This window comes from Rossellomorea vietnamensis NBRC 101237, assembly GCF_001591825.1.
Lineage (GTDB): Bacteria > Bacillota > Bacilli > Bacillales > Bacillaceae_B > Rossellomorea > Rossellomorea vietnamensis.
On sequence record NZ_BCVQ01000005.1, the window covers coordinates 1 to 57,671 of the forward strand.

General features: G+C 43.3%; 63 protein-coding genes (1 of these 63 running past the window's edge). 11 read left to right on the forward strand and 52 right to left on the reverse strand.

Annotated elements, in window-relative coordinates:
- Positions 1-188: 188 nt before the first annotated feature.
- From mdh to BVI01S_RS04040, 4 genes are all read right to left on the reverse strand, one after another.
- Positions 189-1,127 (reverse strand): malate dehydrogenase, encoded by a 939-nt coding sequence (mdh, locus tag BVI01S_RS04025; protein ID WP_061809325.1) that lies wholly within the window; start codon positions 1,125-1,127, stop codon positions 189-191.
- 78 nt (positions 1,128-1,205) lie between these two features.
- The gene (gene icd, locus BVI01S_RS04030) at positions 1,206-2,480 is read right to left on the reverse strand and encodes an NADP-dependent isocitrate dehydrogenase (RefSeq protein WP_034756950.1); all 1,275 of its coding nucleotides are present in this window, start codon (positions 2,478-2,480) and stop codon (positions 1,206-1,208) included.
- A 114-nt stretch (positions 2,481-2,594) separates the two neighbouring features.
- Positions 2,595-3,713: a citrate synthase gene (gene citZ / locus BVI01S_RS04035; RefSeq protein WP_061809326.1), complete on the reverse strand. Its 1,119-nt coding sequence runs from the start codon at positions 3,711-3,713 to the stop codon at positions 2,595-2,597.
- A gap of 318 nt (positions 3,714-4,031) precedes the next feature.
- Complete coding sequence (locus BVI01S_RS04040; protein WP_061809327.1) at positions 4,032-4,490, reverse strand: DUF441 domain-containing protein; 459 nt, start codon at positions 4,488-4,490, stop codon at positions 4,032-4,034.
- 158 nt (positions 4,491-4,648) lie between these two features.
- Here BVI01S_RS04040 and ytvI point away from each other — a divergent pair, with 158 nt between their 5' ends.
- A complete protein-coding gene (ytvI, locus tag BVI01S_RS04045) occupies positions 4,649-5,755 on the forward strand; it encodes a sporulation integral membrane protein YtvI (protein ID WP_061809328.1) in 1,107 nt (368 codons plus the stop codon).
- A 39-nt stretch (positions 5,756-5,794) separates the two neighbouring features.
- On the opposite strand, the gene BVI01S_RS04050 is transcribed toward ytvI, so the two are convergent.
- The 8 genes from BVI01S_RS04050 to dnaE form a co-directional block, all read right to left on the reverse strand.
- Positions 5,795-6,181, reverse strand: a complete 387-nt coding sequence (locus BVI01S_RS04050) for an FxsA family protein (protein ID WP_034756938.1) — start codon at positions 6,179-6,181, stop codon at positions 5,795-5,797.
- Positions 6,182-6,349: 168 nt separating this feature from the next.
- A complete protein-coding gene (gene pyk / locus BVI01S_RS04055; RefSeq protein WP_061809329.1) occupies positions 6,350-8,110 on the reverse strand; it encodes a pyruvate kinase in 1,761 nt (586 codons plus the stop codon).
- A gap of 30 nt (positions 8,111-8,140) precedes the next feature.
- Positions 8,141-9,100 (reverse strand): 6-phosphofructokinase, encoded by a 960-nt coding sequence (pfkA, locus tag BVI01S_RS04060; RefSeq protein WP_034756932.1) that lies wholly within the window; start codon positions 9,098-9,100, stop codon positions 8,141-8,143.
- 338 nt (positions 9,101-9,438) lie between these two features.
- Positions 9,439-10,419 carry an acetyl-CoA carboxylase carboxyl transferase subunit alpha gene (gene accA, locus BVI01S_RS04065; protein ID WP_034756929.1) on the reverse strand — a complete coding sequence of 327 codons (981 nt, stop codon included), beginning with the start codon at positions 10,417-10,419 and terminating at the stop codon, positions 9,439-9,441.
- Positions 10,413-11,288, reverse strand: coding sequence for an acetyl-CoA carboxylase, carboxyltransferase subunit beta (accD, locus tag BVI01S_RS04070; protein WP_061809330.1), 876 nt, complete (start codon positions 11,286-11,288; stop codon positions 10,413-10,415). The genes accA and accD overlap by 7 nt, the downstream gene beginning before the upstream one ends.
- Positions 11,289-11,417: 129 nt before the next feature.
- On the reverse strand, positions 11,418-12,077 hold the full coding sequence (locus BVI01S_RS23065; RefSeq protein WP_174523013.1) for a FadR/GntR family transcriptional regulator: 660 nt from the start codon (positions 12,075-12,077) through the stop codon (positions 11,418-11,420).
- Positions 12,074-13,312: an NADP-dependent malic enzyme gene (ystJ, locus tag BVI01S_RS04080; protein WP_034756923.1), complete on the reverse strand. Its 1,239-nt coding sequence runs from the start codon at positions 13,310-13,312 to the stop codon at positions 12,074-12,076. The genes BVI01S_RS23065 and ystJ overlap by 4 nt, the downstream gene beginning before the upstream one ends.
- A 160-nt stretch (positions 13,313-13,472) precedes the next feature.
- Complete coding sequence (dnaE, locus tag BVI01S_RS04085) at positions 13,473-16,823, reverse strand: DNA polymerase III subunit alpha (protein ID WP_061809331.1); 3,351 nt, start codon at positions 16,821-16,823, stop codon at positions 13,473-13,475.
- A gap of 137 nt (positions 16,824-16,960) precedes the next feature.
- Here dnaE and ytrH point away from each other — a divergent pair, with 137 nt between their 5' ends.
- The 4 genes from ytrH (at position 16,961) to BVI01S_RS04105 (ending at position 19,762) form a co-directional block, all read left to right on the forward strand.
- The gene (gene ytrH, locus BVI01S_RS04090; RefSeq protein WP_034756917.1) at positions 16,961-17,296 is read left to right on the forward strand and encodes a sporulation membrane protein YtrH; all 336 of its coding nucleotides are present in this window, start codon (positions 16,961-16,963) and stop codon (positions 17,294-17,296) included.
- Positions 17,293-17,799 (forward strand): sporulation membrane protein YtrI, encoded by a 507-nt coding sequence (gene ytrI / locus BVI01S_RS04095; protein ID WP_061809332.1) that lies wholly within the window; start codon positions 17,293-17,295, stop codon positions 17,797-17,799. Before ytrH ends, ytrI begins: the two co-directional genes overlap by 4 nt.
- 386 nt (positions 17,800-18,185) lie before the next feature.
- Entirely contained in the window at positions 18,186-18,749 is a 564-nt protein-coding gene (locus tag BVI01S_RS04100; RefSeq protein WP_061809333.1) for a sigma-70 family RNA polymerase sigma factor, read from the forward strand.
- The gene (locus BVI01S_RS04105) at positions 18,746-19,762 is read left to right on the forward strand and encodes a DUF4179 domain-containing protein (RefSeq protein WP_061809334.1); all 1,017 of its coding nucleotides are present in this window, start codon (positions 18,746-18,748) and stop codon (positions 19,760-19,762) included. Before BVI01S_RS04100 ends, BVI01S_RS04105 begins: the two co-directional genes overlap by 4 nt.
- A gap of 101 nt (positions 19,763-19,863) precedes the next feature.
- Here BVI01S_RS04105 and BVI01S_RS04110 read toward each other — a convergent pair whose 3' ends face one another.
- The 11 genes from BVI01S_RS04110 to BVI01S_RS04160 form a co-directional block, all read right to left on the reverse strand.
- A complete protein-coding gene (locus tag BVI01S_RS04110; RefSeq protein ID WP_061809335.1) occupies positions 19,864-20,265 on the reverse strand; it encodes a GNAT family N-acetyltransferase in 402 nt (133 codons plus the stop codon).
- A 26-nt stretch (positions 20,266-20,291) separates the two neighbouring features.
- Complete coding sequence (locus BVI01S_RS04115) at positions 20,292-21,158, reverse strand: phosphotransferase family protein (protein WP_061809336.1); 867 nt, start codon at positions 21,156-21,158, stop codon at positions 20,292-20,294.
- An 11-nt stretch (positions 21,159-21,169) separates the two neighbouring features.
- Positions 21,170-22,012 (reverse strand): alpha/beta fold hydrolase, encoded by an 843-nt coding sequence (locus BVI01S_RS04120; protein ID WP_061809337.1) that lies wholly within the window; start codon positions 22,010-22,012, stop codon positions 21,170-21,172.
- A gap of 57 nt (positions 22,013-22,069) precedes the next feature.
- A complete protein-coding gene (locus tag BVI01S_RS04125; RefSeq protein ID WP_061809338.1) occupies positions 22,070-23,284 on the reverse strand; it encodes an MFS transporter in 1,215 nt (404 codons plus the stop codon).
- A gap of 245 nt (positions 23,285-23,529) precedes the next feature.
- A complete protein-coding gene (locus BVI01S_RS04130; RefSeq protein ID WP_061809339.1) occupies positions 23,530-24,162 on the reverse strand; it encodes a hypothetical protein in 633 nt (210 codons plus the stop codon).
- Positions 24,163-24,211: 49 nt separating this feature from the next.
- Complete coding sequence (locus BVI01S_RS04135) at positions 24,212-25,240, reverse strand: DUF4362 domain-containing protein (protein ID WP_167562094.1); 1,029 nt, start codon at positions 25,238-25,240, stop codon at positions 24,212-24,214.
- Positions 25,241-25,303: 63 nt separating this feature from the next.
- Positions 25,304-26,119: a lipid II flippase Amj family protein gene (locus tag BVI01S_RS04140; RefSeq protein WP_061809341.1), complete on the reverse strand. Its 816-nt coding sequence runs from the start codon at positions 26,117-26,119 to the stop codon at positions 25,304-25,306.
- Between the two features lie 83 nt (positions 26,120-26,202).
- Positions 26,203-26,604 carry a cytidine deaminase gene (locus tag BVI01S_RS04145; RefSeq protein WP_061809342.1) on the reverse strand — a complete coding sequence of 134 codons (402 nt, stop codon included), beginning with the start codon at positions 26,602-26,604 and terminating at the stop codon, positions 26,203-26,205.
- A 174-nt stretch (positions 26,605-26,778) separates the two neighbouring features.
- Entirely contained in the window at positions 26,779-27,984 is a 1,206-nt protein-coding gene (locus tag BVI01S_RS04150) for an MFS transporter (RefSeq protein WP_061809343.1), read from the reverse strand.
- Positions 27,985-28,710: 726 nt separating this feature from the next.
- Positions 28,711-29,394, reverse strand: coding sequence for a DUF3600 domain-containing protein (locus BVI01S_RS04155; RefSeq protein WP_061809344.1), 684 nt, complete (start codon positions 29,392-29,394; stop codon positions 28,711-28,713).
- The gene (locus BVI01S_RS04160) at positions 29,387-29,914 is read right to left on the reverse strand and encodes a sigma-70 family RNA polymerase sigma factor (protein WP_439951095.1); all 528 of its coding nucleotides are present in this window, start codon (positions 29,912-29,914) and stop codon (positions 29,387-29,389) included. Before BVI01S_RS04160 ends, BVI01S_RS04155 begins: the two co-directional genes overlap by 8 nt.
- A 238-nt stretch (positions 29,915-30,152) precedes the next feature.
- Here BVI01S_RS04160 and BVI01S_RS04165 point away from each other — a divergent pair, with 238 nt between their 5' ends.
- Positions 30,153-31,118, forward strand: a complete 966-nt coding sequence (locus BVI01S_RS04165; RefSeq protein ID WP_061809345.1) for a quinone oxidoreductase family protein — start codon at positions 30,153-30,155, stop codon at positions 31,116-31,118.
- A gap of 41 nt (positions 31,119-31,159) precedes the next feature.
- Here BVI01S_RS04165 and BVI01S_RS04170 read toward each other — a convergent pair whose 3' ends face one another.
- The 6 genes from BVI01S_RS04170 to BVI01S_RS04200 all read right to left on the reverse strand — a co-directional run bounded on the left by BVI01S_RS04170 (position 31,160) and on the right by BVI01S_RS04200 (position 35,828).
- A complete protein-coding gene (locus BVI01S_RS04170; RefSeq protein ID WP_061809346.1) occupies positions 31,160-31,612 on the reverse strand; it encodes a GNAT family N-acetyltransferase in 453 nt (150 codons plus the stop codon).
- Between the two features lie 552 nt (positions 31,613-32,164).
- Positions 32,165-32,503 carry a hypothetical protein gene (locus tag BVI01S_RS04180; protein ID WP_061809348.1) on the reverse strand — a complete coding sequence of 113 codons (339 nt, stop codon included), beginning with the start codon at positions 32,501-32,503 and terminating at the stop codon, positions 32,165-32,167.
- 21 nt (positions 32,504-32,524) lie between these two features.
- Positions 32,525-33,052, reverse strand: coding sequence for a chloramphenicol phosphotransferase CPT family protein (locus BVI01S_RS04185; protein ID WP_061809349.1), 528 nt, complete (start codon positions 33,050-33,052; stop codon positions 32,525-32,527).
- Between the two features lie 169 nt (positions 33,053-33,221).
- The gene (locus BVI01S_RS04190) at positions 33,222-34,226 is read right to left on the reverse strand and encodes a phosphotransferase enzyme family protein (RefSeq protein ID WP_061809350.1); all 1,005 of its coding nucleotides are present in this window, start codon (positions 34,224-34,226) and stop codon (positions 33,222-33,224) included.
- A 106-nt stretch (positions 34,227-34,332) separates the two neighbouring features.
- On the reverse strand, positions 34,333-35,121 hold the full coding sequence (locus BVI01S_RS04195; protein WP_061809351.1) for a class I SAM-dependent methyltransferase: 789 nt from the start codon (positions 35,119-35,121) through the stop codon (positions 34,333-34,335).
- Positions 35,122-35,162: 41 nt separating this feature from the next.
- Complete coding sequence (locus tag BVI01S_RS04200) at positions 35,163-35,828, reverse strand: HAD family hydrolase (RefSeq protein WP_061809352.1); 666 nt, start codon at positions 35,826-35,828, stop codon at positions 35,163-35,165.
- A 94-nt stretch (positions 35,829-35,922) separates the two neighbouring features.
- Between BVI01S_RS04200 and BVI01S_RS04205 the strand changes: the two genes are divergently transcribed.
- Positions 35,923-36,417 carry a hypothetical protein gene (locus BVI01S_RS04205; RefSeq protein WP_061809353.1) on the forward strand — a complete coding sequence of 165 codons (495 nt, stop codon included), beginning with the start codon at positions 35,923-35,925 and terminating at the stop codon, positions 36,415-36,417.
- Between the two features lie 46 nt (positions 36,418-36,463).
- Here the strand turns inward: BVI01S_RS04205 and BVI01S_RS04210 are convergent, their stop codons facing one another.
- From BVI01S_RS04210 to BVI01S_RS04280, 15 genes are all read right to left on the reverse strand, one after another.
- Positions 36,464-36,877, reverse strand: coding sequence for a hypothetical protein (locus BVI01S_RS04210; protein ID WP_061809354.1), 414 nt, complete (start codon positions 36,875-36,877; stop codon positions 36,464-36,466).
- Positions 36,878-36,898: 21 nt separating this feature from the next.
- Entirely contained in the window at positions 36,899-37,108 is a 210-nt protein-coding gene (locus BVI01S_RS04215; protein WP_061809355.1) for a hypothetical protein, read from the reverse strand.
- 55 nt (positions 37,109-37,163) lie between these two features.
- Positions 37,164-37,682: a hypothetical protein gene (locus BVI01S_RS04220; RefSeq protein WP_061809356.1), complete on the reverse strand. Its 519-nt coding sequence runs from the start codon at positions 37,680-37,682 to the stop codon at positions 37,164-37,166.
- Positions 37,666-38,217, reverse strand: a complete 552-nt coding sequence (locus BVI01S_RS04225; RefSeq protein WP_082804662.1) for a GNAT family N-acetyltransferase — start codon at positions 38,215-38,217, stop codon at positions 37,666-37,668. The genes BVI01S_RS04220 and BVI01S_RS04225 overlap by 17 nt, the downstream gene beginning before the upstream one ends.
- Before the next feature lie 14 nt (positions 38,218-38,231).
- A complete protein-coding gene (locus tag BVI01S_RS04230; RefSeq protein ID WP_061809357.1) occupies positions 38,232-38,993 on the reverse strand; it encodes a hypothetical protein in 762 nt (253 codons plus the stop codon).
- On the reverse strand, positions 38,990-39,451 hold the full coding sequence (locus BVI01S_RS04235; protein WP_061809358.1) for an NUDIX hydrolase: 462 nt from the start codon (positions 39,449-39,451) through the stop codon (positions 38,990-38,992). The genes BVI01S_RS04230 and BVI01S_RS04235 overlap by 4 nt, the downstream gene beginning before the upstream one ends.
- 57 nt (positions 39,452-39,508) lie before the next feature.
- Positions 39,509-39,715 (reverse strand): hypothetical protein, encoded by a 207-nt coding sequence (locus tag BVI01S_RS04240; protein ID WP_061809359.1) that lies wholly within the window; start codon positions 39,713-39,715, stop codon positions 39,509-39,511.
- Between the two features lie 14 nt (positions 39,716-39,729).
- Complete coding sequence (locus BVI01S_RS04245) at positions 39,730-40,107, reverse strand: hypothetical protein (RefSeq protein WP_061809360.1); 378 nt, start codon at positions 40,105-40,107, stop codon at positions 39,730-39,732.
- 12 nt (positions 40,108-40,119) lie between these two features.
- Entirely contained in the window at positions 40,120-40,737 is a 618-nt protein-coding gene (locus BVI01S_RS04250; protein WP_061809361.1) for a histidine phosphatase family protein, read from the reverse strand.
- 149 nt (positions 40,738-40,886) lie between these two features.
- Positions 40,887-41,732, reverse strand: a complete 846-nt coding sequence (locus BVI01S_RS04255; RefSeq protein ID WP_061809362.1) for a DinB family protein — start codon at positions 41,730-41,732, stop codon at positions 40,887-40,889.
- 92 nt (positions 41,733-41,824) lie between these two features.
- On the reverse strand, positions 41,825-42,565 hold the full coding sequence (locus BVI01S_RS04260) for an HAD family hydrolase (RefSeq protein ID WP_244886865.1): 741 nt from the start codon (positions 42,563-42,565) through the stop codon (positions 41,825-41,827).
- 12 nt (positions 42,566-42,577) lie between these two features.
- Entirely contained in the window at positions 42,578-43,123 is a 546-nt protein-coding gene (locus tag BVI01S_RS04265; RefSeq protein WP_061809363.1) for a GNAT family N-acetyltransferase, read from the reverse strand.
- A 263-nt stretch (positions 43,124-43,386) separates the two neighbouring features.
- Positions 43,387-43,755, reverse strand: a complete 369-nt coding sequence (locus BVI01S_RS04270) for a DUF3147 family protein (RefSeq protein WP_061809364.1) — start codon at positions 43,753-43,755, stop codon at positions 43,387-43,389.
- The gene (locus tag BVI01S_RS04275) at positions 43,746-44,162 is read right to left on the reverse strand and encodes a MarR family winged helix-turn-helix transcriptional regulator (RefSeq protein ID WP_061809365.1); all 417 of its coding nucleotides are present in this window, start codon (positions 44,160-44,162) and stop codon (positions 43,746-43,748) included. The genes BVI01S_RS04270 and BVI01S_RS04275 overlap by 10 nt, the downstream gene beginning before the upstream one ends.
- Before the next feature lie 134 nt (positions 44,163-44,296).
- Positions 44,297-44,767, reverse strand: coding sequence for a DinB family protein (locus tag BVI01S_RS04280; RefSeq protein WP_061809366.1), 471 nt, complete (start codon positions 44,765-44,767; stop codon positions 44,297-44,299).
- A gap of 148 nt (positions 44,768-44,915) precedes the next feature.
- On the opposite strand from BVI01S_RS04280, the gene BVI01S_RS04285 reads away from it, so the two are divergent.
- A complete protein-coding gene (locus tag BVI01S_RS04285) occupies positions 44,916-46,142 on the forward strand; it encodes a TolB-like translocation protein (protein ID WP_061809367.1) in 1,227 nt (408 codons plus the stop codon).
- 469 nt (positions 46,143-46,611) lie between these two features.
- A complete protein-coding gene (locus BVI01S_RS04290; RefSeq protein WP_061809368.1) occupies positions 46,612-47,403 on the forward strand; it encodes an alpha/beta fold hydrolase in 792 nt (263 codons plus the stop codon).
- A gap of 53 nt (positions 47,404-47,456) precedes the next feature.
- Here BVI01S_RS04290 and BVI01S_RS04295 read toward each other — a convergent pair whose 3' ends face one another.
- A complete protein-coding gene (locus tag BVI01S_RS04295; RefSeq protein ID WP_156477298.1) occupies positions 47,457-48,125 on the reverse strand; it encodes a hypothetical protein in 669 nt (222 codons plus the stop codon).
- Positions 48,126-48,207: 82 nt separating this feature from the next.
- On the reverse strand, positions 48,208-48,975 hold the full coding sequence (gpmA, locus tag BVI01S_RS04300) for a 2,3-diphosphoglycerate-dependent phosphoglycerate mutase (RefSeq protein WP_061809370.1): 768 nt from the start codon (positions 48,973-48,975) through the stop codon (positions 48,208-48,210).
- 116 nt (positions 48,976-49,091) lie between these two features.
- Between gpmA and BVI01S_RS04305 the strand changes: the two genes are divergently transcribed.
- Positions 49,092-50,792: a pyruvate oxidase gene (locus BVI01S_RS04305; RefSeq protein ID WP_061809371.1), complete on the forward strand. Its 1,701-nt coding sequence runs from the start codon at positions 49,092-49,094 to the stop codon at positions 50,790-50,792.
- A gap of 40 nt (positions 50,793-50,832) precedes the next feature.
- Here the strand turns inward: BVI01S_RS04305 and BVI01S_RS04310 are convergent, their stop codons facing one another.
- The 5 genes from BVI01S_RS04310 to BVI01S_RS04330 form a co-directional block, all read right to left on the reverse strand.
- Complete coding sequence (locus BVI01S_RS04310; RefSeq protein WP_061809372.1) at positions 50,833-51,438, reverse strand: hypothetical protein; 606 nt, start codon at positions 51,436-51,438, stop codon at positions 50,833-50,835.
- A 149-nt stretch (positions 51,439-51,587) separates the two neighbouring features.
- Positions 51,588-54,176: a phosphoenolpyruvate synthase gene (gene ppsA / locus BVI01S_RS04315; protein ID WP_061809373.1), complete on the reverse strand. Its 2,589-nt coding sequence runs from the start codon at positions 54,174-54,176 to the stop codon at positions 51,588-51,590.
- Positions 54,177-54,391: 215 nt separating this feature from the next.
- Positions 54,392-55,225 carry a permease prefix domain 1-containing protein gene (locus BVI01S_RS04320; RefSeq protein ID WP_061809374.1) on the reverse strand — a complete coding sequence of 278 codons (834 nt, stop codon included), beginning with the start codon at positions 55,223-55,225 and terminating at the stop codon, positions 54,392-54,394.
- On the reverse strand, positions 55,212-55,562 hold the full coding sequence (locus tag BVI01S_RS04325) for a PadR family transcriptional regulator (RefSeq protein WP_061809375.1): 351 nt from the start codon (positions 55,560-55,562) through the stop codon (positions 55,212-55,214). The genes BVI01S_RS04320 and BVI01S_RS04325 overlap by 14 nt, the downstream gene beginning before the upstream one ends.
- A gap of 117 nt (positions 55,563-55,679) precedes the next feature.
- On the reverse strand, positions 55,680-56,102 hold the full coding sequence (locus BVI01S_RS04330) for an SRPBCC family protein (protein ID WP_061809481.1): 423 nt from the start codon (positions 56,100-56,102) through the stop codon (positions 55,680-55,682).
- A gap of 371 nt (positions 56,103-56,473) precedes the next feature.
- Between BVI01S_RS04330 and BVI01S_RS04335 the strand changes: the two genes are divergently transcribed.
- Positions 56,474-57,457: a phosphotransferase enzyme family protein gene (locus BVI01S_RS04335; protein WP_061809376.1), complete on the forward strand. Its 984-nt coding sequence runs from the start codon at positions 56,474-56,476 to the stop codon at positions 57,455-57,457.
- A gap of 53 nt (positions 57,458-57,510) precedes the next feature.
- On the opposite strand, the gene BVI01S_RS04340 is transcribed toward BVI01S_RS04335, so the two are convergent.
- On the reverse strand, positions 57,511-57,671 hold the 3' portion of the coding sequence (locus tag BVI01S_RS04340) for a ribonuclease FAU-1 family protein (protein ID WP_369690878.1). Its footprint extends 265 nt past the window's final position; 161 of the gene's 426 nt are visible here — the last part of the coding sequence; its start codon lies beyond the right edge, outside the window — the gene reads right to left on this strand; the stop codon is at positions 57,511-57,513.

Here is a 57,671-nt window from a genome sequence, read left to right on the forward strand (position 1 = left end):
TTTCCCGCGTTTCCCGCAGGAGTCGAGCACCTTCCGCTACAATCAACTATCGGGGTGTATGTTAATACTACTTAAAAATCAATTGTGATTGAATCCACTTTTAAAAATCCTAAAGATAGACGCAGTCATTAAAAGGGGTAAAACAAAAAAACTGACCCCTATTACGGAAGTCAGTTTTTTTTATGTGGTTAAGCCAATGAAGCCATGACGTTTTTCACTGCGTCGGCTGAGTTGGATAGTGCAGCTTTTTCGTCTTCTGTGAGTTCGAGTTCGATGATTTTCTCGAGGCCGTTACCACCTAGGATAGTCGGGACGCCGAGGTAGATGCCTTCGAATCCGTACTCACCTTCGAGGTAGGCAATGGCCGGGATGACGCGGCGCTGGTCTTTAAGGATGGCTTCGACCATTTGGACGAGGGATGCGGCCGGTGCGTAGTAGGCACTTCCGTTACCGAGAAGTCCCACGATCTCTCCTCCGCCTTTACGCGTGCGCTCCACGATGGCGTCCAAGCGGTTTTTCGGGATCAGTGTCTCTAGAGGGATGCCTCCAGCGTAAGAGTAACGAATAAGAGGAACCATGTCATCACCGTGGCCGCCGAGGACGAAGCCTGTAATATCCTTCACGGACAGGTTTAATTCCTGTGCGACAAAGGTGCGGAAGCGGGCTGTATCCAGGACTCCTGATTGTCCGATTACGCGCTCTTTCGGAAAACCGGATTCCTTGAACACTGTGTAGGTCATGGCATCCACTGGATTGGTCAGAACGATGATGTAACAGTCAGGTGAGTGCTTCACGATTTGCTGGGTCACTGATTTCATGACCTTTTGATTGGTCTGAACCAGATCATCACGGCTCATACCCGGTTTACGGGCAATCCCGGCAGTGATGACAACGATATCGGAATCCTTCGTATCTTCATAATTGGACGTACCGATGATGGTTGAATCAAAGCCCTGTACAGGACTTGCCTCAAGCATATCCAGTGCTTTCCCTTTCGTTGGATCCTCGTTTTGCGGAATATCAACCAATACAACATCTCCAAGCTCTTTCTGGGCGAGCATCAATGCCGTTGTCGCCCCGGTGAAACCTCCACCGATTACAGATACTTTTCTACGTTTAATTGCCATCATGATTCCTCCTATTCGTCTCATTATGTAAAGGAAGGAGTGCTCCAATACGAAGCACCCCACCCTTATGTCACATTATTATGCTTCCATGTTATCGATTAAAGCTGAACCGAACTCAGAGCATTTCACTTCTGTCGCGCCATCCATCAGACGGGCGAAGTCATATGTTACCACTTTAGAAGCGATTGTTTTTTCCATTGATTTTGTGATCAGGTTAGCAGCTTCTGTCCAACCAAGGTGTTCAAGCATAAGCACACCTGAAAGGATGACAGATGAAGGATTCACTTTATCCATACCTGCATATTTAGGAGCCGTTCCGTGAGTTGCCTCAAAGATCGCATGTCCTGATTCGTAGTTGATGTTTGCTCCTGGAGCAATACCGATTCCACCTACTTGAGCAGCTAGTGCATCAGAGATGTAATCTCCGTTTAAGTTCATTGTTGCGACAACATCGAACTCAGCTGGACGAGTAAGGATTTGCTGTAAGAAGATATCAGCGATTGAATCCTTCACGATGATCTTACCAGCTGCTTCAGCATCAGATTGAGCTTTATTAGCTGCTTCCAATCCGTCAGCTTCTTTGATCTTGTCATATTGAGCCCAAGTGAATACTTTATCGCCGAATTCTTTCTCAGCAAGCTCGTAACCCCAGTTTTTGAAAGCTCCTTCAGTGAACTTCATGATGTTTCCTTTGTGAACTAGAGTCACTGATTTACGGCCTTCAGTGATTGCATAGTTGATTGCTGCACGGACTAAACGGCTTGTCCCTTCTTCAGACACTGGCTTGATTCCGATACCTGATGTTTCAGGGAAACGGATTTTGTTAACGCCCATTTCGTCTTGAAGGAAGCTGATTAATTTCTTCACTTCATCAGAACCTTTAGCGTACTCGATACCTGCATAGATATCTTCAGTGTTTTCACGGAAGATGACCATATCAGTATCTTCAGGACGCTTAACCGGTGAAGGAACACCTTCGAAGTAGCGTACTGGACGCAGGCATGTGAATAGATCCAATTCCTGGCGAAGCGCAACGTTCAATGAACGGATTCCGCCGCCTACAGGAGTTGTAAGTGGACCTTTGATCGCGATGAAATATTCACGTATTGCTTCTAGTGTATCGTTTGGAAGCCATTCACCCGTTTTGTTGAATGCTTTTTCCCCAGCATATACTTCTTTCCAGGAAATCTTGCGTTCGCCTTTGTATGCTTTCTCTACAGAAGCATCGAGGACGCGTTGAGCTGCTGCCCAAATATCTGGACCCGTTCCGTCACCTTCAATGAATGGGACGATTGGATTGTTAGGCACATTAAGTTGGCCATTCTGGTTTGTAATTTTTTCACCTTGTGTCATTATGTAACCTCCATTTTTTCATTATCAAAGGGGATGACCCATTAGAAGCATATTGAGTCATTCCCCTTCTCTTATTATTACACCAATATTTTTACTATTTGTAAATATCGATGATTAACCTCTTTGATCAACAGGTACATATTCCTGCTTGCCAGGCCCTACATAATCAGCACGAGGGCGGATCAGGCGGTTGTTGGAATATTGTTCAAGGATATGCGCCAACCAGCCGGATACACGGCTTACCGCAAAGATCGGAGTGAATAGATCATGATCGATGCCTAAGCTGTGATACACAGATGCTGAGTAGAAATCAACATTTGGCGGCAAGCCTTTGTTTGACGTAAATACGTCTTCTACCTTAACGGACATTTCGTAGTATTCGCTTTGTCCTGTTAATTCAGTTAATTTTTTGGACATTTCTTTCAGATGCTTCGCACGTGGATCCCCTTGACGGTAAACACGGTGACCGAAGCCCATGATTTTTTCTTTCTTCTCTAACTTGTCCAGGATATATTCTTCTGCTTTATCGACAGAACCGATTTCAGTAAGCATCTTCATAACCTGCTCATTCGCACCACCGTGAAGCGGACCTTTTAAAGCTCCGATTGCAGCGGTAACACCTGAGTAGACGTCTGATAGAGTTGCCACACATACACGTGCTGTGAACGTGGAAGCGTTTAACTCATGATCTGCATGAAGGACAAGTGCTTTATTGAACGCTTCAACTTCAACAGGCTCAGGATCTTTTCCTGTCAGCATGTATAGGAAGTTAGCGGCAAAGCCAAGGTCCTTGCGTGGCGCAATCGGTTCCTGACCATTTCGGATACGTGCAAAGCTCGTGACGATCGTCGGGATCTTCGCTTGCAGGCGGACGGCTTTCAGATAGTTTTCCTTCTCTTCCATCACATCTGCTTTGTCATCATATAGTCCCAGTAAAGATACAGCAGAACGTAAAGCGGCCATCGGATGAACCTTTTTGATGTCATACATTTTGAAATGTTCGATGACTTCTTTCGGCAATTCAGCGTTAGCAGCCAACAGTTCTGTAAATTCTTGAAGTTCAGAGGCAGTAGGAAGCTTCAGGTGCCACAATAAGTAGATAACCTCTTCGAAGCTTGCATTGTTTGCTAAATCATCAATGTTGTAGCCAACATATGTAAGAGTATCGTCAATGATGGAGCTGATGGACGATGTCGTTGCTACAACTCCTTCTAATCCGCGAGTTGCTGTCATAATAAACCTCTCCTTTTGTTAATCTTTACCCATTTTCATATGAGTATAAAACCCTACAAAACGATCTATTAAATCTAGTAGGCTTGTTTAAATAGAACGTAAAGAAACACGTTGAGCGATTGCTCAATTCCTATACAAAAAATGATTCCCGGCTCTTCTATGATAACACGAGAGCTTGGGATGCGCTTACATTTCCTATTATAAACAATTATCTGACTTTTGTGAATGAAAACGCATCAATTTCTATAAAAATTATTTTTCTAGAAAAATAAACCAGAGATAAACAGAGGATCGAACCGGGGGATCACCCATGCATGTTCACAGAAATAATTCATACAATTTCATAGCAAGATAGGCGATCCCGGCTCCGATCAAAGGCCCGACGGCAACCCCTTTAAAGAGAGCGACGGCTAACACTGTGCCAAGGACGAGGGCCGTTGTCAGGTGGGGGTCATCTTCCAATAGAATCAACCCATTCTTCGCAATCAATGCCACTGCCATCCCAGAGGCGAGTGCAATCCACGCATAAGGTGACTTCAACGAATCAACGAGATCCTTAAAGCCGATTTCCCCTGTCGCAATCGGTGCAAGAACGGCAATCGTAATGATCGTCACACCCCAGTTTATGCCTTTCGACTGAATCGTCGAGAAAATCTTCTCATCCAGCCCAATCAGCTTTAATACAAGTAGAAATGCTACGGCTATAATGATGGATTGATTTTTCGCCATCAGCCCGATTCCCAATAAAAGCAGTAAAAACATGAATGGCTGAGTCATATCATTCCCCTGCCTCCCCTTTATGTACTCCAATCATTATCCTACCATATCAACTTTTCATCTCATTCATAAAATGCTCCTGCCACTGCAAATATATCTTCCTTTCATTTCCTGTCTCCTATAAAATAGAATTACTAGACTCGGTAGGAGGGAAACTCTTGAATTTAGATTATGTTTATCGAACGATCCGCTTTCTGATTGTTCTCTCGATCATCATTCTCTCATTGATTTCACTCTATTACATATGGAAGCTTGCATATCCATTCATCATCGCTGTTGCCATCGCCTTGTTGATCAATCCCCTGGTGAACGGGTTGGAGAAATGGCTCCCCAGGATATGGGCCGTCACCGTTTCCCTCATCTTGATCGTTGCCATTTTCGCAGGTCTCATCACATTATTGATTGCCGAAATAGTCTCCGGAGCCAATTACTTGGCAGAAGAACTGCCTAAGCATGTTCAAACCCTTGTTACATATGCAGAGGATATCATTGTCGGACAGGTCATCCCCCTGTACAATCAGCTCGCAGGATTATTCAAAAATCTTGAAGCCGGGCAGCAGGATACGATCCTCGAAAATGTCCAGACAGCCGGAACGAAAATCGCGACGTCGGCTGGTGATTTTCTGCAAAACTTTTTCACCAAGCTGCCCCAGCTGATCTCATGGATCCCAAATGCTGCTTCCGTCCTGATCTTTGCGGCGCTCGCCACATTCTTCATTAGCAAGGATTGGTATACATTATCCGCCAAAGCGGAGAAAATCATTCCGGGGAAGGCGATGAGCAGTGGGAGAAAGGTGTTCTTCGACTTAAAACGGGCACTGTTCGGGTTCATCCGTGCTCAATTCACTCTCATTTCCATCACAGCGATCATCGTTCTGATCGGCTTGATCATCCTGAGAGTAGATTACGCGATCACCATCGCACTCGTGACAGGTCTCGTGGATATCCTCCCTTATCTCGGGACAGGGGCAGTATTCGTGCCGTGGATCATCTATGAATTCATTACGGGCAATACAGGATTGGGGATCGGGCTTTCGGTCCTGTACCTGGTCGTAGTCGTCCAGCGGCAGATCATGGAGCCGAAAGTACTGTCTTCAAGCATCGGACTCGATCCTTTGGCCACCCTTATTGCTTTATTTGTCGGGTTCAAGCTTATCGGTTTTCTGGGACTGATCGTCGGTCCTGTTGTACTGGTGATATTATCAACTTTAAAAAGAGCAGGGGTATTTGAAGATACTTGGAAATTCATCATGGGTGTGAAATAAGAAAACGCACTGCTCCATCTGTGAGCAGTGCGTTTTCCGTTATCTGTATATAATGACGTTCCCTTTGTTGATCAAGCGTTTGAATAACCGATAGAAGAAGGGCTTGAACATTCTCCTCGTGGCCGGGAGCAATAAGAGGAATCCAAGGGCATCCGTAATGAATCCCGGTGTCAGCAGGACAATTCCACCTACAAGGATACACAACCCATCCATGATGGCCTCCCCGGGCATCTGCCCATACTGCATGTCCCGCTGGGCTTTCCTTATCGTCTCGATCCCCTGCTTCTTAGCCAGGTATGCTCCAAGGATCCCTGTCGTAATGATCAACAACACGGTCGGGACGAGACCAATGGCCTGTCCGGAAAGGACCAATAAGCCAATTTCAAGTGCCGGTATGATAATCAATAGTAATAACATATATCTCATGATGGATTCCTCCATTTGATTTAATACTTGCTTAGTATTTATTATAGCATATTAGAGAAGTTATGTTTTATGTTGCGGTACTTCTGAATGATTGGCTCCACAACACTCCATCCTATACAAAAAAACCAGAGCCCATAAAAAGACTCTGGTTTTCCCATAACTATCTACTCACAATACACTCGCATACCCATTATAAATCACGCCATGAGTCGCATCCACTGTGATTTCCTGGCCATTCTTGAATAATGAAGTGGCATGGTCGACTCCGACCACGACAGGAATTCCAAGGTTGATTCCGACTACGGCTGCATGACTTGTCAGGCCGCCTTCTTCAACGATCAGTGCCGAACATTTTTCAAGGGCAGGCATCATTTCTTTATCCGTGCCGATTGTGACAAGGACGGCACCATCAGTCATATTCTTCACGGCTTCTTCAGCTGATGTGGCAACGACTGCTTTACCGTATGCTGATTTACGTCCGATTCCTTGACCTTTTGCAACGACATCGCCCACTACGTGGATTTTCATCAGGTTCGTCGTTCCGGATTCACCGATCGGAACACCCGCTGTGATGACGATGCGGTCTCCGTGCTTCGTCATACCTGAGTTGACGCTCTCTTCTACTGCCATATCAAGCATTTCATCGGTTGTCGTCACTTTGCGGCCGACTGTAGGGTAGACGCCCCATACAAGTGCCAGGCGGCGTGATACAGAGTCTGTACCAGTCACGGCTACGATTGGTGCTTTCGGACGGTATTTAGAGATCATGCGTGCCGTGTGGCCACTCTCAGTCGGAGCGACAATGGCATTCACATCAAGATTAAGAGCTGTATAGGCAACGGATTGACCGATGGCATCCGTCATATTGTGCTCGCTGTCTTTGCTGCGTGAAGAAAGGATGGCATCGTAATCAAGTGCCGTTTCTGCTCTTGACGCGATATTATGCATCGTTTGAACCGCTTCTACAGGGTAAGAACCTGCTGCCGTTTCACCAGAAAGCATGATCGCATCTGTCCCATCAAAGATGGCGTTCGCTACGTCACTTGCTTCCGCTCTTGTCGGTCTTGGGTTGCGCTGCATAGAATCAAGCATTTGAGTCGCTGTGATGACAGGCTTACCAAGTGAATTACATTTCTTGATCAGCATCTTCTGAACAAGTGGTACTTCCTCAGCAGGGATTTCCACACCAAGGTCTCCACGTGCAACCATCAATCCGTCAGATACTTCAAGGATTTCATCGATGTTGTCTACACCCTCTTGGTTTTCAATTTTAGGGATGATTTGGATATGAGACGCGTTGTGTTCTTCCAGTAATTGACGGATTTCAAGTACATCAGATGCACGACGTACGAATGATGCTGCGATAAAGTCAACACCTTGTCCGATACCGAATACGATATCGTTGGCATCTTTATCCGTGATTCCAGGAAGGTTCACAGAAACGCCCGGTACGTTTACACCTTTTTTATTTTTAAGTGTTCCACTGTTGGCAACATGTGTATGGATTTCACCGTTCACTTTGTCGATTTCGGTCACGTCCAACTCGATTAATCCGTCATCAAGAAGAATCTTGGAACCAACATGAACATCATCGATCAATCCTTCGTATGTAACGGAGAATTTCTCAGTTGTTCCCACTACTTCTTTCATGGAAACGATGATGTTGGATCCTTGTGTTAATTCAATAGCTCCGTCCTGCATATTGTTCGTGCGGATTTCCGGACCTTTAGTATCAAGCAGGATCCCGACTGTTTTACCGGCTTTTTCTGCTGCTTCGCGGATATTGATGATGCGCTGTCCGTGCTCATCGTGGTCACCATGTGAAAAGTTCAAGCGGGAAACGTTCATTCCGGCTTCGATCAGTTGTGATAACTTCTCTACACTTTCACTGGCAGGACCGATCGTACATACTATTTTCGTTTTTCTCATTTTCTTTACCTCCTGAAATCTTACAACAATTTAGATTGAAAGCTCTTTGGAAAGTCTGTACATGTTCAAATCAATTTGATGTGGCTTGGCAAGTGCTTCAATAATATCGTAATCAACTAGTTGATTTTTCTCAATTCCTACCGCTCTTCCGCCTTTACCCTGGGCCAATAGTTCAACGGCATGAGCCCCTAAACGGCTGGCAAGGACACGGTCTGCAGCTGTCGGCGTTCCACCGCGCTGGATATGACCAAGGACGGAGACACGCGTATCCATTCCTGTTGCTTCTGTGAAGCGGTTCGCAAATTCATTGGCAGACATGACACCTTCTGCAACAATGATGATACTATGTTTCTTTCCGCGTTCCTGTCCTTTTTTCAAACGGCCGACAACGTCGTCAAGATCGAATTTCTCCTCAGGGATCAGGACCGTTTCCGCTCCGCCGGCAAGACCTGCCCAAAGAGCGATATCCCCCGCGTTGCGTCCCATTACTTCAATGATGAACGTCCGCTCATGGGATGTAGCCGTATCACGGATTTTATCGATCGCATCGATGACCGTATTCAGCGCTGTATCGAAACCGATTGTATATTCAGTCCCTGGGATATCATTATCGATCGTCCCCGGTACACCGACACATGGGTATCCCCATTCCGTCAAGGCTTTTGCCCCTTGGTAAGAACCGTCCCCACCAATGACAACAAGTCCTTCGATGCCGTGTTTTTCTAATTGCTCGATCCCTTTTTTCTGGCCTTCTTTTGTTTTGAATTCTTCACAGCGGGCTGTATAAAGCATCGTTCCGCCACGGTGGATGATATCACCGACAGAACCAAGCTCAAGCTTCTTGATGTTCCCGTTGATTAATCCATTATACCCTTGATAAATACCATATACCTCTATATCCATGAAGATGGCTTTACGCACAACTGCACGGACTGCTGCATTCATACCGGGTGAATCTCCACCACTTGTCAATACACCAATCTTTTTCACTACGATCACCTCATTAAGAAATATGCCTTTATATGTAATTGAATGGTATTGTTAATCGTTTCACATAAATCAAAGAAAAGGAAAATTCCAGTTTTCATTCATTACATTATTATGGACCAATAGACTTTGGATTATTTCTAAAATAACACGAAGGTTCAAGGTTCTCAACAAGTTACTAGGAGGAATAGCAAAAGACGAAATAATCTATTAAATGGAAGCGTTTTAATTGTTAAAACCTTCAAAATATCGTCACAAAGCCCTTTATCCGGGTAGGAGTAAGGAAGATTGAATGAAAAAGACTGACAAATGGTATCTCCTATTTGTCAGTCCATCGTTTGTTATGATTTTACCCCGATAAGATCATTTAAAACCGAATATTCACCCATCGCCTTGAATTTTTCATAACGATGTTGGATGAGCTCGTCCTTCTTCATCGGAACCAACTCTTTCAGTGAGCTCATAAGGACGTCGTTGATATACTTTGCCTGTTCCTCGACATCTTTATGGGCTCCGCCTTTTACTTCCGTGATGATGTCATCGATGATCCCAAGCTCCTTAAGATCGGGAGCCGTGATCTTCATGGATTCAGCCGCGCGTTTCGCCTGGGTGGAATCCTTCCAGAGGATGGCCGCGGCCCCTTCAGGTGAGATGACGGAGTAAGTGGAGTTTTCAAGCATATGAATATGATTTCCCACGCCAAGTGCCAAGGCTCCGCCACTACCGCCTTCACCGATGACGATGCAGATGACGGGAACCGTGAGGCCGGCCATCTCCACAAGATTCCGTGCAATGGCTTCACTCTGACCGCGTTCCTCTGCCGCTTTCCCGGGGTAAGCACCCTTTGTATCGATAAAGCAGATGATCGGACGGTTGAACTTGTCCGCCTGCTTCATCAAGCGCAGTGCTTTTCGGTACCCTTCCGGATGAGGCATCCCGAAGTTCCGGCGGATGTTTTCTTTCGTATCTTTCCCTCTTTGGTGACCGATGATCGTCACAGGGACATCGTGAAACTTCCCGACGCCTGACACAATCGCTTCGTCATCCCCATATAGACGGTCTCCGTGCATTTCAATGAAGTCCGTAAAGAGATACTTGATATAATCCAGAGTCGTCGGACGCTCCGGATGACGGGCCACCTGGACCCTTTCCCACGGCTTCATGTTTTCGTAGATATCATTTTGAAGCTTTGTGAGACGGTGCTCAAGCTTCTCGATTTCCTTCGATAAATCGACGTCCGAATTCTGGGTGAACTCCTTCAGTTCGGCAATTTTCTTCTTGAGCTCGTATACAGGCTTTTCAAATTCCATCTCATTTACCATGGCAGATCACCGTCCCACTGATGTATATCAAGTATTGTCCCGATTTTCTCTTTCAACTCGAGTCTCGAAATGACTCCGTCAAGTTGTCCATGTTTTAATAAAAATTCGGATGTCTGGAAGTCTTCCGGCAGGTCTTCACGGATCGTCTGCTCGATGATTCTTCTGCCTGCGAATCCAATCAGTGCTCCCGGCTCAGCAAAGTTATAATCCCCGACGGATGCGAAACTTGCGGATACTCCGCCTGTCGTCGGATGGGTCATGATCGAGATGAAAAGCCCTCCGTTATCGCTCAGACGTTTCAGCGCTACACTGGTCTTCGCCATCTGCATCAAGGAAAGGACACCTTCTTGCATCCTGGCCCCGCCTGAAGCGGTGAAGATGATGAACGGTACCTTCCGTTTATCGGCTTCTTCGATGGCTCTCGTAATTTTTTCACCGACCACCGATCCCATGCTTCCCATCCGGAAACGGGAATCCATGATGGCTGTCACAACTTCCACACCATTAACCTTTCCTGAACCCGTCAGAACTGCTTCGTTCATGCCCGTCTTCTGACGGTCCTTTTCGACTTTACTTTCATAATCAGGAAAGTTTAGGGGGTTACCCGAAGTCAGGTCATGATCAAGCTCCTTGAACGTGCCCTCATCTATAAAACTATCGACTCTCTCTGGTGGACTCATGCCATGATGGTATCCACAATGGATACACACCTTTAGGTTTTTTTGAAGTTCTTTCGTGTACATGATTTTTTTGCAATCAGGACATTTCGTCATGATGCCTTCCGGAACGTCATGTTTGGCCGCTTCAGAAGGAATCGTTGCATATTTTTTCTTTTCCTTTTTTGATTTGTTAAAAAGTTCCTTTAGCAAGGTGAAACCTCCTTACCGAATGACACTAGCTTGCTTTTAGCGGGGAAATATTCCCTTACATGACAGCTGCCCATTCGCTTCTCTATAGTAAGTGCATTAACTGCTTGACTATCAGTTTAATGGAAGTGTTTAAAAAAAGATGTTGGAAATTGTCGCGTCTTCATCGACAATTTTCCTAACCCTTATATACGTCTCTTGCACAGTCTCTTTCTCCTGGTGATCGATGCCACTGAGCATGGTGATCAACTCTTCCCTCATCGCTTCTGTGAGTTTTTTCTCACCACAGATCAACGTCTCGAAATCATTCAGGATATTCCAGATCCGTTGGGATAAGTAATTCGAACTCATCATGACGATCTCCCTGAACACGTCGTCCAGGTTCTCGCATTCAGAAACGCTCACATGCAGGGAATCTGTATTCCTTTTATCTATATACAAAGCCTTCAATGCTTCTTTTTCAATCATCATCTTCGTCTGAAGAATGTCTTCCTGAGCCATGTCGTCCTGGAGGATGAACATGCCTAGAAGATCGATCAGATGATGATCCCTGAAGTCCCGCAAGAAGGTACCTTCGCCTCTGCGGGTTTCAATCAGTCCCAACAGTTCAAGGGCCCGGAGTGCTTCCCTGACAGAGGATCGCCCGACATTCAGGCGCTCGGACAGCTCTCTCTCGGACGGGATCTTATCTCCCGGCTTCAGACAGTCCTTTGATATCATTTCTCTCAGCTGGTGAACAATTCCAATATATACTTTAGCGTGAGTTTGGAGAGAGTTCACTTCTGTCATCATTCACTCTTCCCGATGACGGCTAAATCTTCCGTTTTCTTACGGATTTCTTCCGGGTCCACCTTTAAGCGGGCAACCCCTGTTTCCATCGCTGTTTTCGCCACGGCAGCAGCAACGGCTGGAGCGACACGCTTATCGAATGGCGCAGGAATGACATAGTCTGCGTTCAGTTCGTCTTCCGTGATCAAAGAAGCGATCGCTTCAACGGCAGCCTGCTTCATTTTTTCATTGATGTGGGTTGCGCGTACGTCCAGTGCACCCCTGAAGATCCCAGGGAAGGCAAGGACATTGTTCACCTGGTTCGGGAAATCAGACCGGCCTGTCCCGATCACTTTGGCTCCGGCTGCTTTTGCGAGGTCAGGCATGATTTCAGGAACCGGGTTCGCCATGGCGAAGATGATCGGATCCTGCTTCATGGAAGAAACCATCTCTTCCGTCAGGGCACCGGCAACAGATACACCGATGAATACGTCGGCATCCTTCAATACTTCACCTAAGCCGCCTTTGATATGGTCACGGTTCGTAAACTTCGCGACTTCATCTTTCGTACTGTTCATCCCTTCAGGACGCCCTTCATAAATCGCACCCTTGGAATCACACATGATGATGTCCCTTACCCCATAACGGTAAAGAAGCTTAATGATGGCCATACCGGCAGCACCGGCACCATTTGCCACGACTTTGATTTCGGACATTTTCTTTCCGACTATTTTGAGAGCGTTCACAAGTCCAGCCACGGTGACGATCGCCGTACCATGCTGATCATCATGGAAAACAGGAATATTCGTTTCTTTCTTCAGGCGCTCTTCAATTTCAAAGCAATTCGGAGCGGCGATATCTTCAAGGTTCACGCCTCCGAACGTCGGCTCAAGGAGCTTAACGGTTTCAACGATCTTGTCCACATCCGTTGTGTTCAAACAGATCGGGAATGCGTCGACTCCTGCAAAACTCTTGAATAGTACCGCTTTTCCTTCCATGACGGGAAGAGCCGCTTCAGGTCCGATATTCCCAAGACCCAGAACAGCCGTACCATCGGAAACAACCGCGACCATATTCCCTTTCATCGTGTAATCATAGACCGTTTCAGGCTTGTCATAGATCACCTTGCAGGGTTCCGCCACCCCGGGGGAGTAAGCTAAGCTCAAGTCATCCGCATTTCGGACTTCCACCTTGGATTTAGACTCTAATTTCCCTTTATTCACTCGATGCATATGCAGAGCTTCTTCGCGTAATGACAAATTGACTCACTCCTTCTGATTCTTTTACATGCTATGGATCGAATCGCTAAAAACGACTCTTCTAAACGTAAAATTGGATAATAAAATAATAAGTTCAGAGGTGGTCAGACCACCTTTTTCTATTAAACAATAATATAAATTATGGTTTTAGTAAAGTATGTTATTGCAATATCACGTTTGACTCCCCAAGAATTCGGTACAATTCCCTAAGAGCCTCTTGTGAAGGACTGATGCGCAGATGATCCGGAAGCCTTATACTCTTTTTGGCCTGCTCGTTGTAGACGATGACCGGATTCTTCCCTTTGAACCGGTTAATGGCTCGATGGATCCCCTCCATACAGCCCTCTTCATCCTGACCCACGGCGATTTTCAAATAGAGTTTCTGGCTGCTCTCTTTCACCCTTGCCTGAACGTCTTCCATCGTTTCCAACTGATTAACGATGAACTGAAGCTTATCGTTGCGGTCTTCCACATTGCCCCCGAATAGGAGAATATTCCCTTCTTTGAGCAGAGGCATATTATGTTTGTACACATTCGGAAACACAACGGCTTCCATCTCTCCGCTCTCGTCCCCGATTTCAAGGAAAGCCATCACTTCCCCTTTTTTGGTCCGGATCGATTTCATCCCGGTAATATAACCGCCGAGTGAGATTTTCGATCCTTTTTGAAGATCGGCTATCTGTTGCAATCCCATTCCTTCAAATAAAGGCCGGTAAGAAGAAACCGGGTGATCCGATAAGTAGAGTCCAAGTACCTGTTTTTCAAACTGAAGCTTCGTATCGATCGTCATGTCATCCACTTCCACATATTTGGGCTTTAACATAAAAGCCTCTTCTTCATGGAACAGGTCAGGATCGTCATCAGGGTTCACAAGCTCAGCATGCTGCGCCGCCACATCCAAGCTAGCAAGCAAGGTTGCGCGGTCGATCCCGAATTCATCAAACGCCCCGGAGAGCACAAGATTCTCTAAGATCTTCCGGTTGATCGTCTTCGAGGACACCCGCATGCAGAAATCGAAGAGATCCTGAAACGGCTTTTCTTTTCTCGCACGGATGATTTCCTTAAGAGCCGCGGCCCCGATTCCTTTAATCGCCCCTATGCTGTAGCGGATCACATTCTTTCCTTCGACTGTAAAAACAAACTGGCTGCGATTGATGGAAGGAGGCAGGATTTCAATGTCATACTGCGTGGCCTCCCGTATATACTGAGCCACCTTCGTTTCATTCCCTACGACAGATGTCAGGAGTGACGATAAGAAGAAAGCAGGATAATGGGCTTTCAGGTAAGCCAGTTGATAGGCGATCATGCTGTATGCAACGGCATGTGACCGGTTGAATCCATAATCTGCGAAACGAACGATCAAATCATAAATTGTATGGGCGACCTCTTCCCTGTAGCCTTTCCGTATCGAACCGGAAACAAAATGCTCCCGTTCCTGATCGAGGACATCCTTTTTCTTCTTGGAAACGGCTCGCCTGAGGAGATCCGCTTCCCCGAGGGAGAACCCGGCCATTTTCGATGCGATCTGCATGATCTGCTCTTGATAGACAATGACCCCATACGTCATTTCAAGGATCGGTTTCAAATCGGGATGAGGATATTCCACCTGCTCTTTCCCATGTTTCCGGTTGATATACATCGGGATGTTCTCCATCGGACCCGGACGGTACAAGGCGTTCACCGCCACGATGTCTTCAAAGGAATTGGGTTTCAGCCTTTTTAACACATTCCGCATCCCATCCGATTCCAGCTGGAAGATCCCATTCGTCTGCCCTTTAGTGAGCAGATCGAACGTTTTGGCATCATTCATCGGGATTGACTCGATGGCAAACGGTTTTCCCGTCCCGATTTCAACATTCTTCACGATTCTTTCCAATATACTCAGATTGCGAAGCCCAAGGAAATCCATCTTCAACAACCCAATTTCTTCTAAAATATCCATAGAGTACTGTGTCAGGTGAATCCCCGATGAACTCCCCTGGATCGGTACCCACTGTACTAAAGGAGCTTCACTCATCACGACTCCCGCCGCGTGGGTGGAGGTGTGTCTCGGTAGTCCTTCAAGCTTGAGAGCAGTCTGGAACAATTTTTTATAATGATCAGAGCCCGTCACAAAGTCGCGAAACCCCTTCGACTTTTCATAGGCTTCCTTCAAAGTGATTCCGAGCTGGTTCGGCACGAGCTTCGACACCTGCTCCTGCTCCTTCATATTGAGTCCAAACACACGACCCGTATCACGGAGAGCCGCTTTCGCTGCAAACGTCCCGAACGTGATGATCTGGGCGACATGCAGGCTGCCGTACTTCCCTTCCACATACTCGATCACTTCGTCGCGCCGGTGATCAGGGAAATCGATGTCGATATCCGGCATGGTCACCCGTTCTGGATTCAGGAATCGTTCAAACAGCAGATGATGCTCCAAAGGATCCACGTCCGTAATCCTGAGGGCGTAGGATACGAGGGAACCTGCGGCCGACCCACGTCCCGGTCCGGTCAGGATCTTTTTGTCCTTCGCGTATTTCATGAAATCCCACACAATCAGGAAGTAGTCGCTGAACCCCATCCTGCCGATGACTTCAAGCTCATAATCCAACCGCTCGATATACTCATCAGTTACCGTTTCGATCCGCTCGCTTAACCCTTTTTCACAAAGATGCGTCAATTCCTCGAGGGCGGTGACTCCTTCAGGCAGAGGATATTTCGGAAGGAGCTGTTGATGAAAAGGAATGGTCAGATGGCAGCGGTCGGCAATCTTCATTGTATTTTCCAATGCCTCAACATGATCAGAGAAAAGCTCCACCATCTGATCCTTGCTCTTGAAATAATACTCCTGAGATTGAAGTACGTCACGGTCATCCTCCGACAGCTTAACCCCATCCCGGATCGCAGCCATGCACTCATGGGCAAAATGATCTTCCTGCTCGAGGTACTGTACATCATTGGTAGCGACCATTTCCGAACCGGTCTCTTCCGCTATCTTCTGCAGTAAAGGAATAAGCGAATCCTCAGAGGCAATGCCGTGCTTTTGAATGCTCAAGTAAAAGGAGTCCCGACCGAACATCTGTTGATAGGTGCGGATACATTCCTTAGCTTTTTCTTTTTCATCATTCAATAACAGGTTCTCTATCTCACCCTTGACGCCTGGAGTGATGGCGATCAATCCTTTACTGTAGGAAGAGAGCCACTTCAGCGGTAATCCTTCTTTCGACTTTGCGCCGATGGCACTCGAGATTTTTAATAGATTCTGATAGCCACTTTGATCTTTCACGAGGAGAACGAGGGGATGGGAACCTTCCTCCGAGGCAATATCTGCGGTCAATCCGATGATCGGTTTGATGTTTTCTTTTACACACGCCTTATAAAAAGGGATCGCGGCATACATCATATTTTTATCGGTCAAGGCAAGCGCCCTGTACCCTGATTCCTTCGCTTTATGTACAAGTCCATTTATCGATATCGTGCTAGACAAGAGACTATAGGCACTCGCTATTTGTAAATGAACAAATGACATGTTATGCACAACCTTTTTTTCAATATACTTTTATTATAGGAAAGAAACCGAAAAAAAGAAAATATGTTCTCCCTCATATCTTGTCCCCGAATCCCATATAGTTATCGTAAAGACACGTAATAGATGGAGATGATGAAATGGCGGAAGCTTTCTTTCCGGAATTATTCAAAAGCTTCTTTATTGCTATGGGGGTACTGCTCGGTGGATCACTGCTCGGCGGATTGGCCTCGTTTGCCATGGGGCAGCCCTTATTCATTGAAATGAGACGACTATCCGATTTCCTGCGGATCTGGGCCATCATCGCAGCGATCGGCGGCACATTCGATACAGTGTACAGCTTTGAAAAAGGTTTCCTGAACGGGGAAACAAAAGAACTCTTCAAACAATTCCTGTGGATCCTGTCTGCACTTGGAGGAGCCAACACGGCTGCCATGATCATCACGTGGCTCACCCAGGAACATATGCCGTCATGAGGATCCCCCCTTTCTACCGACTCCCCTCCTGGCAGCGGTTCTTCGCCGGAATGGTCGTGGGGGGCATCATCAGCTGGATGATTTTCCTCTTCATGTTCGGCACCATGCATGAAAAACAGGCCCTGAAAATAGAGGAACAAAAAAACGACATCAGCAAACTGAAACACACTCTGTCCTACTTACAGGAAGAATACAAGCAGCTGAATCAGGAAAACGAAAACGAACTGGTCATCCAGGAAGTCAAAATCAAGATCATCAACACGACCAAGACAAAAGTGGAGCTGCTGAGCATTCATCAAACCGAGGACAAACTGAGCGAAGATTTGCGGAGCCTGTTGACCAAGGACCTGGAAACGGTTTACGGAAATAAAGAGCTCATCAAGAAAATCATTGAAAATAAAACCGTCAAGCTGAATGATAAGAATTTCCGGCTGAAAGTGAAGGAGATGTACTTTTATACGACCACGCAGATTACTTTGGAGTTGAAGTATGAGGATGATTAGATTTGTTGGGTGAACCTGTCGGGTGGCGGGTTCTTTTTTTGTTTGATTTTGTTCGGGATGGTTTTGAAATGGTCGTTTGATTCCCTCTTTGACAGGTATTATGGGGGCATCGCCTTGACATTTAGTCGTGATTGCGTCATTTCCGGTGGTCATTACGTCGAAATTCAATTTATTGCGTCTTTATATTGGGAATTGCGTCAAACGTGACCTTGATTGCGTCATTCCCCTCAATCATTGCGTCAAATGACAAAATCATCCATCCCTTACCACAACACCATAGTATAATGGAATAAGTCAAAAAAATTCCATTATTCATGAGAATCATTTCCCCATCCATTCGTTGTACATAGTGTAAAGGCCTTTCAATCATATAAGGAGCGAATGAAATGAAAAGTTCACCAACCAATTTCATCAAAAGGTTAAAAAAGAAAAAAGAGGATGCATTGGAATATATCATCGATGCTTACATGCCGCTTGTGAAAACGATCGCTACAAAAATTCTGCACAATCAAAATCGTCTGGACGTCGATGAATGTATTAACGATGTATTCCTGACCGTCTGGCAAAACGCACATCAGTTTAAAGGAGAGCCTGAAGACTTCAGGAAGTGGATTGGAATGATCACAAAATACAAGGCAATCGACCGATACCGTCAGGCTGAAAAACGGAACGCCCGTGAACATCAGGACGAATCTCTCTTTGAAAAATCAAGTACTCCCGGGACCGATATATCCATATTGCGACGGGAAGAAAAAAATGAATTACTAGCAGCGATCAGTCACCTGGAAGAGCTGGACCGTGACATCTTCATAATGAAGTATTACCTGGACTTAACCAATATAGAAATTGCTGATCAATTAACCCTTTCGAAAGCGGCGGTGGATAACCGCTTGTATCGCGGGAAGAAAAAATTAGCGTCAAATGTAACATTAAAGGAGCGACTGGTATGAGCATGAAGGAATGGATGGAATTAGATATCGACTCACTTGAACTAGAAAAAGTGACCGAATTGGAAAAAAAGCGCGTCAAACAACATGTTCTAAATAAACGGAAAAAGACAAACATTTGGAGGAATCTGGCCGTCGCATCCGTTATGCTGATCGGCGTCTCCACAGCGGCAAGCTTTGCGTATCCCTCGTTTGCCACACAGCTCCCATTCATGGACGATGTCATACGCTATTTTACTGATGAGCCATACAAAGAGTTTGAAGACTACTCGACTGATATCGGTCTTACCCAGACAAGCAATGGTGTGACCATCTTGATTGATAACGCTGTTTATGACGGCACGAATATTAAAATATCCTATGCCATTGAAACAGACAAAGATTTCGGGGAAGACATCCACAGTGGTGGGCAATGGTTTAACATTAAGGGTGCAAACGGAAGCGGCGGGAGCAGTCAACTCACCAAGATCGGTCCTACCCGCTATGTCGGATTGTCCTCCATCACTCCGAGCTTTAAAAGCGGGGACTTTCCGGAAAAGGTAGACATCACGTGGGAACCAGAGACTCTTTATAGCACCTCCAATGATACAGAAGTAAAAGGAGACTGGTCATTCGCCTTCTCATTAAAACGGCTTGAAGGCGATCTGCAGCTTATCAATGAAACGGTTCAGAGTAAAGATGCAACTTTCACGTTGAAATCTATTGAGTTTACTGACGTATCAACCGTCATTTCTTATAACCAGGTAGCAGCAGACTCCCTGCTCGAGGAGTGGCCGGAGGTATCACCCGTCTTCAAAGTGACGGACGACCTGGGTCATGTATATATGGACGGAACGGGCGGTGGCGGTTTTTCTACAGATAACGGAAAAACATACAAAGGGACAACAGAGTTTGGAACCATCCAGGATGGAGCCAGCCAACTCATCATCGAACCCATTGAAATTGCCAGTCTCGGGTCGGGGAAAGGTCATACAGAAATTGAACTTGAACCGATTGTCGTTGATTTAGAAAAATAATTCCCATTCCCCTATTGAAGTTGAACGACTTTAATAGGGGAATGAATTCTCTATAAAAGTGTGATCCTACCACGTGGTCACTCTTTCTATTAACAATTTGGCTAAAGCCTTTCCAACACACACCTAAACCGTTCCACCCCAGGATATTTCTCACCCAAACTCATAATCTTAAATCCAAGTTTCTTATAAAATATCACTGCATCCCGATCCGTTTCAGCAGTAACCCTAGTACAATGGCCGAAATAATCGATCATCTTATGACCTATTCCCTTCCCCCGGTGTTTCGGCATCACGGCTATATGCTTTATTTCACACTCTCCCTCATTCAGGAATTCAACTCCTATACATCCAACCAGCTCATCTCCAGACGTAAACCCATATAATTTCCGTTCGGTGGAATGGATGTACAGATCATATTCCTCTTCAACTTTTTCTACAGAAGTTGCAAAGCATAATAATTTTCTAATATCCGGGTGAATGGACTTTATTCTGATTTCTTCCATAATCGTCCCCCATTTTCAACCAGGTATCATCTATACCCCTTCATCCCATTCTCAAATGCTACCGGATCATCATTCTCAATTCCGTGAAGTGCTTCCTGCAACCCAAATATACCCCTGTAGAAATTCATTCTGCCGAAAATTCGATCCCCGTTCGGATATATCTCCAGACATCTCCTGACGAAGTATTCGCCGTAACTGGATAATAATCCGGCAAAGTCATAGGCAGGGTCACCCACTTCGGCTTCTCCAAAGTCGATGATTCCGGAGACTTCATGACGTTCCGGATCCCACAGGATATTGGATGCCCCAAAATCACCATGAGTGAGGACCGGTTGAAAATCCAGAAGTTCATTCTTTGATAAAAACAAATCGAAATGTTGGCTGACTTTCACCTTTGCTCTTTCATTCATATGGGGAAAAAGTTTCTCCTTGAACCGATCGTATAGGTCTTCAATCGAACGTCGTATCTCCCCTATACTCTTTTTCTCGATGTTCATAGATTCCAAAGATTGTGAGTGAAGTACAGTCAAAAAACCCACCAATCGGGAAGCGATTTGTTCATGATGTTCTTCATTTTCTATAAAAACGCCTGGCCACAGTGGACTCCCTTCAACCAGCTTATAACCTGTAAATACCATTCCCACTTTCTCTGGTTCCAAGGATTGATAAATAGGATAAGGGACCGGTAACGGGATGTTTCCCTTTATCCCTTCCAACACCCTCGTTTCTTTCTTCAATTTCATGATTCCTTCCGTATACTTCGGGAATCTGAAAACAAGAGAGTCGTTAATTATAATGACATCATTATTCTGACCAATTTCATTCATTTCGCTGTGAGTGATCTTTAAATCCGGGTATACCGCTCTTATTCTTTTTTCATAAGATGAAACCATATGTGCTCCTCCTATTTCCTTTCATACAAAAACAATTCATACTCTTCCTTAAACCGGCTTGATTCCTCAAGAAACGGGTAATGATTACTCCTCTCGAAGATGCCCAGTCTCGGTATTCCCTCAGCCATTTCAATCGAGTACTTCAATGGACATTGCACATCGAAGCGGCCACACATGATTAACGTCGGGACCTCAATAAACTCCAGCTTTCTCGTCACATCATATATTTGCAGTTCGCGGATAAAGAAGTTCATTCTTGCTTCCGACATCCCTTTATGAATATCCAAGTGAAATAGATCATGATATTTCTCAGGTTTATGTAATGAAAATTTCGTTCTTTCTACTGAAAGCTCTTTCCTCTTAACAAGCGATAGATCCGGTTGTTTCAATGCCTCAATCAGTTCCTGCATCCTTTCGTAATCCGAGTGCGCTTCGTTGTATATGCAGTCCTCCGAGAAGGTCATATACTCTCTCGCAGCTGCCCCGACAATCACAGAGAAATCCAGACTTTTTGAGAAGTGAATTCCATAAAGGATCCCTAACATCCCACCAGTGGAATGCCCGGCTAACCCCCAATGAGATAACCCTAATGCTTCCCGGATCGCCTCCAGGTCAAATATGGTTTCCAGCATACTCAACTGATAGGGTTCATGAGATTTGTCAGAGCCTCCTGCTTCCCGTAAGTTAATCAAGAAGACCTGGTTGGTAACTGTGAACGTCTCTGCGAAATAGTCCCCGGTCTCATTGAACTCGGAATAATGGTGGGTGACACATAGAGGATTTCCATCACCCTTGATGAATACTTCAAATACTCCCCGTTCTGTATGCAGTAACTTCCTTTCCCATGCCTCCATCCTTTCACCCCTTTTTCACTTTGAAAAAAGGCTTCCCGAAATGGGAAACCTGATGATTCACGATTCTTCAAACCGGACGCTTAAAGGTTTGTTCAAATTCTTCAACCTGGGATTCACCCAGAAGTACAGAGCAAATGCCAGGTAACCGACGCCTGATAATACTAATAGGAATCTTCCAGAAGTGAACTCTCCGATCACACCGCCGAGCAGAAACCCTAAAGGACTCAGTGACCCGAGCAGCGACGAAATGAAGGCAAAACCGATTCCTATATATCCTTTTGGAAGATTGACCTGAATCAACGTTTGCACATAAATCCCGATGATGCCGATCCCCATCCATGATAAAGCAAACAATAGATAAGGCATGATCGACAAGTCCTTCAGGGTAAACGCCAGCATCCAACACAAGCCGGACCAAAGCGACAGTAGCGGTAGAATACGATTTAGCGCTATTTTCTCTACCTTACTGGATAAGGCGGTCCCTGTCAGAGTGCCTAATGACATGGCCGTCAACCAGAATCCGTATTCCGCAGAAGAATCCGAAATGACCGGAAGCATAGCCATCCCCATCGTCGCCATCACATTCATAACGATAATGCCCAATACCATGCTTAGAAGCGTATGACGCTTTCTCACCACCAGAAATCCCTCTTTGAAATCTTCCTTGTACTGCCTGATAAAATGAGCGCTTCGTACTTCCGTTTCCTTTTTTGACCTCGGGACGCTTAAATAGAATAAAAACAGCATTCCCGTCCCGATCAATAAAACGCTATTCGTCACATAAATCAAACCCAACCCAACAAAAGCGATCAAGATCCCCGATACAGCATCACATATGATATCCAGGGTTTGATAAGAAAAGGCAAAAATCGAGTTTACTTTTGTAAGCTGTTCACGGGGAGTCAGGCACTCAATGAGGGCACTTTCAGTCGGATACGTGCATTCCGATAACGAAAGGGCCACAAACATCAATATGAACAAGAGTGGCAGCCATAAGAGATTTGTAAAATACAAGATCGAAATGGCACTGACCAGCACCCCCTGCCCGAGCATGGCGACATAAAGAATCTTCTTCTTTGAAAACCGGTCAATAATGGGACCGTATAGAAATTGGATGGTGACAGGCAAGATGGCCACTGCACTTGTCAATCCGATTAACAAAGGCGAAGACGTCGTCGATTTCACGTACCAGATCGTCGCAATCATGTAAAAGCTGTCAGCAAAATTGGTGATGATCCTGCCTGTTAACAGAATCATTAATTGTTTATTCATATATGAAAATCCTCCTTTAATCATCAGCAAATAACACGAGGTCATTCGCTAACCTTAAGGCGGTTTCCACACAATGAATGAGTTCTAATGATCGAATGGATTTTGAAAGCGTATGAGAATCATAGACTCTTTCCTTTCTTATACTAGTATTGGTAATTATTTCATAAATATTCCGAATCTTCAACCTTAAAAAATAAACATCCCTGCATGCAGATCGGCTTTTCTGCAAGCAGGGATGTTTGACTTTAGTGTGTTAAATCGTTGGACAACTGATCAGAGGCAAGCCCCATCAATCTTCTCCCTATCATCCAAATGGCAAAGCTCGTCACCCACAGAATCAACGCAGATCCTAGTCCGACAACAGACATGTAGGCATTAAGCTGATGACCACTCAATGACATTGTCTCAGGTACGAAAAGCCAGGTGACAATAGGAACCACACATAGTAAAAGACCGGTGTAATAATAAATCCTAACCCGGAATAGTCTGGCCAACGGCAGAAAATGAAGTCCGACGATGATGGCAATGACAATCGGAATATTTTCTGTGTGTCCAACAGCATTGCACACTGCAATGGCAATCCCGATCGCTATCCCCTCCCCGGCGAAAATGATGTTAAACCACATCCTCATTTTCCTTCCATCATTCCCGCTGTGGGTGGATGTCCCTTGGGGAAACCCCTTCGACGCCGAAATCAATGAGAAGCCGCCGATGACTAATACCATTCCGATTGCTAAAGCAGCTGTTAACAACCACGGGCTTCCCCAACCTTGTAGACCCATGACACCTGTATACGACCATAAGGTACCGAAAAACGCCATGAATAAAACACCAGAAGCTGTTCCACGTAAGTCACCTTTCGTAACTGTATGTACCATCAAGTACACTCCTTCTCAAGTTTCATTGAAAGTTCAATCATTAACATATCTATTCCGTTATCGTCTGAATATCACTCGCCCTGACCCTTCCAGGAGAACCTTCCTCTAACACCTCATCGACTTTCAAGACAATTTTGTCTCCCTTTGAAAATTCTTGGGCGTCTTCCGTTTCTACATATAAAAAGGTACCGTTTAAATTCGCTAAATCTTCCCCTTTTACTTTTTCCAGGGACACTAAATCTGGAGCCGTCAAATCTTCTCCAATCAGAATCTGATTTTCCTTCACCTCCAAGATGTAACCATAGACGACATTTTCACTGGATTTTGTGGGATGTTGGGATACATATATAATGTACTCAGCAATATCAGTGAACGGTTTAGAGCTTTCATGAGATCCGCAAGCATTCCAGTTAAGCGTTCGGCCACCTCCATTTATCTTCACTTTCATCAGATAGTTGTCCGCCTGTTTTCCTTTAGGGCATTCATCACTCGTAGGCTTGGAGTCTAGATAATTCGCCAACACCAACTGCTTATAGACTTCCTGCTTATCCTCATCATCCACTTGAATCGTTTGTTTTTCTCCTTCTTTGGGACCGTACCTTAACTCCACTTCAAACACATCCTGGCGCTTTACGTCATAAGAAGTCTCGAGAACCCCCCAGGTTTCCCCCTTTACACCCTCACAACCTGTCAGATAATAGGACAGATTGGTAGGATTCTCTTCCCGATTCAGCTTTCCGCATTGAAAGGACTCCACCTCGCCATCGCCATATTGGTCTCTAGTGTAATCGAATGTTACATCGATTTGTTTCCCATCGTAAGCTAAATCCGTGAGTATGGGATCTCCCTCGATTGTGTAGGATACGACTCTCAAATCTCCTTTTTTCTGCTTCTTTACCCTCTGAAAATAGTTCTCCATGTTACCCAATCCTGAAATCCCACCATGCATGTTCACTACATCCGCATTCAGTTCAGAACCGTTTTCTTCAGTAGGTTCTGCGGTCTGATTGGATTCATTGCATGCTGTGAGAAAGACCAAGATGATGGCAAGTATCCATAACCATTTTGAATATTGCATTGAATCCCCCCAGATATTTTCTAAATTGAATTTCATACAGTTTCCTGCTTTAAACGGTTTGTATTACACAAAAAACTGAGTCATCCAGGCAATATAATATGAACCCGGGATAAAGATCAGTTGAGCGAGAAGTGTCCCGAACAGCCTGGAGATGACCATCATGATAGAAAGGCCTTTTAGCTCTTGGTAATTCCCCTTCCCATTTGCCACATCGTCGGCCAGGACGGAAATCTTAGGATCAATAAACAGTGTCAATAAAATCGTTGCAATGCCATTGATCAAGCCTGAAGCCATAGTCGCACTGCCTGATCTATCTGGTACGATGAGCGCAGCATAAAGCGCTGAAAGAACGCCAATCGTGTACACTGCTGTAATGACCATATTGATGAAAAACAACCTTTTTGGAATGGCTCTGAAATTGATTCCCGTCAAATATCTTCTACCTGGTTTAGCAAAATGGTTCATTCCTCTTTTATATAGATCATTCTTAAACCCAAGCTTGATTAACCTTGGCACAGAACCTCCCTGCTCTGATAGGTGGATAATCCCCCTTGAAAACAAAGCAACAAACGTAGGCAATAACACGATTCCAAGGAGAGTACCTAAAGTCGAGGCACCGATCAGCACCCTGAACTGCTCTTCCACCACTTCTAATTTTCGGCCCTCAGGTGCAGCATCAGTGAGTCCTCCTGTAAAAGGCTGCTGCATCATATTTGACATCCGTGACACAATGACCATCATATTAAACAGGGAAAGACCTGACGCAATCAACTTCACCCTTGCCCCGGATAACCTGACCGCATAAGCAAGTGTTTCAATGCTATGTATGATTAAAATGAATAATGCAATAAAGAGTACTGGTAACGATAAAAATTCCACGATGACAACTCCCTTTTTTATCCAATCCTATTATAGCATTTTAAAAAAGGAACATTTCGTATTTTTGAAATGTTCCTTTAAATTTACTTTCTATAGGCTTCATACCAATGAAAAGGCTGGACTTCTTTTAATGTCTTAAATTGAAGATCACCTTCTGGATGGTAGATGCCTACTTTCACATCCTCTCCCCAATAAAAAAGCCTCTCCTGGCATATTCCACAAGGAGTGAGAACTTTGTAGTCTGAGTTTTCATCATCACGTACGACACAAACAGAATGAGTCACTTCCGTATTCAGTTTGTGGGCTTCCAATATGGCACCTGTTTCAATGCATAGCTCGGTGGACGCATTGATGATTTCCGGGGAAACGCTGGTGAGAATGACGCCACTTTTTGTATACATGGCTGAAGCACCGCCCCAGCCTGTTGGATATCTTTTTTCAATTAATGCCACTGCAGCTTTGAATAGTGTTTGTTCAATATTCATGTACCGGCCCCCATAATCAATACTATGATTTTAATACTAGTGGGAAATCTTCCATAATACCAGATGTATTCAGGAGAATGCTCGCTCCCGTTATGAAGACAAAAAAACCTCAAGTCAATAAATTCAATGACTTGAGGTCTTACTTAATTCACTTTTGACTATTCATACGTTTTTTCAGGCTGACTTGCGTTCGATGCCGCGAAGCCATGCGGTCAACAGAACAGCTCCTGCCACCATAATCGCACCGATCCAAGGCGTATGAATCAAGCCTATTCCATCCACGATAAGTCCACCGACGAAGGAACCGATGGCAATCCCGACATTAAATGCGGCGATGTTTAGAGCAGATGCAACATTGACCGCTGAAGGGACATATTTTTCAGCCAGGTTCACCACAAGGAACTGCAGCCCCGGCACGTTCATGAATGCGAATAATCCCATTAGGAATATTGCGATGAGAGCCGCCACTTTAAATGGTGCTGCGAATGTAAGAGCTACTAGAATGATGGCTTGCATAACAAACATCCAGAATAATGCTTTTAACGGGCTCTTGTCAGATGCTTTCCCTCCAACGACATTTCCGATCGCAACGGCAATTCCGTATACAAGAAGGATGATACTCACCCATTTCGCACTGAAACCTGTTACATCTTGCAATAAAGGTGTTAAATAAGTGAACGCGACGAATGTTCCGCCATATCCAAGGGCTGTGATGGCAAAAGCTAATAATAATCGGCCGTTTGTTAGAATCTTCAATTGTTCACTGAACTTGGCTGGTGGTGCTTCTTTCAGGTTCTTTGGTACAAGGATGGAACTGGCAATGATTCCGACAATACCGAGAAGAGCAACTCCCCAGAATGTGGCTCTCCATCCGAATGCCTGCCCGATGAAGGTTCCAAGTGGTACTCCTGTAACCGTCGCAACCGTTAATCCTGTAAACATGAAGGCAATCGCACTGGCCCGCTTATGGGCAGGCACTAGATCGGCCGCAATCGTCGATCCGATCGAGAAGAAAATCCCGTGTGAAAATGCTGTGATAAAGCGTGCTACAAGCAATAGTCCAAAGCTTGTGGACATGGCCGCAACCGAGTTACCTACAATGAATAAGAGCATCAAGGACATAAGCAGTGATTTTCTGCTCATCTTACTTGTTAATGCGGTTAATACCGGTGCCCCAATGGCGACTCCAATGGCATAACCTGAAATCAATAATCCTGCGAGTGTGATCGATATCGATAGATCATCTGCAATCGATGATAATAATCCAACGGGAACAAATTCTGTCGTTCCGATTCCAAAGGCACTGATGGCAAGGGCAAGTAACGCCGGTGTGCCACCTTTCGTTTTTGACTGATGTATAGTAGCTGAAGTTGAACTCATAACGTAACTTCCTCCTTAAATGATTGATTGAAATGAGAAACGAAGGCGCCTTCCGTTTCTCTGTACACATATAGTAATGAGTACAACTATTTATGAGAAGTACGCACTTTAAAGTCATGTAGGTACTTTTTTGTAACCTAGTGACCCGCAAGTGCCTATATGCCTTTCAAACCTCTTCGATAAAAATAGGCAGGTACTGTTTGAAAAGCTAAATTGAATTATGAGGGCTAGCCAACATTTTGGGAAGAACGCACTTTGAAGTGGCATAGGCACCTGGAAGTACCCTAACCAACGCAAAAAAACGCTCACTCTATTGATAACGGGTTCGGTTTTAAAGTGAAAAATTTGAATTAGTCGTGCTTTTTTCACAGTGAATTTCAGTAGAGAAAACGTAAAAAAGCTCGGAGCCATATGCTTCGAGCTTTTTAGTCAATTCTATAGATCAGCACCCTTACGCTGAATAAGGAGAACCGCTCCCCTGGCGTATGAAAATAAGCGGAAAAATTCCGTCTAAACCGGAAAATATAGCTATTTTACGAAAATTAGCCGGAGTTTTTCCGCTTATGGAACATTATCCGTTGAATATTGTTCCAAATTGAGCCGTTAAGCGGAAATTTTCCGCTTAAATCAGCGTTGTAACCCTCCTCCAGCTGCCTTAACCGGAATTTCTCCGCTTATAAATCTGTCGCCATCATTAAGCAGTATGCTTCATTGGATTTAGATACATTACTGATCTACTTGTTTTTCATTTACTTTTCTAAGTACATGTTGAGCTTCTAAAAAATTTTCTCTTTGATCATCAGAAAGTTTATCGATTTCATTGGATTCTTTCATTCCATTTTTGGCCATGGTTTGCTCATATATCATGATTGCTTCGATATATTCTTCATATTCATCTGATGACAAAACTTCTTTGCTTGATTTCTGTCCATTAAGTCGATCAAAGAAAGGCTGTATCTCAAATAAAGTATTTTTCAGTTCAGCCAGCTGTTTAGCAGGAACTTCTGAATAATCAATGTTTCCATTTTCATCCCCATATTCTATCTTCGCGTTTGTTACGGTTTTTAATAATTCTTTAAAGCGCTTGAATTCTTCTTTTTCCATATCCCCTTGGGCTTGAGTCAATTTTGCATCCAGAAGCAGGTATCCTTCCATTGTGGCACTGGATAGGTGAGCCTTCACATTTTTAAATGAGCCATAGAACTCATCGGCAAGTAAGGTTTGATAAGCAATGGCTCCTGTTGGAAGAATGAAGGAAGCCGCAATAATAGCTGATACCATGTTTTTCTTGATAAACCTGTTAACTCTTCCACCTTTTTCGAAGCGTGCTTTTCTCACTCCCATTTTTGTTCGTTCGTGCAGTGTTGGTGGAATGACAATTTTGTTTATCTCCTCCTTGAAATTACTCACACGTATCAGCCTCCCTCATGTGCTCTCGAAGTTTTCCTAAAGCACGGTACAAGATCGTTTTCGCAGTGCCTAAGGGTATCTCTACTATCTCTGCAATTTCTTTAAAGGAATACCCTTCATAGAATCTCAGGGTAACGACGCTTTTCTCTTCTTCACTTAATTTCTCCAATAGTTCATGAAGAGTGATGCTAAGGAGAGTATCCTGATCTTCCAATCCGATCATTTCCTCGTATTCCGGTTTAAGTTGAACCACTTTTTTATTTTTTTTCAATATATTTAATGCAGTAGTTATTGCAATTTTAATTAACCAGGTTTTAAAATACGCAGGATTCTTTAACGTTTCAATATTCTTAAAAGCACGGTATGCGACCTCTTGTACTACATCTAACGCATCATTTTCATTTTTCACATACACATATGCCATTCTGTAAATATCCTCTTCATATTGTTTGAAAAGTTTTAAAAACGCCTTATCATCGCCTTTTTGAGCTTTCTTAACTAATCGATCGATGTTCTTCACCCCTTATTATCTTCTTTCATCAATTAGACAACTGAAAAGACGAATTGGCTTTCATTTTTTTATAAAAGTAAAAACAATAGAGAACTATGATTGCTGTAGACTTCATTAAACCAACGCTCTATTCCAGTATTATACTTCACATTAGTATTGGGCTTTGTATCAGATAAGCTCTTCCCTAGTCAAAAACCAAACAACTGGTTACACTAAAAGAGAATGATGTTATAGAGGAGAGTACATAATGAAAGCACTCGTATTTGAAAAGTTCGGCGGACCGGAAGTCCTCCACTATCAGGAGATTGATACTCCGCAATTAGGCCCGGATGAAGTTTTAGTGGAAATGAAGGCAATCGGGCTGAATTTCGCCGATGTATATAGAAGAAAAGGGAATTATCATTTGGAAGGAGATCCACCGTACATTTGTGGATATGAAGGAACAGGTGTCGTCAAAAAGGTTGGAGACAACGTGCAAGGAATGGCTGTTGGAGACCGCATTGCTTTTGCCGATGTACCTTATGCGAATGCGGAACTGGTGGCCGTGCCAAAGGATAAAGCCATCCCATTGCCGGATGAAATATCGTATGAAACAGCTGCATCCCTTTTGTTACAAGGACTTACAGCTCATTACTTAACGAAAGACAGCTATAGTATCAAGAGTGGGGATACTGTTTTAGTCCATGCAGCTGCAGGCGGAGTCGGGCAGCTGCTTGTCCAGATCATCAAGATATTGGGCGGTACAGTCATCGGGTTAACGTCTACGGAAGAAAAAAGACAGGCAGCGCTGGCTGTTCGAGCGGATCATATGTTTTTATACAGTGAAGACTGGAAACAGAGATTGCAGGATGTGACAGAAGGTAACGGCGTGGACGTGGTGTATGAATCAGTCGGTTCGACTCTGATGGACAGCTTCGAATCAACTCGCATCGGAGGGACTGTCGTCTTCTTTGGTATGGCAGGAGGCGATCCTGTTTCGGTTGATCCACGGATGCTGATGGACACCTCGAAAACCCTGACCGGCGGGGATTTATGGAATGTATTGACGTCTCACGAGGAACGGGTGAACCGTTCACATGAGTTGTTCGGATGGATCCAAGAAGGACAGTTAAAGGTATCTGAACCAACGGTCTTTCCTTTAAGCGAGGGTGCCAAAGCACATGAGTATTTGGAAAGCAGGAAAAGCACTGGGAAGATTTTATTGATTCCTTAATAAACTGTAAGAGACCCTATCCAACTCGGAAGGGTCTCTTTCTATATATCCTGAGACAACCGGATCATATCCCTGCACTGGATGCCATTTTCAACTATTTCTTCTGGATAATGTCTGACGAAGAAGTCCAAATCCACTCCAACGATTCTGAAACCACATTTTTGATAAAGGGCCAATTGGCCAACGCCTGAATTCCCGGTCCCGACTTCAATGGTCTTGTACCCTTTCTCCTTGGCCACCTTTACGGCATCCATCACTAGCTGTTTACCGATCCCTTTCCCGTGCAGCTCTTCTGCAACCGCCAAATTCACTAGCTCGACAGTTTCCGGTCTTGTTGGCAGTAAGACGTAAATGCCAACGATTTTCTTTTCGAGCTCCGCTACAAAGCATTCTCCTCTGGCGGTATATTCCTTCACAATGTTCTCTGAAGGATCTGCCAGGAGAAGCAATTCCATGGGAAGTTCTTCAGTCTCGTTTAGTTTCTTAATAATCATTCCCTACCTCCACTAATTCACTAAAATTTCCAATCTTAGAATAACTTATTCTGATCAACACATGAAGAAAAAATATTCATCTAGGCATATCACCTTTACTAACCTGAAAATAATAGTATACTGAAATTATTCTTCATCTTGAAGATAGTGGTTTAAGGCAGGACCCCTTATTGTAAATCGAAAAATTCCTTATTTGTAGCGGCTTACCAGTGTTTTGGTAAGCTATTTTTTTGCACACTAAAATACTAATTTTCATAGAACCATGTACTCGTTTCTATTCAGACTACTTCTCCCTCTGCTCTGATTCCTGAATGAATCTTATAAGAAACGCAGTCCCTGCACAGTTTAGAATAATACTCACACTAAGGATGACAGCCCACAACGGGGTTGGGAGCGGAAGAATGAATGATAATAATAAGAATAAAATTCCTGTTAAAACAAATACGATACCCTTTGATACATGAGTCATGAATCTTCCTCCAGGAAAAAAATAAGATATTATATATTTTAACATAAATATCCATTATCGACGGCTGTTGCTTTCCATATGTATTAATTCACTACCTCCCAAACACGGCCATCTTCCATTGGGATGATCTTACCTAGAAAGCCAAAGGTTCTGAAGGTCAGTTCTTCTCCCGTATCATACTCATAATTCCTCTCGTATGAAGAAAAAAATCCAACGTTTCTAAAATGGCCGGATCGTCCCCAGATGGCTTGATTGTCTTTCATACAATATTTAACCCCTCCATCTTCTGTACAAGCAATGTCATTCTCTTCCAACATCCAATCCTCCATTTCTTCACTGGTCGGAGAGGTATAATCCAATATGGCAAATATTATGATGAACATAATGATCCCTGAAATGAACTTTCTCTTTTTTGATAACACAATAAACCACCTTTAATAAGCTTACACTTTTTGTTTAATCAATCGAATACATTCCTCAGCCGATGACATGGATGTATCCACCGTCACATCATAGTTCATACCATTGTGCACGAAAGTAGCCTGTGATACAGCCATCCCTTCAATGCGGTCTCCTCTTGCTTTCTCACGGGCATCCGCTACTGCCGGATCACAGAAGACACCGACCCATAGTACCTGCAACCCTTCCAAGGCAGTCTCCCAGTTTTCACGGCCTTTCACTCCACTTAAGAAAACATCATCAATGATGATCCGGGCACCTCTTCGGGCCATTTCTCCGATACCTTGCATCCAGGCAGACTCCAGTTCTTGAAATTCCGTACCCGGAGTGACCGTGCCGTCTTCATCGAGCTTGATTCCGCTGTCCTTCTTTAGCATGGATTCAGGCATAGATTCGATTAGATCATCGATGCTGAATCTCAGCCATGGCCCGGTTAATGAATTCTGGAGACATTTTGCGAGCGTTGTTTTGCCGGAGCTTGAGCCTCCGTTTAGGATGATGATGTTGGTCATAGTGAATGCCCCACCTTCTTTTTGGCTTCTTATGAAGATAAAATGTACTTCATTCTCTTAAACTACCGTTTCGTTTTCAACCATATCAGTTTAAATTCTGACATAGGATCCCAGTTCTCATTTAATGGGCTATTTGTCGAAAAGTCGAAGAACAGCTGTTTTCTGATTATTATTCTTTTACTAACAACACTAATTTCTCAGCACGCTCCTCATAATGATCAAGGTGTTGTTTCATTGCCTCTTCATCACCAATATCGATTAAATCTAAAATTCGCTTAACAAAATTCCAATTCAAACAACCTGATAACCATAGGAGGGACTGCAGACGATGTATCTCTTCTGAAGAGAAGGCTTGAACAGAACGATAGGCTGCCAAAAATGTTTTAGCAAGAATAGGCGAAAAGTGTTTGGATTCAATCCCATCGGAACGGGAATACCACTTCAACAACCATGCTAGTCCTTCCATGCGATCTGTATACGCAATCGATTCAACGTCCACTATACCTCTTAGACTTCCTTGGTCGTCCCATAAGAGGTTTAATGGGTTAAAATCTGATTGTACAATGAATTCCAGAGTATCCGTTTTCCCAGCAAAAATGTGAGCCTCCGCATTGATGACATAAGAGTACACCAATTCCTTTATCACATCAGATAACTCCGCAGTATCCAGCTTTTCCTTGACCGTGTCCAGAAACTGAACATACCCGTCAAGGTGTGATATTTTCGGAAGAATCCCGCTTTCAAACCTTTTAGAAACCGTATGTATCTTATTGACCGAATCACCGACAAGTCCGGTAAAACGTTCTGTACACTTCGTGATGTGTCTTCCCTCAATCCACTTGAAAAGCACCACTCTATAACATTCATTCCATTCGATGGAGACAAATGGTTGACCTTCATAAGAGGGAACATGCTTCATAAAAGGAATTCCCTGTTGAGCTAAAAAGTTCGTATAACGAATTTGCTCCATCAGTACATCGTCTGAGATTTTACCAAACGCCTGATGGCCCGAACGATTGTGACTGATGAACCTTATTGAATAGAAATGTTGATCTACGTTTATTTTGTAATGCAAGTCATTATTCCAGCTTCCCTGGTGCAATTCCTTTTCAATGGATAAGAACTTGTATTCGGGAAAGAAGGATCTGATGACTTTCTCCACTATTGTCGTCATGAGCTCATCCTCCTTTAAATCCTGCATGAAATACCTTTCTTGGATTTTCAAGTAACTATTCAATCCAGGTTGGCACTTCGTAATAAGCTGGGCAATAATTCTAGAATCATTTAGACTCAAACAATCCCGTTGATTTTGTAATATGAATAACTCCATTGTTGGCTTCTTTTTCAGAGGCAAGGAAACGAAGAAACTCATCTAACGTGTCATCGACTAAGATTTCACTAAGTTCCGTATTCGAGGAAAGCAGATAATCCACTATGGCTTTTTCTTCTGTAATCTTCATCCCGCCTGGAAAATCTTTATAGACGATTTCATTGAAATGGCCCTGAAGCTGCTCAGCCCCAGTTTCCACTCCAAAATTCAAGGCATGTTCTCTAGCAGATGGAAAGTCCAAATTTGGATCAAAGCGTCTTAACAACTCACCAAATTCCTTCAAATGATTCTGCCCGATAGTTGAACTGTAGAATGTTCCACCTGGCTTTAATATTCGCCTTACTTCACTTAAAGCTTTCTTTCTATTCGGGACATGATACAACATATGGTTGGCAATGATCACATCGAAACGGTTATCTTCAAAAGGAATATCCTCGATGTTAAGTTGAGTGTACTGGATATTAGGTATTCCTATTAAATTCTGTTGAACAGACTGGACCATCCCCTCTGAATAATCAGAGAGAGTCAAGGTCCAGCTCGAATCTATCCGTTCTCTATTTTTCAACCAGAACGTGCCGTCCCCACATCCAATTTCAAGAACCCTGCTATTTGGAGAAATGTTAATTTGTTCAAAAAGCCATCGATGCCAATCCGCTTTATTTTCACTATATTTCTCGTGAATGTTGATCCGGGTATTTAGTTTCGTTGGATCACGATATTGTTCTTCTAATGAATTCATGTATTATTTCCTCCACCCATTGAATGTTAGAACCCTTTTATTTAGCTTATCTGACAACCCACCAATACCTCTTTCATCCCCTCAACATTTTGGACCACATACGTTGGGTTGGACTCACTTATTTCTTCAATTGACCCATATCCATACGTCACACCAATGGAATCGATTCCCGTATTCTGTGCTCCAATAATGTCGTGCTTCCGGTCTCCTATCATAATAAAATTGTCTGATTCATATTCATGATAAATGTCTAGAATGTATTGAATGATCTCGGTTTTTGACGTTCTTGTGCCATCAAGGTTGCTTCCTGCAATCAGGTCAAAAAACTGGGCGATATTAAAATATGATAGGATTTGTTCAGCAAAAATAGTAGGCTTTGAAGTGGCAACAACTAATGTATGCCCCTTATCTTTTAACGTTTTCAATAGTAATGGGATCTTTGAATATAGTTGATTTTCAAACATTCCCTTCTCCTTGAACCTTTCTCTGTAGAAATCAATTGCTCTTTGAGTTTCCCTCTCACTAAAACCGCAATTTTCAGCAAATGACACTTGTAGTGGTGGCCCAATAAAACATTCGAGTTCATGAACCTCAGGTACCTCCACACCCATTTTCTCTAATGCATATTGAATCGATTTCGTGATCCCTTCTTTCGGATCGGAAAGTGTGCCATCTAAATCGAATAGAATGAATGGATATCTGTTCATATAAAACTCCTTTCTTTGACTCTAGATAAACAACTAAAAAATGAAACATTTCCCATTTAGTTCCGTATAGACTAATAAGGGGGCGATTTCACGAATGAAATACCTGGCAATAAGATTGTTCATGTTTACAGCACTTGTAGCTTTAGTGACAGGATGCAGTGCACCTAATGAAAGTGATGAAAACGCGGAAACCATCCAAACCTTTTTGAAAAATGAATTCACTGGACCTGATGATGAACTCAAAGCTGCATTTAAACAAGATGGTGCTTTTCCACCAGAATTAAAAGAGTATGTAGATGAGAACTACAAGCCACTTGTGATGGATTGGGAAGACATGTTGAATACGAATCACATTTTATTTTATCAGCGTCTGGCGTATGAAAATGGGTATCAATTGAAGCCAACCAATATTGAAGTGAAAAAGGATCAAGATCTCGCTTATGATTATGAAGTCAAAGTGAAATACGAGAAAAATGGTGAAACCAATACCACAACGGTCAGTGGACGAATGAACCTCAATGACGAGGGGGATATTGTGACAATCCGTAACATGGATGATGGGGGATTATTGGAGAAATTGAATCAGTAAGACACCATCAAAGGGAACTTCCAAACGGAGAAGTTCCCTTTTGTTTTTACTGTCTTTCAATCATCAATACATCCTCACTTGGAGACAGATACTCTTTTCCCCCAATTGAAAAATACCCTTTTTGACGATTCATTTCTGCATACTGCACCACTTTACCCTCTTTTAGAAAAACAAGTAAGTAGATATCATCCCTACTACTGATATGGCTTGGATCATCATATTCAACCCCCAGCTGTTTTTCAATATGCTCTTCGGGTGAATAGGGTTCGAACAGGTAAGCTTTGTCCCACTTGAAGTCTGCTATTGAATTGACCTCAATTTCCCTGTTGGTACGATCTTTAACCATAGAATAGATGGACTTCTCAAAGTCTTTATTATGCTTAACTTCATGGTTATTACAGCCAACTACCATAGCTACTACGAGAAAGAGGGAGAAAGGCAGACTTCTCAATGCAAACATCTCACTTTCTTTTCATGAAAATTAAGCTGATGGTCCCCCACCACCACCTGTTTGGTTGTTGGCATTCGTGGCTTGTTGAGAATGCTGAGCCGACTTTTGATAAGCTTCGTCTCTTGGATTGGAAGAATTCTTTTTAATGCTGTCTCCATAAAACTCCATTTTCCTTGAACCGATGAAAATACGGATGGCAAAATATAAGATGACGATTCCCAGAAAGATCAAGAAATACATGACTACACACCTCCAGTATTTGGATTTGGTTTATATTCACTGTAACACACATGACTTATGGGTTTACTTTTTCATTGTGAGGATTTAGCGCATATTTCAAATACTCTATCTTCTCCAAGTCCTTATGATTATTCTGGTCTGCCCGGTAGCTGTCCTTGGATGAAGCTTCGTACACACGCAAATATTGTTCGGGATTCAACAAATAATAGGTCACCTCATCCTCTCGATGAGTCTCTAAATCTTCTATCCGAACTCCAGCAAATTCCGGCAGCGTATCGATGATTCCGAACTCCACGGATAGTCCATCTTTCGAAAATTCATGTTCATGCAAATCGATCAGCGCATAGCCCATGGAATTCATGAGCTCTACAATATCATTCCAGTTATGTATGGATGTTTCAGCAGGAACTTCCCATCCCCTCTTATCACCAGGCACATGGATGTCCAGGTCTTGTGCGTCCCAGCTTCTGCCTGTGACCACTTCCAATCCCACCGAACCCATTAGCAGTGGAGTAATTCCAATCCCATTTAGTTTCCTGGCAATCTCAATAAACTCATTAAACTTTTGGTTCATAATCAAACTCCTCCCTGAGAATACTCATCCGCAGTCGATCGACGAACTCTCCGTTTCTCAATCGATCCTGCCTTAAAATGCCTTCTTCCACATATCCCATTTTTCTATAGGATTTGATGGCTTTTTCATTATCGATTTCCACTCTGAGCCAAATCTTGTTCAGCCCGAGTTCCTTGAAGCCCCAATGAAGCATCTCGCGCATGGCACTAAATCCGTATCCTTTTCCCCAGTAATTTTTATCACCGATCGCAATCCCTAGTTCTGCATGCTTATTTAACCGATCGATGTTTTTTAAATCGATCCAGCCGATGTGTTTGCCATCATCCGTCATGATAGCCTTTTGTTCATACCCATTGGTTTTGTTGATGCACATGTTAATCCAGGCACGGGTTTCTTCCAGGCTGAAGGGAGGATATTTTTCCGGCATGTTCAGGTGTTTCGTTACTTCCTTATCCAGGCACCAATGATACCGGTCTTCTGCATCGTCCATCGTTAATTCTCTTACTATTACGTTTCGCATTTGTGTCTCTTCCATTGTCACTTTCCCTCTCAAACTCGAATCTTTCTGTAATGTTCTAATATTTCTTTTAAAATCCCTTTGTTGTATCCCGTTTTCCCATGAATCCTTTCAGCCCACTCGGACACTGTTTCAAGCTTCGAGTCTTTTATCAATCCTTCTGTCGTACTCAGAAAGCTCTCCCAATTATAAAACTCCCAATGCGCCGTTTCGGATTGGTACGGGATTCTGCACTCCAATAATGGATGATTCTTTATCATATGTTGAGAATGTTCAGCAGCCTTCAGGAAGATATCCATCTGGATTCGTTCAGTCTGGAAAACTTGTTTGGATACTTTTCCATTCGGACGATGGTACAGAATTTCAGTGCCTTCTGGATGAGCTTGAACCTGCACCCCTGCAGCAGGGAAAAAACCATCTAATATTTCGTTGGAGTAATCGGGACTCTTCGTATCTATTAAAATCGGCTTCAACCATTGATCGCCCAGGTCACAAAGGAATCGTTCCCCTTTTTCATTCAGAGCAATGACGGCTGCATGAGCCTCTTCCGAATTCAGGTTATGACCGACGGGATACGCCTCGACGCCGTCTCTTTTAAATTCATCCAGTAACCAGAGTGCGAGATCGAAACAATTCCCCGACATGCCGAATTGTTCCCGATGTTCACGCATAAGAGAGACCTCACGCTGTTTCTGTACACTCCCCTGCTGATAAAACCAAACTTTCGTTAACGTTTCCATGGGAAAATCATTAAATTTTGTCCATGTACGTAAAATGCTTTCTGAAGCGTTCATCCTTGCACCTTCTTTAATTGATCTATGTATGGCATTATATAGCTTTTATATTCATCGGTTAATCCATCGGGCAGTTCATTCAGTTTGAAAAATTGGACTGCAACCGATTCGGTTTCATCGATGTCCATTTTTCCCCTCACATCCTTTGTGACATAAACAGCCGTGACGGAATACAGTTCATCCCCATTCGATACTTTGAAATAATAGTCCTTACCAGAGAAGATATTTACAAGTTTCAGCTCCCCAACCTCTAGACCCGTTTCTTCCTTCACTTCTCTCCTTGCCGTCTCCTCTAAACTTTCCCCCAGTTCCATCAATCCTCCCGGAAGCCCCCAGCCACCGTCTGTCCGGTGCTGCAGAAGGACTTCCTGTTGATCGTTTAAGACCATGACGACAGCCCCGGGGAGAATGAGGGGTCTGGTGCCAACGAGTTTACGCAGATCTTTGACGTAGTTCATTATTTTGCCTCCTTGTGCCATGTACCATAACGATCATTCAACCTGATTCAAGATCATTCACCCTATATGTCTTGCTTCTTCAGTCCTCATACTTCTGATTTTCGAAACAATCAAATTCATCAGAAACCCAACGACTAAATAAACTAGTAAAAGTACATCATTCGCTTCTTTCCAGATGATTTTAGTCGCAATAAACAGGGCAAGCGAGCCCAGTACGGCTGTCAACCACAACCACAACCCCACTTGAAACGTTTTCTCTGACATAGAATCCATCCTTTTTAATTTCTTTCTAGAGTAAATGTTTCCTCTTGATCATCCCACTTCACCGTTACCTTCACCTCAGTATCATCACTCATTTTGGCATTCGTGGGATTTGATTCACTACTGTCCCGGATGACTCCATTCTCCTCAAGGGTCACACCCGTTCTACCGTATTCCCTGGTGTCCGCCTCAACTGTATAGGCAACGTCACCAACAGAATCAACATCATTCCCTTTGTACTTCAGGACAAAATCCTGTTTTTCAAAATCACTGGACTGATTGACGTTTAGGTCACCTTTCCAGTGATCGGTTTCACCTGAGAAGGAGAAATCTTTCGTGTTGCAGCCTGCTAATAGAAGCATAGTCCCAACTAAAAGAAGTATTTTCTTCAACATATACTCATCCTCTTAACTTGATTTATCCCGATGAGATAAATCCCCTTCCAATACGATTCTGCTTCCCTCTTCCCATAACTCAACCACGGTAAGACTGGTATCATGGATGAATGGAGGTTCCCATAATCTCTCTAAGGGAAGGTTTTTGAAATAAGCTAGCAATGTCTTGATGACAACAGAGTGGGTAACGATTAAGATATTCCCTGAATCGTGGATATCACGAATCGAGCTTATACAATTCAATACTCTGTCCTTTACTTCATCAAAGCGCTCTCCACCTAGTGGTTGATAAAGATGAGGCGTATTCCAAAATGCGTGAAACTCGTCGGGATGGTTCGCCTGAATGTGTGAAACCGTTTCTCCCTCCCAAATCCCCATATTGATTTCCCTCAATCTTTCATCCAGGATGATTGGAATTTTATTGTTACCCCTTATTAAGCCTGCCGTCATTTCGGTTCTTTTACTTGAACTTGAATAGATGGCCTCGAACTCAACCTCTTTCAGCCTGCTCCCCAAACGTGTTGCATGTTCCTTCCCTTTATTTGTGAGGTTTGAATCACTCCAGCCCTGCATTCTTTTTTCCGTGTTCCATTCGGTTTCTCCGTGCCTTGTAATATATAAGGTTAGCAATATTATCGCTCCTCCAGCTTCATAGACATCATCTTCTTGATACAATAGCTTTATTACTGACAATTCCAATTATTCCAGTTTACTGACAACAACTCAATATATAGAGATAAAAAAGAAGCTTATCATTAGAGATTGATAAGCTTCTCGCCTCACACGTGATGAATGTCTCTTGTTTCTTCAATCTGTTCAAGATGCCCTTTTGCATGTCCCGCTACCATCTTGATCATTTTCCTGACGGTAAGCACACCCTGGTCTTCCGTTTGAATTTTTCTATCAAGGGAGTCCGGTAAGCTCTCACAAAGATTGAGTACGTGTTCCCGTATCAATTTAAAAAGGGATACCTCGGTTTCGATTGATCGACCTTTGTAATTCGTTCCCGTTTCCCATAGATTGGGGTCGTAAGGATTATTCTTATAGTTTCTTCCGTCTTCAGCGAGCGCAAACTTCATGCGATGGAACATGGTCAAGTCCGAATCAATGAAATGCAGCACGGTTTGCCGAATGGACCATTTCCCTTCAGCTCTAACCAAGTCCAAATCATCGTTCGATAACCCCTTTAGCACGGTATCGATTCGATCAATCCCGCTTTTATAAAGCGATAGTATCTCTTCGTCTGACATAAACAACTCTTCCCAATGTGAAACGATATAGCCATCCGGATCCTTTACCATGATTAATTGACCAAACCCAGGATCTACTTCCAGGTCAAAATCAACTTGTTCTTCCTCAAACTTTTGCTTTAGTTTTTCAATTTTCTCTCCCATAATATAAAACCGCTGACCGGGATCAGGTTTGACAAAAGCGACATCGGTATACTCCTTGAATTCCTCTTCGTTTCCTTCCGTGAACAAAACAGCCCCACCACTTGGAAGCCTCCATTGTGCAATAGTATCTTTTCTCCATTCCTCACTCCAACCAAACAAATGACGATAGAAAGAGAGAGACCGTTCAAGATCATCCACCGTTAAAACCAATCTAGGCTTTGCACTTTGCATATCTTCACCCCTACGAAAAATGTAGTATTTCTTCTCCTTTTGAACTGCTTATCTAATATCTCTTTGATTAGCTCGAAATACGATCCCTCTGACTATTCCCCACTGCTACTCACCAAAATATCTCTTATTTCCACAATAGAAGAAACAATGGCATACGGACTATGATCCGTTGGCTTTTCTTCCCCTCTGATATTGACCCATATCGCTTCCATTCCTGCTTCCATGGGACCAACTACATCATGCGTCCACGAGTCGCCTATGAATATCGTCTCTTCGGGTTTCTTATTAAATGCTTCTAGCGCAATAGTATAGATTCTAGAATCAGGTTTTCTAATACCTATTGGTTCTGCATGAATGATCTTATCTTGGCTGAACATATCCCCTAAACCCATTTTGATTATTTTTTGTTGAGGATCATAAAGTCCGTTTGTAACAATTCCAACTTCATAATCTCTCTTCAGTTCATTCATCAAATGTAATACGGATTCATCAGCAGTAATAAAGTTCATACTTGCGTTAACAAAGAGTGATTCAAGCTGATCAATTTCTTCAATATCTGCTTTCACTTCAAAGAAATCAAGAGCACTCTTCCATCTTTCTCTTTTAAATTCAAATGTAGTTAGTTCACCACTTACAAGTTTATCGATTAGAGATCTTGGAGGTTGTTTTATTTTCTTCAAAAATTGTTGTTCATCCATTCCCTTTGTCAATGGATGTTCGGCAAGAGTCTGAACCAGCCCGTCGTCAAACCAGGACGAATTTTCAAGGAGCGTGTCATCCAGGTCAAATAAAAGAAGGCTATACTTTTTCATTGGCTTATCTGTCAGATTCATCGTAACCACCCCTTACGGATGAAATCGTCCCATCACGACAGTATCGTAGTAACGCCCATCCGATAATAATTTATCATTCTTCAATACTCCTTCAACTTCAAAACCGTTATTTTTATAGAGCATGATGGCTTTTTCATTGGTTTCAAGTACATTCAAGGTGATCTTCTTAATGCCGTTATCATCTGCCCAGCGTATGCTCATCTTTAATAGATTTTTCCCGATGCCGTATCCCCAGAATTCCTTTAAAACACCTACACCGAACTCTACCTTATGAGCAATCCGCTTTAATGATTTCCCTTCGCACCTGGAGAAACCGGCAATCCTTTCCCCTACTTCACAAACCAAAAAGAGATTCTGGGGACTCTCTGTATCTTCAATGATTATTTGTTTAAAATCCGCCTCATCTATATACGCTTCACCTTTTTCCCTATCCATGTTTTCTGTCTCTCCATCGACCTGCAGCCGTACTTCTGACAGATTCTGAGCATCATCTACTTTTGCTGATCTGATGGTATAGGGTATATTTCGAATATGGAATTCTATTGGATTAATGATCATACGAATCTCTCCCAACTTTGATGATTAAGCTTATACCCATTATCCAATAATTTCTAATTCACAACAACTCTATTAAACTACTAGAGAATAAACTGTAATAACGATTTTCCGACAAACAGCTTATAAATAGTGAATGTTGGCTCGATTGAAATCCAAAACAAGATAAAATTCGTAAACTGAGGTCTGATCCCTTAAAAACTCCTTAGGATCAGACCTCAATTATTCTGAACTGATTTGGCATAATAGACTTTTTGACCCATGTCCTATTTCTGAAGGAACCAACCTATAAAAGATTCTTTAAAATATTTCAGAAACAACTCTTGAATGAATAAGAACAACCCCCATCCACATATTCCGATTCCAATTGATAAAAATAGATTAATCGAATGTTGAATTGCTACATAAACGATTACCAGAAGGAAAGCGGTAGCCGGGAATCCCCAAAGGACCCCTAATGCAAATTTGCTTATTTCAGTGGATTGTTCTCCTTGAATGTACAACCAAATAATACTTAGTAAACTCACTAAAGGCAGTGCTGCGATTATTCCACCGTATGAAGGAAACCTTCTTGAAATTTCAGTCACCACGCCTATAACGATTGCTGATACAATAATTTTCGCCATCACGTACATTCTTTTGCCCTCTTACTTAGTATTTTGAGGGCTTGTTCAACCAGTTCTTCTTCATCGTCGCTCAGTTGCTCCATAACCTTCCCTAACTTTTCTTCATCCAGGCTTGTATTCCTATACAAAACCTCTTCCCCTGATTCTGTTAAACTCAAGATTACTTTTCGTTCATCAAGGGGATCTCTCATTTTCACTAAATATCCTTTTTCAATCGTTCTCTTTACATGCTCAGATGCAGTATTATGAGAAACATGTAAATAGGAAGCAATTTCATTTACCCCAACTCCTGACTTCTTGTCTACAAGTTGAAGAATACGCACCACCCGGTGAGAAATTTTTTCTCTATGGAGATAATGCAAATGAAAATAAATATCCGTCCAATACTGATTTAACAACACAAGTTTATCTTTCAAAAAAACACCCCTTTATATCGTTAATAAAGATTATATCTTAATATACGATATAAAATAAAGAGTTTTTATTTTTATATAGAAAAAAGCTGAAGATCATTTTTTGATCCCAGCTTTTAAAATTCACTCCCCACCAATTAACGCTGTGACGGCCACGCCCCCTGCATCTTCCTCAATTGCATGATCTGCCCCGTATGGTAAGCATCATGCATCAGGATGTCCAACAATTTCTCTTCAAGAGAATGTTCTTTAAGCATTTCAGCCGTTGTTCTACTAAGCGCTTCCCTCAAGCGACCATGGGCCGATTCAACACGCTCAACGACTGCTCCCCATTCCTTGTCATCATTTATTTGTTCCGTTAGATAGAAAGTATCATTACCATCGAGGGTTTGAGTCCATTCACGGCCTTCCAATTGTGCCGTCAGTCTTTCTTTGTAATAAGTAAGGTGATTCACATTCTCCCATATGGTTTTCGCCGCTTCTCCATCCGGTCTCCAACAAGCCTGTTCTGCAGAGAGTCCTTCAATTGCTGGTTTTAATGGAGCATACCAGCTTTCCTGGTCGAATGTGGTGTCGAGCATTCTTAAGAGTAGATCCGTACGATTCATTTTTGTCTGCCTCCTTTATAATGTCGTGCCATTGATAGTATTTCATCATAAAGTGAAGAACTCCTTCTTTTGAAATACCTTCTTTATTACATAAAGTTTTCTTTCAAGGAAAATAGTAAGACCATCTTCCAAAAAGGAGCTTCACCAAATGAAAATAGCAATCCTCCTGGCCATCGTTCTTTTTCTACTTTTCCCTTTAGCCACATCTGCAGCTCCATTCGATGGAGTGAAAGCCGCTTTTATCAGGGAGGGGAATGTGTGGACCTTGGTAAATGGAAATGAAAAACAACTAACCAATACCGGTAATGTCCACTCTAAGCCCAAATGGTCGACCGAAGGCACTCTCCTCGCTTACCAAGTAGAGACAGCAACGGAAGGACAGTCTGAACTATGGACCTACAATCTCAACACCGGCAAAAAGAAGCGAATTTCATATAATGGCACCTCACCGGAATGGGCACCCAATAAAAACCATATCGCCTTTAATGATAAAGGGATATTAGATATCTCTGACCTCAACCGATTCTACAACATCGCCACCGGGGTCAGTGATTTCACGTGGCTCCCGGACGGCAGTGGATTCCTTCTCTCTTCATCGGGAACCCTCAACCCGGATGGATGGTCAAGCGCCTCTTTGTTTACTAAAAAAGTCGGCGATAACTATGGGGATATTGTTTTGTTCGGAGGCGTGGAGCCGTTTTTCACACTACCTAAAGAAATTGGAACAAATGAACAAAACAAACTGATTGCCGTCAATGCGGAAGATCTGACCTATTCTCCGAACGGAAAATGGATTTCATTTGTCGTATCTCCCACCGCTTCCTGGTCCATGGACAGCGATATGGTCTGTGTCATTGATAGTCTCGGGAAAAATTTCGAGGTATTGGACGAAATGATTTTGCAGGTAGGACAGCCAAAATGGTCACCTTCAACCGATACACTAGCCTATATCGCAGGCGGTGGAAGAATCGTGTTCGGCTTCAAAAATAAGGACTTAAAGGTAAAAGAAATGCCTGCGTCAGGGACTTATACACCTGCCGATTACGCTGACCTTGATTTTGATTGGATGACTGACAAATCACTTGTCGTGTCGAGGATCAAGGAGCAAGAGTGGACAAACGACTTTAGCAAGCATCCCCTGCCCGTCCTTTACACCTTGAGTATCGATTCGAAGAAACAAATGAAGATAACGAGCCCTCCTAAAGGGTCTGGAGACTATGCTCCTCAGTATATCTCGTCCATTGGTAAACTCGCTTGGTTAAGGGGGAAATCCCTCACTGATACGAAAAGGGATCTGTGGATCGGAAATACGGATGGGACTGAAGCTATGGAGTGGGTTCGGGATATTGAGGAAATTGTATTTTTTGAAGAATAATATTGGCTTCTTTGATTGATTTTCATGAAAAATGGTCAGTGGCTGAGTGCCTCTGACCTACTTTTTTATGAGATTTATTCAATTAATCCATTTAGATGAAGACCATTATTTATTTACATTGTTATTAAGTCTTTCTTTTATTTGTTCTAATAACTCAGTCTGCTTGTTTTGATTTATTAAAATCTTGTCTGAGATTTTTTCTAAAGTCTTAGTAATCGACCATAAAGATATAATGATGACGACAATTACCCCTATTGCCTCCAATTAATATCACCTCTTTTTTCCATCTAACCCTGTCCGTGTTTAAGGGTTTTTCTTAATATTATCATACACACTGCCCTTCCTTTCTTTGTTTTTGCAGCTTAAAAGTCTATAGAAATTACCCTACAAAACACGAATGAAGAAGTATCCTTTGATTATCCCAAAAAACAACATATACTTTTAATAGATTAAAAGGAGGGGAAGATACATGGCTATTTATCATAAAATCATCGGGGACGGCTTTCCTATCGTAATGGTGCATGGTTGGACATTGGATCATCAGGCCATGATGCATGCAATGGAACCGAACTTCGAGAACCGTACCGGATGGAAAAGGATTTACATAGACCTACCTGGAATGGGGAAATCGGAAGCACAACATTCCATCAAGAATTCCGACGATATGTTGAAAGCTGTTCTGGCACTAGTGGACGAGTTGATTCCCGATCAACCCTTCATCGTGTGCGGATATTCGTATGGGGGCTATATGGCGAGGGGAATTGTAGAGGCTAGACAAGATAGAGTTCGGGGCTTAATGCTTCTGGCACCCATGGTGATACCCGATACGGATAAAAGAGAACTGCCAAAGCAGATCGTATTGAAAAAGGACCCTGACTTACTATCGAATCTCTCCTCACTGGAAGCAGAAGCTTTTTCAGCGATGGGTGTCGTGCAAGGTCAGAGGGAATGGGAAAGGTTCCGTGATGACATCCTGCTTCCCTCGACTCAAACGAATGAGGAGTTTGTAAACAGGATCAGGGATGATGGCTACGGCTTCACCTTCGAGCTTACACATACACTTGATTGTCCAACACTAATTGTCACAGGACGGCAAGATCATGTAGTGGGGTATCAGGATGCGTGGCGATTAATCGAGAATTATCCAAGAGCGACCTTTGCCGTGCTTGATATGGGGGGGCATAATGTGCAGATTGAGCAGGAGGATTTGTTCAATTCATTGGTACATAATTGGTTAGATAAGTTAGAAATAAATATATAGATATCACGTTCAAAAACGATCAAGGTGAATCCTATGATCGTTTTTTTAAACTATTACCTAAGTATTGAAATGAATCTCTCCAATTCCTCCTTCGTAAAGTCAGCATACCCATACCGGACTTTTTCATAAAGGGGGATCACTTCTACCGGACCGTTGATTCGATGGAACCATTCTGAAATGGTTTCACTTTTATTTCTCTTTTTATTAGGTGATAACCGGTTTTCCCATTGTTTAAATGTGACTCGCACTTCGTTCATACTGGATAGAGATAGTGCTTCGGTTTGAACGGTTAAATTCTCTTTTTCGACTTGCTTTTGGCTAGGTTCTTTAAAAGCATCGGGTGCTTGCCTTGAGACATCATTCGTTCTTTTTTTCTTGGCCCGATACCATAAAGCTACTACCAGGACACTTAACGCCACCATAACCGTTATAATGGTATTCCTTACATTTGACCCTTTAGAGGAAGGAATATTCACCGGTAACTTACCTATCACGATAATGCGGCGCCATGTGCCAGAGTGGTCGGGAGGTTCTTCCAAATCCGTAAATTGATCAGCATTCACAACGAGTGGCGGACCAGCCTCCACAGATTTCACTTCTTCTTTATTAGAATAAAAATGTTTGATTATACTTGTGGTAGCCATCGATCCTTCACTTAACAGAAACGCAGTTGCTAGCCCAATAAATAAAAAAACGAAGATAACGAATGTTTTTTGCATCATGACCCCCTATTTGGTTGGCATGGTTTAATTGTAATTTATATACAATTATAGCACATAGAGGATTTTTCGTTGGAACAGGGTTTCATCCCATCCAATCCCAATTATCCCTATCCTCTATATCCATATGCCGCGGAATTCGATCATGCGGCACCTCTCCCTCGTCATCCAAATAATAATGCCTGATAGGTTTCAAGTCGTCATCCAGTTCATACACGAGAGGGATGCCATTGGGTATGTTGAGACTGACAACGCCGTCATCCGGAATATGGTCAAGGAATTTCACGAGGGCCCGAAGCGTGTTTCCGTGTGCTGAAATGATGACACGTTTATTGTCCCGAATGCTTGGGACGATCACCTCGTGCCAATAGACGAGAGCCCTCTTTTCCGTATCGAGGAGACTTTCAGATAATGGCATATTCTCCTTGCCAACGGTGGCGTATTTCGGATCGGACAGATTTTCGCGATGGCCCTCCTCTGCAATCGCAGGTGGCCGTACATCGGCAGACCTCCTCCATTCATGAACCTGCTCTTCGCCGAATTGCTCCGTCACTTCATCTTTATCCAGTCCCTGCAGACCCCCATAATGCCGCTCATTTAATCTCCATGATTTATACACGGGAATCCAGACCAGATCCATTTCGTGCAGAGCGATCCATAGCGTCCGGATTGCCCTTTTCAAGACCGATGTATGGGCCACATCGAAAATGAACCCGTGTTTCTTCAGGACTGCCCCTGCTTTTCTTGCTTCTGTATAGCCGTCATCGGTTAAATCGACATCTGTCCAACCGGTGAACCTGTTTTCAAGATTATAGAGGCTTTCACCATGACGAAGGAACACAAGCTTCTTCATTTTCATCACTCCAGATCTTTTTTTTAAGTATGTGCATCTCGGAATAGAAATATTGAGTAATTTAGGAAGTATTGTACCAAAATAAGACTAACCAATTTTTGAGAGGAGACGGTGTGATGTTTAAACAGAACGCTGGAGAAAAATTAATTGATCTTTTGATTGAATGGGGAGTCGACCATATATACGGGATGCCCGGGGACTCCATCAATTCCATTATAGAACCACTTCGAAAAAAGCAGGACAAAATCAAGTTCATTCAAGTCAGGCATGAGGAAGCAGGAGCACTGGCCGCTGCCGCTTATGCAAAATTAACGGGGAAACTTGGCGTATGCACGGCGATTGCCGGTCCAGGTGCGATCCACCTTCTAAATGGTTTGTATGATGCTAAGCTGGATAAAGCTCCGGTATTGGCCATCACTGGCCAAGTGGAGACGGACCTTTTAGGGACGGACTCTTTTCAAGAAGTGAATCTTGAGCGGATGTTCGACGACGTGGCCGTGTATAATCAGCGCATCATGTCCGCAGATCAGCTTCCTGCCGTCGTCAATCAGGCGATCCGGACTGCCTATGCGAAAAAAGGGGTGTCTGTCCTGACCATCCCGGACGACATCCCGCGCTTTGAAGTCGGAAAAGAAGCACGTGTGACGTCTCATTTTTCAGCAAAGCAGAACATTGCGCCTCTTCCTGAGGATTTGCAAAGAGCAAAAGAACTCATCGAGGGGGCGAAACGACCGATTATCCTTGCGGGAAAAGGCGTTCACGGTCACCGCGAAACACTATTATCTTTTGCTGAAAAAGTGGGGGCACCCATCGTGTTGACCCTGCCCGGCAAAGGGGTCATCCCTGATAAGCATCCGTATTGCTTAGGAGGTCTCGGCCTGATCGGGACAAAGCCTTCGTATGAAGCGATGCAGGAAACGGATATGCTCATGATGATCGGGACCTCATTCCCGTTCACCGGATTCCTGCCTGACAGTGCCAAGACAATTCATATTGACATTGACCCCTCCCAAATCGGGAAGCGCTATCCGGTTGATGTCGGTCTTGCCGGGGATGCCGGCACTTCCCTTAAGTGGCTAACCGAACATGTCGCAAGGAAAGAAGATCGAACATTCCTGGAGAAGAATCAGGAAAGGACGAGCAAATGGTGGGATAACTTAGAATCACAAGAGGAGGATGGATCGGTCCCACTCAAACCGCAGCGGTTGATTCATGCCCTTAAGGAAGTCGCGTCGGACGACGCCATCCTGTCCGTTGACGTCGGAAACGTAACGGTGTGGATGGCAAGGCATTTCCCTATTACCAATCAGTCCTTCATCATTTCGAGCTGGCTCGCGACACTCGGCTGCGGTCTTCCGGGTGCCATTGCCGGTCAAATCGCCTATCCTGATCGTCAGGTATTCGCGATATGCGGCGACGGTGGATTCGCCATGACGATGGCGGACTTCGTCACGGCAGTCAAATATGACTTACCCATCATCGTCGTGATCCTAAACAATCATAAGATTGCCATGATCAAGTTCGAGCAGGAAGTGATGGGGAATATTGAATTCGGCACCAACCTACAGAACCCGGACTTCGCTAAATACGCCGAAGCCTGTGGCGGAGTCGGATACCGTGTCGAACGCCCGGAGGACATCCTGCCATCCCTCCAAAAAGCGATCCAACAAAAGAAACCGTGCATCATCGACGTCGTCGTCGACGCCGACGAAGCACCAATGCCGGCCAAAATCCAGTTCTCCCAAGCCGCCGGTTACACCAAGCACATGCTCAAACAACTGTTTGAAGAAGGAAAGTTTGACCTTCCACCGTTGTAAAAGATGAGGGACGGACCTTGGAATGCAAGGTCCGTCCCTCTTATTGTTCGTCCAAGGCAACGAGGTTGATTTTTGCCATGAAGCCATCGGGTTCTTCTCTTTTCATGATGTTGGCGTATTTTTTTAGGAAGGTGTTGTCTTGTGATTTTTCTGTGATGGAAACATTTCCGTCACTGTTGGAGAGGTTTTCACCATGAGGACCGAGGGCTTCTTGTACATTTTCATCTTGTTTTCTCGGGTCAATGAAGATTTCCAGTCTATAGCGTTTATTTTCATCCGGTCTTGGAATCGTGATCGACTCAATTGTCCCATCCTTCTTCACTCTGACCGTTCCTGAAGATGCGACAGTGTTCAGTGGTTCAATAGCGTTTCTGATGATTTGAAGGGATGTTGCATCATCGGGATATGGTTTTAATTGAACACCTACGACTGCTCCTTTGGGTAAAGTGGTCTCACCGCGTAATAGGAGTGATTTTTTGAATAACTGCACTGTTGCGTCCAACTTCAATGCTTCACCATGCATTTGCACGACCTGTTCCACTTCACTCTTCTCTTTACTTTCATCAACCAAAATCACCCTGCACCCTGCTATCATTGGAAGGACACATAGCATGGCTATCACCCACTTCCTACCCCAACCCTGCATACCTAAATCACCCTCTAATCTCAACCAGTTTAGTTAACTCCCATTATACCTCTTCCAATCCCAATAAAAGTAAATAAATCAAAAAAATCATCCCGATCGATAACCGACCAGGATGATTTTCTCTGTCTCAAAGCGAGACGATGATCCTCTTATAATAGTTCAATATACCCTTCTGTCCCATGCACACGGATCCTCTGTCCATCTTGTATCAGCTCGGTCGCACGTTCAATGCCGACGACAGCCGGTAGTCCATATTCCCGTGCAATCACCGCTCCATGGGTCATCAGTCCGCCAACTTCAGTGACTAACCCTTTGATGGAGACAAATAACGGTGTCCAGCTCGGGTCGGTATAAGGGGTAACCAAAATATCTCCCTCTTCCAAATCCGCGTTTTCCATGTTGACAATCACCCGTGCACGCCCCTCTATCACCCCTGATGAAACAGCCAGGCCGGCAATGGCACCTGCGGGAAGATCTTCCCGTTTGTATTCACCGGTGATGATTTCACCGTCTGACGTAATCACACGTGGGGGCGTCAGTTTTTCATTGTAGTCGTACTCTTCTTTTCGCTTACGGATGAGGTCATCTTTCGACTCATTGGTTCTCACCAAGCCCTGTAATTCTTCGAATGTAAGATAGAACATGTCCTCTTTTTCTTGAAGAACATTCTGTTCGACTAGCCGTTCAGCTTCTTTTAATAATGCCTGCTTATAAACAAAGTAGCGGTGAATCATGCCGTATTTCGGATATTCCCGGTAACCGGTGAAATGCCGGATGATGTCGATCCTTCTTTTCGTCTCTTTTACCTTTTGTTCACCATCTGGTAATGAGGTTAATCGCTCCAGTAATTCTCGTTCTTTTTCTATCGCTTCCAGCCGCCCTTGCTCAAATTTACGTTTGCTTTCCTGCAGCTCGAACTGTTGGATGTTCCTGAGGATCATTGGGATAATGATTGTTGGCTTTTCACTCCAGCGCACTCTCGAAAGATCAATTTCCCCGCTGCATCTCATCCCATATTTGGAGAGAAAGTCTTCGATGGCTTCCCGGGCTTCTTCCCCACCATCTACTTTCACCAATTCATCCAGGAAATTGTCGTCTTTTTCCTGGCGCAAATAATCGATTACTGCCTGATGCGGACGTATAAAGTCGGCTACGTCCATTAATGCCAAGCCCATTTCAGAAGTGATGTTATTCGGGACCGATTGAGACAGTGTATCTGCCACATTTTTTTCTCCCAACCACTCGTACATATGGTCATTAATCCAGAATAAAGCATCCATTGAAGCCATGATCACCCGGGAACTTTGCGGATCAAATAGAATCCTCTTTAATTCCTTCATATCTTCTAAGATGTAATCCATCAACTCGGATCCCGTTTTCGAATGGATGGTTTGTTTCAACTGGTCGATCGAGGCTTCACTTTTATTTATTAGTTCCGCAACGATGGCAGGATCGGGGTCGATTGGCTCGACTCCACCTTTCCTTGGCGCAGGCATAGCTTCATCCTCCACCGTTTTGATGAAGCCTTTTCTCTCGATAATTATTGTGAGAGCATCTTTTATTAGTGGTTCAGATTTCCCCATTAAATCGATGAACGATTGTCTGCTGGCCGGTGATGCCAACCGAGGGGTGCAATCCACAAACAATCTTCCTCCGGCGACTTTCATCGGTGCAGGGGTCGTTAACAGGAAAAAGGACAACCCGAGGGGCTTCATCGCATCAGTCATCATTTGCTGATGGCCGACGGAAAGATACACTCGATTCTCCCCATCAACCGCTTCTGGAATCGGATATAAGGTGGTGATCGGCCTACTTTGCACAATGTAAAAGGTGCCATCTTCCAAACACCATTCAATATCTTGTGGACAGTCAAAATGCGCTTCAATCATCCTGCCGATTCGGGAAAGCTCTACAACCTGTTCATCCGTAAGGGCCGCTGCCTTTTGCTGATCAGGAGGTATAGGCTTCGTCTCCGTCCCTCCACCGTTCACCCCATAGATAGCCATTTTCTTCGTTGCAATTTTCTTATCTATGATCATGCCGTCCTGAACTTTATAGGAATCTGGTGAAACCAGGCCGGACACCAAGGCTTCTCCAAGACCATAGCCTGCCTCGATCGATACCACTTTCCGATTGGAACTCACCGGGTCAGCCGTAAAAAGAATCCCTGAAACCTGCGGGGATACCATCCTCTGAATAATAACGGAAATGTGAACCTCACTGTGATCAAACCCATTTTGCATACGATAAATGATGGCCCGATCCGTGAAAAGGGATGCCCAACACATGCGGATATGTTCCAGGATGGAATCCTTGCCGATCACATGAAGGTACGAATCCTGCTGCCCGGCAAAAGAGGCATGTGGCAAATCTTCCGCCGTGGCACTGGAACGTATGGCATACGCATGTTCCTTTCCAAACCGGGAGTGATAGTGAGTAACGGCTTCCACTACATCAGAAGGAATCGTTACATTCAGGAGGACATCCCGTATCTCCTTGCTGACTTCCCCGATTTGATTACGATCTTCGGGCTTGAGCTTGGATAACCTCGCCAGCAATGTCTGATACGTCTCGTTCTGTTCCACCGCTCTCCGAAATCCAACCGTCGTCACACTGAAACCGTCCGGTACCTGTATCCCTTGAATCTTTGATAATAATCCTAGATTCAATCCTTTTCCACCTACAAGTGAAAGCACCGATTGTTCCATTTCCTGAAAGCTGAGAACCAATGAATTCATCCTGCCACTCCCCTTATCCATCAATGTTATTTGATTTTAGCAGTACTGCAGTGGAAGAAACAGTCTATAATGATTTTTTTAAGCGTGGTATAATAGAAGTAGGAAGAGACGTTTGGTTTGTAGAAAAATCTTCGAATAAAGATGATAAAAGCTCAGAGATCATAGCTCTGAGCTTCTTTAAATACAACTTCATATTGGTCATTCAGCTTAACGTGTTATGCTTCTTTAACTCTCATTTTAAGCTTCTTTCTCCCCACAACGTAATAAACCAAATACCCTAAGACATTAAACAAAGCAAACACCACTATCCACCCAATATTTAATCGTCTATGATGATACGCGTTAATCGTTGCCCAAATCGTAAACAACGTGATATAAATTGCCATTCCTGAGAACAAAATGATCGCCAACCAATCACCTATATGTCTTGTTTCCATTTGGATGTACCACTGTTTTCCATCCCCGTTTCCGTATGGAAAGAAATCTGCTTGGAGCCATTCTGGATTCCACACTTTTTGTTCAAATCGGTAATCTGGCTTTGCGTCTCTGACATAATCAAATACCATGTTAGTATTTTCCACGCTACTTACATCATAAATCTCAACGCTTGCGATTTGATCCGTCATTTCAATTAAACTATTTATTTTCATTTTCATCTCATCAGTAATGCTGGACTTATTTTCTAAAACATAAGCAACTTGGGTAGCTATTTCAGAGTTTTCACTGGCATTTTCTTCTTCCAGTGACCATATATACCCGAACGCAGAAACGGTAAAAAGAAGAACAACAAGTGCAAGATATAGTACCCATTTAGCGAACGTTTTTTGAGCCTTGAAGAGCTGTCCTACAATCGAACGCATTTCCTGTTCCCCACCGAAACGCTCAATGGCTACATCAACGGCTTCTTGCTCACCCATTCCTTCTGCTCTCAGTTCATGAACAGCCTCCAGTAAGTGACTTTTCATCTCAGCCTTCAATTCCTGAATTTCTTTTCGATTACCCCCGATATGTTGATAAACAGAATCTACATATGCATCAATCTGTCTCAAGGTTCTCTCCCCCTTCAATAAAGGTATCAATGATTTTCTTTACAAATTGCCACTCTCTGCGCTTCTCTTCAAACCCCTCTTCGCCTATTTGGGTAAGCGTATAATACTTCCTTCTTCCGCCCGGCCCCTGCTCATCACCCCAGTAAGAAGAGATCCACTGGTTTTTTTCTAGCCTTTTCAATGATAAATAAAGCGTACCTTCTTTTAATTCAAATTGATCTTCGCTTTTTTCACGGACCGTTTTTGCTAGTTCATACCCATACATATCACGGCTATTCAGAAGCGAGAGAATCAATGTATCGATATGACCTTTTAAGACCTCTTTATTAATTTCCAAATTTTACACCCCCTTATATATTTATATAATATATTACCTAATAATGCAAGGTATTCATTTATATAAAAATCATCCTTAGGTGGAAGGATGATTTTTAAAATGGACTATCATTCAGATTTATTTAACAAGCGAAGCCCTAAGGTTCACACCATATTCCATGTATCCCTTCAAGCATGTTAGCATATACACCCAGCCTTCTTTATTATCTACTAATTCGTTGATAATATTTTCACTATCCTCATCGAACCCTTCTTCTTTAACCCCTACGATTGTGCTGCCTGTTTCTTCTTGAGTAAAGGATATGGTGACTTTATGGTTTCCTGCCCACTCGAAAACAATCTTCTTTTCTTCTTGGATTTCGAGTATATGTATATCACCTTGAGCGTCATACTCTTCATACCTTAACGTAACCGCCTTTCCTTCCTCCCACCTTTCAGAGCTTGAAGAGAACCAGAAGTTCCCTATCATTTCGGGATCAACAAACGCCTCGAAGATTTCATGTGCCGGCTTTTGAATTTTCATTTGAGTGATATTATTCATGAACCATCCACTCGCTTTCATTTTATTTAACACTCATTATACATCAGACTCGCCCATTCGAAATCCCTTGATTTGCCAATCTTGAAAATGGTATAATTTTCTTACCAATAACGAAGGGAGTGAGATGACGCAATGACTAATTTCATGAAGATAACCTTGGAGAATGATACGGATTGCCCTCTCACTCATACGGATACTATGTGAAAATGGAATGAGTATGGCAGCATTGGTTTGTTATGAAAATCGAAATCTTTAGCCACAGGGTTATTTAATATACCTTGTGGCTTTTTATATTTCGCTTTTTACAGCAATATCTTCTCCAGTTTTTCTTCTCAAATGAGTGACCAAACAAAATGAGGAGTTGACTGTTTATGTTGAAGCTGAAATACCTTTTTAACAACGAAGACCTGGCAGAAATGCTGGTAAGGAATTGGGGATTTGATGGAAAATCACCTGACGTGTTCACAACCTACAGAATCTCATCGAATGCTACTTATTCTTTTTATTTCAATGGAAAGACCCAGTTTCTCAGATTTTCCCCAACATCAGAGAAGTGCCGGGAAAATCTTCTCGCGGAACTTGATTTTATTTCTTACCTTCGTTCAAAGGAGTATGGCGCACTAGAAACTGTGGGTTCAAAAGACAGGAAAGAGCTTATGGAAGTTCAAACACCATGGGGAGACTATTATGCTTCCGTGTTCAAAAAGGTACCAGGTATACGGATTAGTGAGACCGATTTAAATGATCATATTATCTTCACTTATGGAAAATCATTAGGGAAACTTCATCGATTGTCCAGTGAGTATCATCCTGTTCAATCCGAGAGGTGGTCCTATTGCGATGTCCTCAGTTCTATTGAGTCGATTCTGATGGATCTTCCTCATGAAGCATTAGCGTTAAAGGAAACAAAGCTATTACAAGAATATTTTAAAAGCATACCTAAATCAAAAAGTAATTTTGGATTGATTCATTATGACTTTGAATACGACAATGTGTTTTATGATGCAGAATCTCAATCTTGTTACGCCATTGATTTTGACGATGCGATGTATCATTGGTATGTGATGGACATTGAACAGACACTTGATAGTTTGCAAGATTGCATTCCACCTGAGAAGTATCAAGAGAAAAAGGAATGCTTCCTGGATGGGTATCGAACCGAATTTGAAATCCAGGATGAGATGCTGGCATTACTTCCGGCTTTCAGAAGGTTTGCCGATTTATACGGGTATGTCCGTATTTTAAAATCATCAGAAGAACAATGGAGCCATGAACCGGAATGGTTAGTAGGCTTGAGAGGAAAGTTAACACAGGCAATGAAGAATAAATCGATGTGTTTTGGAATGGATTTATAAAATAAAACGGGTGTCTGGCTCAATTTGTTGAGGGCCAGACACCTTGACTCTGTTTATGTAAGTTCGAGGTCCAACATTCTTTTATGTTCTTGAGCCAGTTTTATTATCATAAATTCATCAGTTTGAAGCTGTCTCATAATTTCTTTGCTTTCATTCCAAGCTAAATCATACATACTTTCAGAAATCATTCGTTTTTTATAAGCCTGCTCAAGCT

Coding starts and splice junctions, on each gene's coding strand:
- mdh (WP_061809325.1), bottom strand. CDS start 1,127: ATGGCAATTAAACGTAGAAAAGTATCTGTAATCGGTGGAGGTTTCACC.
- icd (WP_034756950.1), bottom strand. CDS start 2,480: ATGACACAAGGTGAAAAAATTACAAACCAGAATGGCCAACTTAATGTG.
- citZ (WP_061809326.1), bottom strand. CDS start 3,713: ATGACAGCAACTCGCGGATTAGAAGGAGTTGTAGCAACGACATCGTCC.
- BVI01S_RS04040 (WP_061809327.1), bottom strand. CDS start 4,490: ATGACTCAGCCATTCATGTTTTTACTGCTTTTATTGGGAATCGGGCTG.
- BVI01S_RS04050 (WP_034756938.1), bottom strand. CDS start 6,181: ATGAGATATATGTTATTACTATTGATTATCATACCGGCACTTGAAATT.
- pyk (WP_061809329.1), bottom strand. CDS start 8,110: ATGAGAAAAACGAAAATAGTATGTACGATCGGTCCTGCCAGTGAAAGT.
- accA (WP_034756929.1), bottom strand. CDS start 10,419: ATGGTAAATGAGATGGAATTTGAAAAGCCTGTATACGAGCTCAAGAAG.
- BVI01S_RS23065 (WP_174523013.1), bottom strand. CDS start 12,077: ATGATGACAGAAGTGAACTCTCTCCAAACTCACGCTAAAGTATATATT.
- dnaE (WP_061809331.1), bottom strand. CDS start 16,823: ATGTCATTTGTTCATTTACAAATAGCGAGTGCCTATAGTCTCTTGTCT.
- ytrH (WP_034756917.1), top strand. CDS start 16,961: ATGGCGGAAGCTTTCTTTCCGGAATTATTCAAAAGCTTCTTTATTGCT.
- ytrI (WP_061809332.1), top strand. CDS start 17,293: ATGAGGATCCCCCCTTTCTACCGACTCCCCTCCTGGCAGCGGTTCTTC.
- BVI01S_RS04100 (WP_061809333.1), top strand. CDS start 18,186: ATGAAAAGTTCACCAACCAATTTCATCAAAAGGTTAAAAAAGAAAAAA.
- BVI01S_RS04105 (WP_061809334.1), top strand. CDS start 18,746: ATGAGCATGAAGGAATGGATGGAATTAGATATCGACTCACTTGAACTA.
- BVI01S_RS04110 (WP_061809335.1), bottom strand. CDS start 20,265: ATGGAAGAAATCAGAATAAAGTCCATTCACCCGGATATTAGAAAATTA.
- BVI01S_RS04115 (WP_061809336.1), bottom strand. CDS start 21,158: ATGGTTTCATCTTATGAAAAAAGAATAAGAGCGGTATACCCGGATTTA.
- BVI01S_RS04120 (WP_061809337.1), bottom strand. CDS start 22,012: ATGGAGGCATGGGAAAGGAAGTTACTGCATACAGAACGGGGAGTATTT.
- BVI01S_RS04125 (WP_061809338.1), bottom strand. CDS start 23,284: ATGAATAAACAATTAATGATTCTGTTAACAGGCAGGATCATCACCAAT.
- BVI01S_RS04130 (WP_061809339.1), bottom strand. CDS start 24,162: ATGGTACATACAGTTACGAAAGGTGACTTACGTGGAACAGCTTCTGGT.
- BVI01S_RS04135 (WP_167562094.1), bottom strand. CDS start 25,240: ATGCAATATTCAAAATGGTTATGGATACTTGCCATCATCTTGGTCTTT.
- BVI01S_RS04145 (WP_061809342.1), bottom strand. CDS start 26,604: ATGAATATTGAACAAACACTATTCAAAGCTGCAGTGGCATTAATTGAA.
- BVI01S_RS04150 (WP_061809343.1), bottom strand. CDS start 27,984: ATGAGTTCAACTTCAGCTACTATACATCAGTCAAAAACGAAAGGTGGC.
- BVI01S_RS04165 (WP_061809345.1), top strand. CDS start 30,153: ATGAAAGCACTCGTATTTGAAAAGTTCGGCGGACCGGAAGTCCTCCAC.
- BVI01S_RS04170 (WP_061809346.1), bottom strand. CDS start 31,612: ATGATTATTAAGAAACTAAACGAGACTGAAGAACTTCCCATGGAATTG.
- BVI01S_RS04185 (WP_061809349.1), bottom strand. CDS start 33,052: ATGACCAACATCATCATCCTAAACGGAGGCTCAAGCTCCGGCAAAACA.
- BVI01S_RS04190 (WP_061809350.1), bottom strand. CDS start 34,226: ATGACGACAATAGTGGAGAAAGTCATCAGATCCTTCTTTCCCGAATAC.
- BVI01S_RS04195 (WP_061809351.1), bottom strand. CDS start 35,121: ATGAATTCATTAGAAGAACAATATCGTGATCCAACGAAACTAAATACC.
- BVI01S_RS04200 (WP_061809352.1), bottom strand. CDS start 35,828: ATGAACAGATATCCATTCATTCTATTCGATTTAGATGGCACACTTTCC.
- BVI01S_RS04205 (WP_061809353.1), top strand. CDS start 35,923: ATGAAATACCTGGCAATAAGATTGTTCATGTTTACAGCACTTGTAGCT.
- BVI01S_RS04210 (WP_061809354.1), bottom strand. CDS start 36,877: ATGTTTGCATTGAGAAGTCTGCCTTTCTCCCTCTTTCTCGTAGTAGCT.
- BVI01S_RS04215 (WP_061809355.1), bottom strand. CDS start 37,108: ATGTATTTCTTGATCTTTCTGGGAATCGTCATCTTATATTTTGCCATC.
- BVI01S_RS04220 (WP_061809356.1), bottom strand. CDS start 37,682: ATGAACCAAAAGTTTAATGAGTTTATTGAGATTGCCAGGAAACTAAAT.
- BVI01S_RS04225 (WP_082804662.1), bottom strand. CDS start 38,217: ATGGAAGAGACACAAATGCGAAACGTAATAGTAAGAGAATTAACGATG.
- BVI01S_RS04230 (WP_061809357.1), bottom strand. CDS start 38,993: ATGAACGCTTCAGAAAGCATTTTACGTACATGGACAAAATTTAATGAT.
- BVI01S_RS04235 (WP_061809358.1), bottom strand. CDS start 39,451: ATGAACTACGTCAAAGATCTGCGTAAACTCGTTGGCACCAGACCCCTC.
- BVI01S_RS04240 (WP_061809359.1), bottom strand. CDS start 39,715: ATGTCAGAGAAAACGTTTCAAGTGGGGTTGTGGTTGTGGTTGACAGCC.
- BVI01S_RS04245 (WP_061809360.1), bottom strand. CDS start 40,107: ATGTTGAAGAAAATACTTCTTTTAGTTGGGACTATGCTTCTATTAGCA.
- BVI01S_RS04255 (WP_061809362.1), bottom strand. CDS start 41,732: ATGCAAAGTGCAAAGCCTAGATTGGTTTTAACGGTGGATGATCTTGAA.
- BVI01S_RS04260 (WP_244886865.1), bottom strand. CDS start 42,565: ATGAATCTGACAGATAAGCCAATGAAAAAGTATAGCCTTCTTTTATTT.
- BVI01S_RS04265 (WP_061809363.1), bottom strand. CDS start 43,123: ATGATCATTAATCCAATAGAATTCCATATTCGAAATATACCCTATACC.
- BVI01S_RS04270 (WP_061809364.1), bottom strand. CDS start 43,755: ATGTACGTGATGGCGAAAATTATTGTATCAGCAATCGTTATAGGCGTG.
- BVI01S_RS04280 (WP_061809366.1), bottom strand. CDS start 44,767: ATGAATCGTACGGATCTACTCTTAAGAATGCTCGACACCACATTCGAC.
- BVI01S_RS04285 (WP_061809367.1), top strand. CDS start 44,916: ATGAAAATAGCAATCCTCCTGGCCATCGTTCTTTTTCTACTTTTCCCT.
- BVI01S_RS04290 (WP_061809368.1), top strand. CDS start 46,612: ATGGCTATTTATCATAAAATCATCGGGGACGGCTTTCCTATCGTAATG.
- BVI01S_RS04295 (WP_156477298.1), bottom strand. CDS start 48,125: ATGATGCAAAAAACATTCGTTATCTTCGTTTTTTTATTTATTGGGCTA.
- gpmA (WP_061809370.1), bottom strand. CDS start 48,975: ATGAAGAAGCTTGTGTTCCTTCGTCATGGTGAAAGCCTCTATAATCTT.
- BVI01S_RS04305 (WP_061809371.1), top strand. CDS start 49,092: ATGTTTAAACAGAACGCTGGAGAAAAATTAATTGATCTTTTGATTGAA.
- BVI01S_RS04310 (WP_061809372.1), bottom strand. CDS start 51,438: ATGCAGGGTTGGGGTAGGAAGTGGGTGATAGCCATGCTATGTGTCCTT.
- ppsA (WP_061809373.1), bottom strand. CDS start 54,176: ATGAATTCATTGGTTCTCAGCTTTCAGGAAATGGAACAATCGGTGCTT.
- BVI01S_RS04330 (WP_061809481.1), bottom strand. CDS start 56,102: ATGAATAATATCACTCAAATGAAAATTCAAAAGCCGGCACATGAAATC.
- BVI01S_RS04335 (WP_061809376.1), top strand. CDS start 56,474: ATGTTGAAGCTGAAATACCTTTTTAACAACGAAGACCTGGCAGAAATG.